Here is a 56,504-nt window from a genome sequence, read left to right on the forward strand (position 1 = left end):
TCGGCGACGGCTGGATCCATCTCGACCCGCAGGGCGGAATGCTGGTCCCGGATTCGGTATCTCGTGCCGTATCAACAGGTTTCCGAACCTCTTCGTTTTCCCATATCGGCCGCAATGGCGCCGCCGTTCGCAGTGCCGCGATTCTGGATGCGGCGCGCGAGGCCGTCGCGGATCTCGTCGGCGGTGATCCGGCGGGCGTCGTGCTCGGACCGGACCGCGCGGTTTTGTTGGCCTGGTTGGCGGAGTCGCTGAGTTCGCGACTCGGTCTCGGCACCGGGATAGTGCTGTCGCGATTGGATGATGAGGCGAACGTCGCGCCGTGGTTGCGGATCGCGAATCGCTACGGTGCGCATGTGCGCTGGGCCGAGGTCGAGATCGAAACCTGTGAGATGCCGTCGTGGCAGTTCGAGGAATTGATCGGCCCGACCGCCCGGCTGGTCGCGCTGACCGCGGCGTCGCCGATCGTCGGTTCGGCCCCCGCGGTGCGGGTCGCGGCGGATCGGGTGCACGAGGTGGGTGGTCTGCTCGTCGCCGATTGCTTCGGCGCCGCGCCCTATGCCCTCATCGATATCGACGAACTGAATGCCGATGTGGTCGCGTTGAGCGCCCCGCCTGGGGTGGTCCGCAGATCGGCGCGCTGGTTTTCCGCGATCCGGCCTTCCTGGACCGTATTCCGTCGATGTCGTTGAACCCCTATGCCAAGGGCGCCGAACGGCTCGAGGTCGGGGGCCACCAGTACGCCCTGCTCGCCGGCCTGACCACCTCCATCGACTTCCTCGCGGGCCTGGACGAGCGCGCCCGCGGCACCCGCCGCGAGCGCCTGGAAATCTCCATCACCTCGCTGCAGGACTACCACGATCAACTCTTCGAGCACCTGATGGACGTGCTCGACAAAATCTCCAACCTGACCGTCATCGGCCGCGCATCCACCCGCATCCCCACCGTCAGCTTCACCATGGCAGGCATGCAAGCCGAAAAGGTAGCCGCCAAACTCGCCGACGCCCGCATCGGCACCTTGAGCGGTGTCCACGGTGGCAGCCGGTTGTTGGATGCCCTCGGCGTCAACGACGAAGGCGGCGCGGTAACCGTCGGCTTGGCCCCGTACACAACGAATTTCGAGATCGATCAGTTGGGGCGGGCGCTGGCCGCGCTGGAGTGAGTCCGGGGCGCTGCCCCAGCCCTGCTCCGCACGCGAAGCCTGTTGAGCGACTCGATAACGCGCATCAGTCGACATCTTCGCAGCTCATCGGCATTGATACGCACACCGAAGATCGCCCTTCGGGACGAAGAGGTCAGCTGGACGCCGCACTGCGCGGATATTCGGGTTCACTCAGCTGCTGGGCGGTCGTCATAACGTTCAAGGTTGCCGAGTTCTCCGCGGCGATTGCGCCTTCGACTCGTTCGACAAGGGTCCGAAAGGCCTTGGTGTTGCCCAAGTGCTCGTACGGTCCTGTTCGGGTACGGAAGTAGACCTTTTCGTGGCCGAGCAGTTGTTCGGTCGACCGGTAGTTCTTCCATTGCTCTCGATACTTGAAGACACTCTCGAGCGAAACCGACGCCGCTACAACGAGACTGACCACTGTGACCACGATCGGTGCCCACGCGAATGGGAGATTGACAAGGGCGGGTACGGTCACGCCGCCGCCCACGGCGAGGACCCGGATCTGCAAATGCCTGGCCTTCATCGTGACGGCCTTCTTGTCATACCAACCTTGGTACTGCTCCAAGCGATCGGTGATGTAGTCCTCTGGTGCTATCAAAGGCGGGCTCGGCTCATCAGAGCCGGACTGGCTGGAGCCGAGACCTTCGGTAAGAGGCACGCCGCCTATTATCGACGAGCCGTTATGACCGCGCCTGGCGATCGGGAAAGCCGAGCACCGGTTCGCGGCATAAACCGTTGCACTCGAGCCGGTTTCGGGCGGTACGGTCGCGGCCAGCGGCGCGGAGAGCATTGCGGTTCCCAGCACCGGGAGGGCGTTCGAGCGGGGTAAAACCGCTCCGTAGTTCGGTGAGTTTGGTTGCGAGACAAGATATTTCGCGTGGGGCACGTCTCGGATCGCAGCTGGGTGGTTGCAGTCGAGCCGAGGGCGTCGGCGCTATAGTCCCCGCACATCCGTACGGAGAGGACACCCGATGGCTCTTTCACTGCCCGTGACGTACCTGGTGGGAAGCGCCAACGCGCCGACACGACAGATCGCGATGGAGAAATTCGGCACGATGTGGGAGTACCTGCCGTCGTTTCCGGAGGGTGACACGGCTTTTCCCGGTTGGATCATGCCGAGGCTGCGCAGTACCTTCGCGCTTCCTGGAATGCGGAAGGTGAAGGAGGGCAATATCGAGTTGGCCTATCCGGGGATGCCCGGTTACGAGTACGCCGGTGCGCATGAGCTCGAGATTCCGCCCGTGCTGCTGGGTTATTTCGACCAAGCCGAGGCGGCCAAGCCGATTCTGCAGCGCATGATCGAGGAACGCGGCAGCAGCAAGAGCTATCAGGCGTGCATTGTCGATCCGTACGATCACGCGTACTTCGCCCTGGGTGAGGCCGGACTCGAGCAGCATTACGAGTCGTTCCGGAAACCGGCGCTGGAAGAGATCTTCGCTATTCATCGGCTGTTCGACGGCGATGTGGTGTTCCAACTCGAGAGCCCCGGGCGCATGTTGACCATCGAAGTGATCGAGTCGGCGCAAGAGCGCGCCGCGAAAGCTGTTGAGCTGGCTTCGGATCTCGCCGCATTCGTGCGCAGGATGCCGGAGGGGGCCCGTGTCACGATCCATCTGTGTCGCGGCGACTGGGAGCACAGCACGTGGCTGAAGCAGATCAACGGGTTCGAGCCGGTTGTGCTGTTGGTCAATGCCATTGCGGCGGCATGGCCCGAGGGCCGGACGCTGCAGGGTATTCATATTCCCCTGGCGGCGGCCGACGTACTGCCATTCGCCGACGTGGACAATCCCGATATCTATCAGCCATTGGAGCAGCTGACCACCGACGCGACCATCTACGCCGGTATCGTGCACGAGAAGGCGAGTGCGGACCATATCCGCTCGGCCTTGACGCAGGCGCGGAAGTATTACCCTCGTCCATTCGGCGGGCTGAGCACATCGTGCGGTATGGCTCGGATGACCGAAGCCGAAATGGACCACGCACTGCGATTGCTGACCGAATTGATGGTCACGACGACCGGTTGATCGGTCCGGATCCGCGCGACGGGCGGATCGTCGACCAGACCTCGATTCAGGCGTGGACGAAGCGGAAGCAAGCTGTCGATCGCGCGCCTCGGAAGTCCGCATGGAGCCCGTTCCAGGGGCGAACATGACACACATCTGAGGGCACCGTGTGTCGCGGTGTGTCAGAACTCCCCACCCGCCGTTGGGGTTTCGCTGACATGAAGACCCGGAAGACCAGGTCTGGATTGCGGAGACGGAGGGATTTGAACCCCCGGTCGCTCTCGCGACGCTCGCTTTCAAGGCGAGTGCATTCGGCCGCTCTGCCACGTCTCCAGGCCAACGAGAGTACCCGTCGCCGTGCGCCGTCCGTCGACGGGTCAGTCGGAGTTGCCGATCTCGTGGTCGACGCGGGCGAAGACCTCGCCGACTATCTCGAGTTGTTCGGGACCGAGTAGGTCGATGAAGTTGCGGCGGACCGCCTCGACGTGACCGGGTGCGGCGGCCTCGAGCCGGCGCATACCTTCCTCGGTGAGTTCGGCGAGTACGCCGCGGCCGTCCTCGAGGCAGGTGTTGCGGCGGACCATCCGCTGAGTCTCCAGGCGGCGGATCTGATGGGTGAGTCGGCTGCGGGAGGACAGCACGCCGTCGGCGAGCTCGCTCATGCGCAACGAACGGTCGGGCGCCTCGGAGAGCAGGACGAGGATCCGGTATTCCGCGAGGGTGAGGTCGGAGTCGCGTTGCAGTTGACGGTTCAATGCCGTCGCCAAGCGCTGATTACCGTCCATATAGGCCCGCCAGGCACGCTGCTGCGACGACGAGAGCCATTGCGGCTCGACGGGCGCGTGACTGCTCGGTTCTGGTTGCACATGCTCCATTCTAAGCGCGCCTGAACTGCGCAAACGCATAACCCAGCGGTCCGGAGAAAGACCTGGACACACGACTAATCAAGCCCTGGATCAGGGCATATGGGTCGACCGGTTCAGCGGATTGTTGCGATCAATGGATTGTTGCGATCAATGAACGGTTGAGCTCGGCCGGGTTCGCGCATCCGGACAGGCCCATGACGGAGTCGAAGTCCGCGAGCAGAACGCGCAGCGCGTGGCGAACACCTGCTCGGCCTGCGATGCCGAGACCGTACGCCCATGGGCGACCGAACAGCACCGCCTTCGCGCCGAGTGCCAGCGCAGTGAGCATGTCCGAGCCGGTGCGGATGCCGGAGTCGAACAGGACGTCCGCGCGGTCGCCGATCGTGGCGACCACGGCGGGAAGGGCATCGAGTGCGGCGATGGCACCGTCGACCTGGCGGCCGCCGTGGTTGCTGACGACCACTGCGTCGGCACCAGCGTCGACCACTTGACGGGCGTCGTCCGGATGCAGGATGCCTTTGACCGCGATCGGCAGATCGGTCCACTCCCGCAGGTGGGCAAGGTCCGCTGGGCGCAGGGCGTGGTTGCCGAACAAGCCGCTCCAGGTGAGAATCGCGGCTCGCATCGCGTCCTCGCTCTCTTCGGGCGGCGTCGAAAGTTTCGCCCGGAAGACCGGATCCGACAGATAGTTGGCGATGCCTTTGCCGTGCAGGAACGGCAGATGTGCGAGCTCGAGATCGCGGGGTCGCCAACCTAGGCTCGGGGTGTCGACGGTGACGACAATGGCCGACGCACCCGCACGCTCCGCACGCTCGACGAAGGATCTGGCCAGCTCGTCATCGGCCGGCCAGTACAGCTGATACCACCAGCTACCGGCCCCCGCGCCGACATCCTCGATCGTGGACGAGGCCGCCGTCGAGAGCACGGTACCGACGCCGAGTTCCTTCGTGACCTCCGCGACGATCACCTCACCACCCTCGTGCAGCAGCTCCAGCACCCCGACCGGCGCGGTCAGCACCGGCGCGGCCAGTCGCGTCCCGAGCACCTCCACCGACAGATCGCGCGCACCCGGCCCCGAGGTGCCGCGCAGCATCCGCGGCACAATCCGGTACCGGTCGAATGCGGACCGATTGGCCGCCGCCGTCCGCTCCCCCGATGCACTCCCCGCCACATACGCGAAGGCTTCCTTGCTCAGCACCGCACGCGCCCGGTCTTCCAAACCCGCAGCCGTCAACGGCAATTCGGGCACCGCGCCACCCAGTCCACCCAGGTAGATCTCGTTCTGGAAGTCGACAAAGCTGCTCACGCCCGGAACGCTAGTACCCCGCATCCATCCCCGCAGGCAGCTCGCCATATTTCCAGCCCTGACGACGCCGGACCAGAGTGCGGGACGCCGCATTCCATTTGTGAGCCGCACATCCAGTACCGAGCCTGGTGCCGAATACGTTCAACGGGCGATCATGACGTCACCGCTGGGACCCACCGGCGAGCATGATCACGTGGCGGCAGTCCATCCAGGCGGGTGACCTGTGGCACGACCGAAATCAGCGCTGATTCGGCAGCAGGCTCTACACGGGGTGTGTGCTCGCGAGAAGGGGTGGCCAGCGGGCGGGTCGGGGATGGGGGGAGGATGGGGCGGTGCGCGCTATCGAGTTGAACGGGTTCGGGGGACCCGAGGTGATGGAGTGGGGCGAGGCGGCGGATCCGGTGCCGGGGCACGGGGAGGTGCTGATCGAGGTTGCCGCAGCCGGGGTGAATCGCGCGGATCTGCTGCAGCGGCGAGGGTTCTATCCGCCGCCGCCCGGGGCCAGTGAGGTCATGGGGTTGGAATGTTCGGGGGTCATCGCCGAAGTCGGTGATGGGGTGCGGGATTGGCACGTCGGCGATCGCGTGTGTGCGCTGCTGTCCGGTGGTGGGTACGCGGAAAAGGTTGTGGTTGCCGCGAGCCAGGTGCTGCCGGTGCCCGACGGGCTCGACCTGGGTGCGGCGGCCGCGCTGCCCGAAGCGGCCGCGACGGTGTGGTCGAACCTCGCGATGACCGCCGGGCTGGCTGCGGGGCAGTTGGTGCTGATCCATGGCGGCGGCAGCGGAATCGGTACGCACGCCATCCAAGTCGCGGTGAGCCAGGGCGCTCGTGTGGCGGTGACCGCGGGCTCGGCGGAGAAGCTGAAGCGGTGCCGCGAGTTGGGCGCGAGCGTCCTGATCAATTACCGCGAGGACGATTTCGTCGCCGCGATCCGCGCCGAAAACGGTGCGGGCGGTCCCGGCGCCGACATCATCCTCGATATCATGGGCGCCGCCTACCTGTCACGAAACGTCGAGGCGCTGGCACCGCACGGCCGCCTAGTGGTGATCGGCATGCAGGGCGGGGCCACCGCCGAGCTGAATCTCGGTGCGCTGCTGTCCAAATGGGGCACCATCCACGCCAACAACGTCCGCAACCGCCCCACCACCGGCCCGAACAGCAAGGCCACCATCATCGCCGAACTTCGCCGCCACATCTGGCCCCTGATCGCCGACGGCACCATCGCCCCGGTCATCCACGCCGAACTCCCGATTACCGAAGCCCCCGAGGCCCACCGCCTCCTGGACTCCTCCGAAACCTTCGGCAAGGTAGTCCTGAACGTCCGCGACGCCTGACCGCAGCTGCACCCATAGGTATTCGAACCCGCACCCTCCTGGCGGCCGGTGTCGCACAGCTAGTGGGCACCTCGCACAAGCTCTGTGTGAGGTCGGCAATGGCTATGCGACAGCTCAGGGTTCTAGGAAGTGCTCACGAATTGGGCTGTGTCCGGCCAGAATTGACCGATGACCGAGCTGGCATTGACTACGGATCGGCGGGACGAACTGGCCGCGTTGCTCGGTGATGAGGAGCGGCTTCGGGCCGAATATCCGAAGGTGGCGCAGTACTTGGATACGGCCCCGATGTTGGCGGGGACGGGGGATGATCGGGCCGACGCCGCGTTCGATCTGCGGTTCGTGCACTACATGACTGGTGGCCGGTCGGTCAGCGCGAATCCGTACTGGGAGATCGTTGCGCCATCGGTGTCCGAGTGCGAAGGCCGTCGCGTGGTGGACGGCGGTCGGACGAAGGGCAGCGTGCGTCTGGCGTTCGCGCAGACAATCTTGCAGGCCGCCTATGCGTACGCCATCCCGTCGCCCGAGACGATTGCGTGGCTGATTCAGTTCGCCGATGGCCGCGAAGTGATCGAACTGGGGGCCGGGCGTGGGTATTGGGCGGCGCAACTGACCGAAGTAGGCGTGGGCGTCGACGCGTACGACTCCGAACCGCCGGACAAGACGGAGAACATGTCGTTTCTCGGTGCAGTCGGTCAGTCGGACGTGTGGCATGGCATCGGGGATCTCGATGAGCTCGCTGCGCGTCCGAGCGGCGGCTCGGATGATCTGCTGTTCCTCTGCTGGCCGCCTGGCTGGGGCAACACGATGGCGTCTGAAGCGCTCGCCGCGTTCGAAGCTGGAGGTGGCGAACGGCTGGTCTACGTCGGAGAGCCGAAGGGCGGAAAGACCGGCGATGATGCGTTCTTCGATGGACTCGCCGCGCGCTGGAAGCTGAACTCCGAAGACGCGCAGTTCGTTTCGTGGTGGAACCTGGCGGACCGCGCACAGGGTTGGGTCCGGCGCTGATCTCTGCCTGACCTGACCTGACCTGACCGTCGGCGGTACATGCACTCCAGTTCACGTCCGACGGCGTCATCAAGGTCGAGGTATTGCTAGCTGGTAATGGGCTGAGGCTGTGATCCATGCCAGCTGACAGTCACACGATCTCCAAAGGCTGAACAAGAGCGCGACCGAAGGGAGACGACCCCGCCGCCGAACCAAGCCGGGGGCGAAGCCCTCCGGCCAACCTCGGGGGTCCGGGGGCAAAGCCCTCCGGGTGGGGCGTGGGGGTTCCACCCCCACAAAAAATGACGAAACGAGCCCCGGCTCACGCTCTCCGTGAGCATGAGCCGGGGCCGAGTGAAGTGCGCCCGAAGGGATTCGAACCCCTAACCTTCTGATCCGTAGTCAGATGCTCTATCCGTTGAGCTACGGGCGCATGCCTGTGTTCAGTTGTATAGCCCGGCGAACCGGGGTGTGGCGGAGGCGAGAGGATTTGAACCTCCGGTCCCCGTGAAGGGACAACTCATTAGCAGTGAGTCCCATTCGGCCGCTCTGGCACGCCTCCTGGAGCCTTCTCTTCGAGGGCACCGGTCCTTTCGAACCGCCGAACAGGAAGGTTACAGTAGCCGACGTCCAGATCGCAAAACGCCAGGTAATCACCGAAGATTGCTGTCGAACCAGTCGAAAATCCGGGTCTGGGAATCGACGAGATCGAAGTCTTCGTCGCCGCCGGGGCGGTCGGCGCGGTGGTGCAGGCCCGGGTAGGTCACCACGAGGCTGGCGACCGCGGCGCGGGCGGCGGCGTCCCGGAGTTGCTCCACGTGGGTGGGTGGGGTGTCCGGGTCGTCGGCGCCGAAGAGTCCGAGCCATGGCGCCTGCAGATCGGGGGCCGCGCGGATGAGGGCATCGGCCTCGTCGGTGAGCGGTTCGACGATGCCGGATGCGGCGACGCTGACCGCGGCGCCGACAGGGCGATTGGTCGCCACCAGGAAGGCCGCGGTGCCCGCGTGGTCGAAGCCGAGCACGCCGATGCAGTCCGGGAAGACGCCGCGGCGGGTGAGCCAGTCGAAACAGGCGTCGAAATCGTCGAAGAGTTCGTCGCCGAAGACCTCCTGCGCCGGCTCGCCGTCGATGCGATGGAACAGATTGGGCGCGACCACCGTCCAGCCCTCGGTCGCCAGGGCTTTCATGAGTTCCAGCAATGACCCGGTGAACTCCCGGGACTCGTGCAGCACCACGATGCCGCCGCGCGCATTGCCCTCCGGCTCGGCCACCGTGATGGGCACCTGGGCGTTGGCGATCCGAACTCGATCGTCGGTCGATAATTGTGGGTCCGAACCGGAAATGATGTCGTCGCGACTACGTAGCGGCGCAATATCGTCGTAAATGCCCGACATGAAACAAGGGTAGGTGGATCTGCTGATCTTCGCGAGAAATTGCACGTGAGCGGCCCTGGCACCCGGATTTTTCCGGACCCGGCATATGGTTGAACGGTGACAGCGCACATCCGGCCGGACCTCGAATCGATCCCGGCGTACGTCCCCGGCCGCAACCATCCGGGCGCGGTCAAACTCGCCAGCAACGAGACCACCTTCGGTCCGCTCCCGTCCGCCGCGAAGGCCATTGCCGAGGCCGCGGAATTGGCGAACCGCTACCCGGATAATCAGGTCACCGAGTTGCGCGCGGCCATCGCGGACTTCCTCGGCGTCTCCTCGGCGAACGTCGCGGTCGGCTGCGGCAGCGTCGCGCTGTGTCAGGAACTGGTGCAGATCACCTGTGACGCACCGACCGACGAGGTGCTGTTCGCCTGGCGCTCCTTCGAGGCGTATCCGATCGTCACCCAGGTCGGCAATGCGACCGCCGTGCAGGTGCCGCTCACCCCGCAGCATGTGCACGATCTGGATGCGATGGCCGCTGCGGTCACCGAGCGCACCAAGCTGATCTTCGTCTGCAATCCGAACAACCCGACCGGCACCGCGGTCGGTGCGGCCGAGTTGGTCCGCTTCCTGGACGCGATCCCGGAGCATGTGCTGATCGTGCTCGACGAGGCCTATTTCGAATACCTGCGGCTCACCCCCGAGCAGCGTCCGAACGGTGTCGAGCTGGGGCGCAACCGGCCCAATGTCGTTGTGCTGCGGACCTTCTCCAAGGCGTATGGTCTGGCGGGGCTGCGCGCGGGTTATGCGGTCGGTGATCCGGCGGTGATCACCGCGCTGATGAAGGTCCACATCCCGTTCAGCGTGAACCGGGTCGCGCAGGCGGCCGCGATCGCCTCGCTGGAGGCGCGGCACGAGCTACTCGACCGCACCGACACTCTCGTCGTCGAACGCGATCGGGTGCGTGACGCACTGCTCGCCGCGGGCTACGAGGTGCCGCCGAGCGAGTCGAACTTCCTGTGGCTGCCGCTGGGCGAGCGCAGCGCCGAATACGGTGAGGTGAGTGCGGAGGCGGGGGTGCTGTTGCGGCCGTACGGCACCGACGGCGTGCGGGTGACCACCGGTGATCCGCACGAGAACGAGCAGTTCCTGCGGTTCGCGACCGATCCGGATGTGTTGGCGCGCTTCGGGATCGGCTAAACGCCCAACGCCCGTGAGATCGTCGGCCAGGACAGACCCAACTCGTCGGCCCAGTACGGCCACGAGTGTGTCCCGGTGGCCCGGAAGTTCGCGGTCACCGGAATCCCGAGCGCGGTGAGTCGATCGGCCAGCCTGTGGGTGCACATATTGGTCGCGGCCTCCAGCGGACCGCCGAATCCGATGGTGCTGACCAGATCCGGATTGTTCGGGGTGTCGTATTTGCCGGGCAGTCCGCTGCCGACCGACAGATAGATCGCCTTGCCGCGCAACGCTTCCGCGTGCAGCAGCACGTCATGGTCGAGCCAGGCGGAATCGTGCTGATCGCCGAACATATTGTCCGGTCCGCCACGGTAGGTCGCGACCACCGCGCGGGCTTGCGCCTGTCCGAGGTCGGTGCCCATGGAGAAGCATCCGCTGTGCGCGGCCACCGCCGTGTACAGCGTCGGCTGCCGGAAGGCCAGCATCATCGCGGCCTCGGCGCCCATGGAGACGCCCATGACGGCATTGCGTCCGTTGCCGTTGAACTTCGCATTGATCAGCGGCGGCAGTTCCTTCGTCAGGAAGGTCTCCCACATATTGGTGCCGAGCACCGGATCCGGGCGCTGCCAGTCGGTGTAGAAGCTGGCCGGTCCGCCGACCGTCAGCACCACGTTGACGTCTTTGTCTTCGAAGAATTTGTCCGCGTGCCCGAGTTCGGTCCAGTTGTTGCTCTCCGCCTCGGCACTGCGCCCGTCGAGCATGTAGACGGTCGGCCGCGGATGGTTCTGCTCACGCGGCAGCAACACCTGCACCTCGACGGCGCGACTCATCGCGGGTGAATTCACCCACACCCGCAGCCACCGGTCGTTGATGGGCACGATCCGATCGATCGAAGCCTGCTTCACGCCGGGGACGGTCGGCTCCGCGGGGGATGGACCATCTGCCGAGCCGGTGTTCGGTCGGGGCTGATCGCCCGGCGCTGCTAGCACCGGGGGTGGGCCGAACACCGCCGCACCGGCAATCAGTGCGACGCCAACGATGGCGCTGGAGACCCAACGCCGCACCTCGCGCCGAGACAGCATGGCGCCCATCCTGCCAGAAATGCGAAAGTAGGCGCGCGATCCATAAACATGCCGGACGGTATGTGGTATGCGGCGCCCGGCCTGGCTACTTCGTGGCAAGGTCACCTTGCCAGCGTTGTTCAACTCCGGCGAAGCGCCATATCGCTGCTGCCACAATCCAGGTCGCCACGAACAGACCCACCACGATGTAGCCGAGATCACCCAGATCCAGATTCCCGATCCACGCGACGATCCCGGATTCGACTTCGAGCCGTTCGGCGAAGATCGACACGATCTCCTGCCCGCCGATCAGCAGTGCGACCGCCACCGACAGTCCGGTGATCACCAGGTTGTAGTAGATCTTGCGGACTGGTTTGGCGAAGGCCCAGTCGTAGGCGTAGCTCATGAATGAGCCGTCGAGCGAATCGAACAGCGCCATACCCGCCGAAAACAGCACGGGCAGAACAAGAATCGAATACCAAGGCAGTCCGGTCGCGGCCGCGCCGCCCGCGATCACCAGCAGACCGACCTCGGTCACGGTGTCGAAGCCGAGTCCGAACAACAGCCCGACCGGAAACATCTGCCACGGCTTCTCGACCAGCCGCACGACCGGCGCGAGCGCCCGGTTCAACAGGCCTCGGCTGTCCAACTCGCGCTCGAGTTGCGCCTCGTCGAAGTCGCCTTGCCGCATCTGGCGGAAGACGCGCCAAATGCCGAGTAGCGAGGCCAGATTCAGCAGACCGATGACGATCAGGAAGGTGCCCGAGATGCTGGTGCCCCAGAGCCCGGTCCACTGCTGCAGCCTCGAATCCTGGTTCTCCAGATTCGCCGCCAGCGCCCGCACCCCGAAGGCCAGCAGCGCGACCAGGATGAACACCACGCTGGAATGGCCGAGCGCGAACCAGAGACCGACCGTCTGCGCCTTGTGTTTGCCGTTCTCCGCCACCAACTTTCGAGTGGTGTTATCGATCGCGGCAATGTGGTCGGCGTCGAAGGCGTGCCGCATCCCGAGGGTGTAGGCGGTGACACCGAGACCGACGCCGAAGACCGCGCCCTGCACCACGTGATGTCCGGGCACCACGAATAACAGCAGAGTCCCCCAGCCGATGACATGCAGCGCCAGAACGGTCACCGCCATACCGACAACGCTGCGCACGAGCCAATCCTCACTGCTGGACGAACCGTTCGTACAACGGTACTGCGCACGCAACGTACAGGTCGGTCGGGTTCGGGCGGATCGGCACACAGTTGCCAGTGCCCGGCAGATTCCGAACAGGCATTACGTCGAATTCGGGCACACGGCCAGCACACCGGTCTTAGGCTGCTATGCGGGCGTTTTCAGGCGTCGATTGGGACGAGCATGATCGTGGACAGCAAACGGCGGCAGCCAGGTCATGATGCTGTGCGTGTGCTCGGCAACCCGGCAGCCTGCACAGCTCCGCTGCCGAAACCGTCTGCCGTATCCGGATTCCCCGCAACGCGAAGGCTACCGCGCGGACCTCCGGTGTGGCCAGGTGTCAGCTGCGCTCCGCGCGCGAAATTCTCTGCTCGATCAATGCCTGTCTGTTTAGCCGCAGTACCTGATGCCCGACCGGAGAAAACCGTGAATCAAGCGTTACCCGTCATGTCACTCGAAAGTGCCGCTGACACAAAACCTTTCGGACTCGATCTGAAAAGGCGGATGCGGGAGTGTGATGAGTTCTTCCGATTGCCCGAACTCGCGCATCTGTCCGCGAATCGCCGCCGCACCGCATTGGAGCAACTCCAACAAACCGGCAGCTACGTGCAGACCGCCGAGGAGATCCTGATCGGCGCAAAGCTCGCCTGGCGCAACCACGCCCGCTGCGTCGGGCGAAAACACTGGCGATCACTGAAATTGCTCGACGCACGACGGGTCCGCTCGGCCCGCGATCTGGCCGAGGTCTGCTGGCAGCACCTGCATATGGCGACCAACGGCGGCGCCATCCAATCGATGATCACCGTCGGACCACCGCGCCAGGCCGACGGCCGCGAATTCCGCATCGTCAGCCCACAACTCATCCGCTACGCCGGTTACCGCAACGGCGACGGCACCGTCACCGGCGACCCGGCCAATATCACGATCACCGAATTCGCCATGAAGCTCGGCTGGCGCGGCGCGGGCACGCCCTTCGACATCCTGCCGGTGCTCATCAGCACTCCGGACGAGCCGATCCGCTGGTTCGACATACCGCCCGAACTGGCCCGCGAGGTCGAACTCGAACACCCCGAATTCGACTGGTTCGCCGGACTCGGCCTGAAATGGCATGCACTGCCCGCGGTTTCGAATATGAACCTGGAGATCGGCGGCATCACCTACCCGTTCGCACCGTTCAACGGCTGGTATATGGGAGCCGAAATCGGCGCACGCAATCTGAGTGACACCACCCGATACAACATGTTGCCGCTCATCGCCGAAATGATGTGCCTGGATACCAGATACGAGCGTTCACTGTGGCGCGATCAGGCCCTGGTCGAATTGAATCGCGCTGTGCTGTACAGCTTTCGGAAGGCCGGAGTGTATATCGTCGACCATCACACGGTCGCCAAGCAGTTCTGCGACCACGTCAACCGCGAGCAGGCCGCGGGCCGGAAATGCCCGACCGATTGGAGCTGGATCAATCCGCCGATTTCGTCTGGCGTGACCCCGACCTTCCATCGCTACTACGACGAACCCGAGCCGGATCTGCGCCCGAATTTCGTGCGGCGGGACTTCGGTGGGGAAGGCGAAATCTGATCTTTGTTCGGCAGCGGTAGTGCGGTTGATGGGCAAGAATGGGGCCATGGCACGGCGTTCCATGGGCTCGAAATGGGAAGAATTCGGCGCACATCTCGAGGGTGCGCCGGGACGGCTGCCGGTCGAGGTGCGGCGGTCGATTCGGGCGCGGGCCTCGGGTGAAGAAGGTGCCGCCGGGGTCCCCGATGATCTCGCCGATTTCGTCGAGCTGGTCGCCGAACGCCCGTATCGGCTCACCGAGAAGAACATCACGACGCTGGCCGAGGCGGGACGCAGCGATGACGAGATCTTCGAGGCGGGTGTGGTCGCGGCCTACGGTGCGGCCGACCGACGGCTTCGCGCCGCCCGCCGCTCCTGGGAGGGGCGCTGAAAATGTGGCTCGACACAGTCGAATCCGGCCAAGAACTCCCGGCCCGAATCATGTTCGCGACCATGCAGCGGTTGGGTCGCACCGAGGTTCCCGCGGTCATGAAGGTCATCTGCTACCGGCACCGCTATTTCGGCACCCCGCTTTCCGATCTCATCCAGGTCGCCATGCGCGGACCGTCCTTCTGGACCGTCGCCGAACGCGAAATCTTCGCAACCAGGGTCTCCCAGTCCAATGAATGCCCCTTCTGCCACTCCGCCCACCGGGGCATCGCAGGCGCTTATATTGCCGCGGATCTGGTCGATGAAGCCCTGGCCGACGGCGAAAACTCCCCCCTGCGCCCTGAAGCTCGCGCCATGCTCGAATTCGTCGGCAAAATGGTCCGCGATCCCGATGGCCTCGCCCCTGGCGACGCCGATGAAGTCCGTGCGGCCGGCGTCACCGCCGAGGCTTTCGACGAAGCTGTCTGGGTGGCAACCCTTTTCAACGTCATCAACCGAGTAATGAATACCGTAGGTGCCGAGGCGCTCGAAGCCGGCCAAGCCCAAATCGGCGCCCGCTTCATCAAAGCCTTCGGTTACCGAACCCCGCCTCCCGTACGTTTCCTTTCGCGCGGCGCTTGAATCGCTCGAGAGGGGCGAATCCCTGCACACACTCGGCGTGACCGACACGATGCCCACGAAGGCATGATCCGGGTCGGCTGCCACCCGAATCGGCCAATGCTGTAATCGCCTGGACTACAGCGTATTACAGGTTCGCGAGTGGGGCGGATGCGCCGCTGAGGGCGGCGGATCGATGGCGTGCTGACGCTGATCCGGCGCGCGTCACAGCCGGGCGCCGTTGACCACCAGTGCCACGTCGATATTGTCTCGCGTGGCGTTGGAGTACGGGCACACCTGGTGGGCCGTTTCGACCAGCTCGATCGCCTGTTCGTCGGTGACCGAGGGCAGCGTGATACGCAGTTCGACACCGAGTTGGAAGCGGCCGCCGTCGATCGGAACCAGTGACACCGACGAGTCGATGAGCGCGTCGTTCGCCTCGAGTTCGGCTCGCCGCCCGATCAGAGCGAGCGTCGTGCCGAAACAGGCGGCATACCCGATCGCGAAGAGCTGCTCAGGATTTGCGCCCTCCCCGTCTCCGCCCAGTTCTTTGGGCTGGCGCAGGTCCAGATCCAATCGACCATCGGATGTGCGCCCGTGGCCGTTTCGGCCTCCGGTTACATGTGCCTCGGCCGTGTACAGCGCAGTGGTCATTCTCGAACTCCCTTCGTAGGTAACAGAATAGAACATTTGCACTTCAAAAACAGGAAGTCAATAGTCTGATATCTGGTAACCCAGAGGGCGCGATACCGGCCGAATCCGCCGATCGAGTTCTGCCCCCGCTGCGCAAGGAGATTCACCAATGACCACGTTCGTTCTGGTACACGGCGCTTGGCGCGGCCCTGGGTCTGGGATCGCGTCATCCCGCTACTGCAACGCCGACGGGGACCGGAGCCGTCGACCGGATTGTCGGAACGGCCATCTGCTGCCGGCCACAGACCTACCCCTTCGACCGGTTCGCCGCAGCAGCGGGATACCGGACCCTCGCATTGAACGGCCGGCACAATGTCATGCTGACCGCACCGGAGGCACTTGCCGAAATGCTCCTGACCTCGTGCTTGTTCAAAAATAAGAAGCGCAAAGTTTAGAGTGATGAAGTGGAACAGCGATCGTACAACCAGTACTGCGCGACCGCGCGCACCCTCGATCTCGTCGGCGAGCGCTGGACATTGCTACTGATCCGCGAACTGTTGACCGGACCCAAACGGTTCAGCGACCTGCAGGCCAGCCTTCGCGGTCTCGGCACCGGTCTGCTCGCCGCACGCCTGAAACATCTGGAACGTGAGGGACTGGCAGAAAAGATCACCCTCCCGCCCCCGGCTCGCACCCCCGCATACGCCCTCACCGAGGCAGGCGCGGAACTCGAGTCCGCGATCCTGGCGCTGGCCCGGTGGGGTCTGAAGTGGGCGATGAGCGAACCGCATCCCACCGAGACGTTCCACCCGGGCTGGGCAGTCCTCGGCCTACGGGCTTGCTTCGATGCCGAGGCCGCCGCCGGACTCCGCGCGGTGTACGAGTTCCGCATCGACGACGAGGTCTTCCACGCCCGCATCGATGACGAAACGATCGAGACACTGCACGGACCCGCTCAACACCCTGACGCGATCATCACTATCAGTGAGCAGGAGTTCCTCCGCCTGACCAGTCAAGGCCGGACGTTCGCCGAGGCGATCGAAACCGGCGTCGCATCCGCGACCGGCGACAAACAAGCCCTGCGCAGGATCAAAGGCCTGTTTCACCTGCCGCCACCATCCGCCCGAAAGTCGGACCGGTAAGGCCAGGGGGCGTCACTCCTGGTCGGAACGAGCCGCGCGTCCAACGCACTCTCGATCATCGGGTGCCTGTGCTGCGGCGGAGTCAGCTTCCTCGCTAGGTGCCGCTACGCGCTCGGCGTGGGCGGTTGTCGTGGGAAGGTCCGGATCGGCGCGGGGGAATGAGACGGCATACGCCGGTCCGGGAACGTGACGAAAGTCTGACGACGTGGCCGGGTTGCGGCAATTGTTGCGCAATTAGCCGCAGAATCGGGGGCATGACCTCGGAAAACGATGGCGTGGACGGTAGGCGGGTACGGCACCGGAACCTGGGGTGGTGGTGATATGCGGGTGCTACTGACCGGCGCGGCTGGGTTTATCGGCGTGCGAGTACATCGGGAGTTGATTGATGCGGGGCATGAGGTGGTGGCGATCGATGTGATGTTGCCTGCGGCGCACGGGGTTGGTGCGATTGTTCCGGAGAACGTGCGGTTGGTTGATGTGCGGGATGCGGATGCGCTGGATTCGGTGTTGCGGGGGATCGATGTGGTTTGTCATCAGGCGGCGGTGGTGGGGGCGGGGGTGAGTGCGCAGGATGCGCCTGCTTATGCGAGTCATAACGACCTGGGGACCGCGGTCCTATTGGCGGCGATGGATCGGGCCGGGTGTCGACGGTTGGTGTTGGCTTCATCGATGGTGGTTTATGGGGAGGGGCGGTATCGCGGGGCTCGGGCCGTTGAGGTCGGGGTGCGCAGGCGCGGGGATCTCGAGAACGGGATGTTCGAGCATCGGGACCCGGATTCGGATGAGGTGATGAGTTGGGAGGCGGTACCGGAGAATGCTCCGTTACGGCCGCGGAGTCTTTATGCGGCGGCGAAAGTGGCGCAGGAGCACTATGCGGCCGCGTGGGCGGCGGTAACCGAATCCGGGGTCACCGCATTGCGCTATCACAATGTCTATGGCCCCGATATGCCAAGGGATACCCCATATTCCGGAGTCGCCGCGATCTTCCGATCCGCGCTGGAGGCCGGTGAGCCGCCGCAGGTTTTCGAAGACGGCAGGCAGGCGAGGGATTTCGTGCATGTCGGTGACATCGCCGCGGCGAATCTCGCGGCGGTCGAATATGCGCATACCGGTTTCGTTCCGCTCAATATCGCCTCGGGACGTCCGATCACCATCGGCGCGGTAGCCACCACGTTGGCCGCGGCGCGCGGTGGCCCCGAACCGGTGATCACCGGACGCTATCGTCCCGGCGACGTGCGGCATATCGTCGCGAGCCCCGAACAGGCGCAACGCGTTCTGGGATTCACCGCGCAGGTGGATCCGCTCGACGGCCTTGCCGAATTCGCCTTCGCGCCGCTGCGCGCGGTTGCCGGGGCGGGTGCGCCGGTCGCGTAGTTCAGTTTTCGTTGAGCGGTAGCCGAACTTCGAAGCGGCAGCCCTGCTCTCGGTTCTCGGCCGTGATATCGCCGTGGTGGGCTTCGACCAGACCCGCGGCGATCGCGAGCCCCATACCACTGCCGGAGGACACGCCGTCGGAGGCGACCGGGGAGCGCGCGGCGGTGCCGCGATAGGCGACCTCGAAGATTCGTGGCAGATCGGCCTCGGAGATACCCGGGCCGGTGTCGTCGACGCGCGCCCAAGCCTGGCCGTTGGAGGTGCCTGCCGATATCGCGACCTGGCCGCCGGGTGGGGTGTGCGCGATCGCGTTGGAGACCAGGTTCGTCAGCACTCGGCCGAGGGCTCGATCGCTCGCCGCGACAACGATTTCGGAGTCGGGCTGGTCCGCGCGCAGGAGGACTTCGGCGCGTTCGGCGTTCGGTCGGTTCGCTGCCAGCACCTCATCGATCAACTCGCGCAGATCGACCGGCTCCAGTTCCAAACGCAACGCGCCCGCATTGATTTTCGACATTTCGAACAGATCGTCCACCATGACCGACAGCCGATCCGTCTCGCGCACAATCTGTTCCGCGTAACGCGCCACATCGTCGGTGCCGGTGACAACGCCGTCGGAAAGTCCCTCGGCCATCGCGCGGATACCGGCCAGCGGGGTCCGCAGGTCGTGGCTCACCCAGGCGACGAGTTCGCGGCGCGAGCGCTCCGCCATCCGCTCTTGCTCGCGGATCTGCTTCTCCCAGACCGTCTTGCGGGCCTGTTCTCGTCCGAGCAGCAGAGCGGCGGGCACCGTGACCGCCGCGACGACCGCGAGCACGACCGCCGTGCGCTCGAGTTCATCGGTGAACATCAACCCGCTGACCCCGATAATGCCCGCGAGCGTGGACAGCGTCGGAATCAGCACCAGCACAGCCATGCTCGCGGTCATGGAGCGATTGCTGGTGGCGCGCAGGATCGCCGCACCGATGGCGACGATCGGCAGCGAACAGGCCAGCGCATAGCCGATCAATTGCAGGGTGTTCTCAGGCACTGGATTCTCCATTCCGGCCCCAGATGTAGCCGCGGCCCCACACCGTCTCGATCCGATGCCGGTCACCGAGTTTCGCCCGCAGCCGCTTGATGTGCACGGTGACCGTGGACAGGTCGCCGAAATCCCAGCCCCACACCTTGGCCAGCAGTTCCTCCCGGCTGAACACCTGGTGCGGGTGGCGCAGCAGGAAGACGAGCAGATCGTATTCGCGCGCGGTCAGGTCGACCGGCCCGCCGTCCACCAGCGCCGACTGCGAATCCGGCCGCACCTCGACCGCGCCGTCGCGCAGTACCTCCGTGCTCGGCTGCCGCGTCGCCTGCGAACGCCGCAGCACCGAGGCGACCCGCAGTGCGAGCTCGCGGGCGCTGAACGGTTTGGTGACGTAGTCGTCGGCACCCGCCTCCAGGCCGAGTACGCGATCGTCCTCGTCGCCGAGGGCGGTGAGCAGGATGATCGGGGTGTCCGGGCGTGGGCCGGAACGCACCGCGCGGCAGATTTCGATGCCGTCGGGGGCGGGCATCATGACGTCGAGGACGGCCAGTTCGACGGGGTCGCCGGTGGGTTCGGTGAGTTGTGCCAGGGTCGAGGCGCCGTCCGCGGTTTCCACGACGGTCAGTCCGTCGCGTTCGAGGTAGCGCCGCACCACATCACGGACCAGCGGGTCGTCGTCGGCGATCAGAATGGACATGGATTACCAATTCGTCAGGATCGTGTGGGCGAGTACGAGCGTGCCGAGCGCTTGCAGGAATAGCCAGACTCGGACGGTGGACCGCGGCAGAAACGCGGTCGCGGTGAGCAGCCAGATGTCGAAGGGCAGCCAGATGCGCTCGGTCTCCGCCTTGCTCAGGCCACTGAGGTCTGCCACCAATATCGCGCACAATCCCGCCGCTACCAAGTGCGCGGTCGCATCGAATGGTCTGCGCAGTGCACTCGGTAGCCCGGCGGCGGTGGCCAGGCCGACCGCGCAGATGGTGGCGGCGAGATTCGCCCAGACCCAGTACACGTACGGACGTTCGGAGGCGATGCCCTGGTAGTACCGCTCGACTACCAGGTGATAGCCATCGAGCCACCAGAAACCGGTCAGTGTGAAGGCAGCCACGACGATCAGCGCGCCGAATGCAGCAGGTAGCAGCGGCCGGACTGTTCGGCCCGCGACCAGGACCGCGCCCGCGGGTAGCGCCATGACCACGAGGCCGTAGCTGAGGTAGATGCCGAGACCGAAAAGCACACCGGAAGCGATCGCGACCCACGGCCGCCGGATCGCGATCGCCAGCAGCGCCACCGCCCATGCCGTGACACCCGCGAATATGGCGTCCGCCGAAACCGCGATCCATATCGCGCCGGGCGCTATCGTCAAGAACGGCAATGCCTTTCGTGCTCGATCCGCCGCACCGAGTACACGCAGCGTGACCGCGACCGCGACAATCGCACTGGACCCGATCAGTAGACACGCCATGCCCGCCCAACCGCCGCCGCGCAGGCCAATGCGATCGAGCAGGACGAAGAACAGCAGCGCGCCGGGTGGATGCCCGGAGACGTGGGTCGTCCAGGAATCCGGTTGGAAATCCAGGATGCGGCCGGAGAATCCGCGCAATGTGGCCGGGATATCGCGGACGCCGGGGACCTCGTGCAGGTATTCGTGGGAGTCGGTGAGTCGTCCGGCGAATCCGCGCTGCCAGCCGTCGATCATGGCCAATGCGAATGCCCAGGCCAGAGCCATCGCCCAAGACACCGCGAGTAGCCGTCGCCAGGGCAGCGACTCGGCCATCGCGGGACCGAACCGGACGACCAGCACCGCGATCGCGATGGCCGGTACCGAACCCCAGCCGACATGCGGCAACCAATTGCCGAAGATCGGGGCGGAACCCGCGTAGAGCTTGCTCCGCCAATGTTCGCTGGAAATTCGCGGTACCACAAATGCTGCCAGGGTGAGTGCGGCGGCAAATCCGGCTCCCAGATACTCGCCACCTATCCGGCCGCGTGGCCGCACCGCGGCCTCCGTCACATCATGCACGAATCTCACGATAGGGCCGCGGACCCGGGAAAACCCGTGCTCGAGCGGTTCTGAACGCGGATGTCACTGTTTCGTCACCAGTTTTGCGGCCTCGATTCGGCCTGCCTGGCCTAGCGTCGAAAAGGTGACCGAGACCCTCCACAACCCGGGCGGCGTGACCGTTGTCATCCCGTGCCGAGACGAAGCTGAGGCGTTGCCAGGTGTGCTCGCGGCCATCCCGGCCGGGTTCCATGCGCTGGTCGTGGACAATGGCTCGACCGATGCGACGGCCGAGGTGGCCCGCCGGTGCGGCGCCGCCGTCGTATCCGAGGCGAGCCCCGGGTACGGGGCTGCCGTGCAGGCCGGGATCGACTCGGCCAGCACAGATTTGGTCGCCTTTCTCGATGGTGACGGATCGATGGATCCGGGGGAGCTGCCGCCGCTGGTCGAATTGGTGCGGGCGGGTGCCGATTTGGCGGTCGGACGGCGTAAGCCGGTGCGTCGCGGTGTGTGGCCGTGGCATGCGCGGCTCGGCAATCTGGTCATCGCCGGGCGGTTGCGTCGACGATACGGGCTACCCGTGCACGATATCGGTGCCATGCGGGTGGCCCGCCGGACCGCTTTGCTTTCCCTCGGACCGTTGCACACCCGCTCCGGCTATCCGCTGCAACTGCTCATCGGCGCGGCGGGAGCGGGGTGGCGCGTGGTCGAACGTGATATCGCGTACCGGCCCCGGGCAGGTGGGGTTTCGAAGGTATCCGGATCGTGGCTCGGCACTCTGCGCGCCACTCGCGACTTCTTGGCGGTGCTGCGATGAACTACTTTCGACCGTCGCCGGTGGCCGCGACACTGCTCGTGCTGGCCAAGGCCCCGATTGCTGGTCTCGCTAAAACGCGTCTGACACCGCCGCTTTCGCCTCCGGATGCGGCCCGAGTCGCTGCGGCATCGCTGCTGGATACCTTGGAGTCGATGTCGCGGAGTCCGGTCGCGCACCATGTCGTCGCGTTCACCGGCGAGCTCGCGGATGCGGAGTGTGCGGATGAAGTGGCGAGGGCGCTGACTGATTTCGACGTCATCCCGCAGCGTGGTGGGTCTTTCGGCGAACGCTTGGCCAACGCGCACGCCGATGCCGCGCGGTACGGTCTGCCGGTTTTGCAGATCGGCATGGACACACCGCAGGTCGGCCCGGAGGTGCTGAGTTGGGCCGCCCGCGAGCTGGTGTTGCGCGGCGACGCACTGCTCGGTCTCGCCGACGACGGCGGCTGGTGGGCACTCGGGCTGCCGACACCCCAGGCGGCGCGCACACTCGTCGACGTTCCCATGTCGACCGATCAAACCGGCGAGCTCACCCTAGAAGCCATGCGGAGCTGTGGACTTCGTGTGCGCTCACTGCCGCGCTACAACGATGTCGATACCTTCGCCGACGCACTCCAGGCGGCGCGCGAATCCGACGGGCGGTTCGCGCGCTTGATCGAGCGACTGCACCACAACCTGCTGGCACACCGATGAGCGGTTTCGATATCTTCGACCTCGCGCTGGCGGGTGAGGACTGCTGGGTGCGCGATACAGACGGACGACGCCATCCCCTGCGCACCCGGCGCTGGCTGGGCTTCGACGCCGCCGACCGTCCGGCCGATTCCGCGCTGACCTGCTGTTGCGATGGACCGACGCTCGACCTGGGATGCGGTCCGGGACGGCTGGTCACGGCACTGCTGCAGCGCGGCGTCATCGCGTTGGGTGTCGATATCTCGCCGATGGCCGTGGCTACCACCAGATTTCGTGGAGCGCCCGCATTGCGGCGCGACCTGTTCGGACCGCTGCCCGGCTCCGGCCGTTGGTCCTACGCGATCCTGGCGGACGGCAATATCGGGATCGGTGGCGATCCGGTCCGCTTGTTGACCCGCGCGGGCGAGCTCCTCGCTCGCAATGGCATCGCGGTGGTCGAATTCGCCCGTCCCGGTGCGGGTGTGGTGTCGAATCCGATTCGGCTCGAGACGAGAGACCGAGTGGGGGAATGGTTTCCGTGGGCGCGGGTGGGGATCGATCGCGCGGAAGAGCTCGCCGCGGCGGCCGGGTTCCGCATGGTGACGGCGATGGAGGTGTCCGGTCGGCATATCGCCTGGTTGCGATCTGGCAGGCCCGCTTCGAGTAGTCGGTGGGGGTTGTGATGAAGCGCGGCAGCTGGATGGAACCGCCAGCGCGATTTCGTACGAATTTCGCCCGTTGGTCTGGCGTCACGAAGGGCATAGGGGAACAGGTGACTTCCGCGCGCCCACGGGTGACATCCGCACGGGGACCCGCGGTCGCGAGTCGCGTGGGAATCGCTCTCGGCAGCGCGATATTGCTGTGCTTCAGCACCGGTTTGCTCAGCCACTGGATTCAGCATCCACCGAGCTGGTTCTGGTGGCCCGCCCATCCTGTCTGGCTGTATCGGGTAACCCAGGGCGCGCATGTGATCTCGGGTGTCGCCGCGATCCCACTGCTGCTGGTGAAGCTCTGGGCGGTGTACCCCAGACTGTTCCACCGCCCGATCATCGGTTCGCCATTGCGAATCCTCGAACGCGGCTCCATCGCGATCCTGGTCGGCGCGACGATCTTCCAGCTGTCGACCGGGCTCCTCAATATCGCCCAGTACTACCCGTGGAAGTTCTTCTTCCCCACCGCGCACTACGCCATGGCCTACGTCGCCGTGGGCGCACTGGCCGTGCATTTGGCCGTCAAACTTCCCGTCATCCGGGACGCTCTGCAATATCGGCTGGTCGAATCCCCGACCGAGCCGCCTGCCGATACCAGTACGCGGTCGCACATCTCGCGACGTGCGGTGCTGACGGGTGGTGGTGTCGCTGCCGTCGCAGCGGGGTTGGCCGTTGCCGGGCAGACGATTCCTTTCCTGCGCTGGGCTGCGGTGCTCGCGCCGCGCAGTGGGCACGGGCCACAGGGCGTTCCGGTCAACCGATCGGCCGCGGCAGCCGGGGTCGGTGACCGGGCCCGTGATCCCGAGTACCGGTTGACGGTCACCATTGGCGATCGGCAGCGCCAATTCACCAGGGACGAACTGCTTTCCCTGCCGCAGACTCGGGCCCGCTTGCCGATTGCCTGCGTCGAAGGCTGGAGCGCGGGAGCCGACTGGTCCGGGGTGCGCCTGCTGGATTTGCTGGCGGCGGTCGGCGACTATTCCGGTGGCGATATCCGCTTCCGCTCGCTGGAGCAAACCGGCATCTACGGGAGTTCGATTCTCCCGCAACGTCATGCGGTCGACGACAGCACCCTGGTCGCCCTGACCATCAATGGCGAAACCCTCGATCTGGACCACGGCTACCCATGCCGTCTCATCGCACCCAACCGACCCGGCGTCCTGCAAACGAAATGGCTGTCCGAAATCGAGGTGCTGCCATGATCGCGGCCCGCATACTGCTGCTCCTCGTCGGCAGTTGGCTCGGCTGGTACGGCATCAGCGCATTATTCGACCTACCCCCAACAGATCTCGACTCGATCGCGATCTGGTTCGCGGGCGGGATCCTGCTGCACGACGCGGTCTTCGCCCCGATCTGCGCCGCACTCGGGCTCACAGCTCGCCACCTACTGCCACGCACCTGGTGGGCCGTCACCGCCTGTGGTGCCATCTGCTCGGTCGCGCTGGTACTGATCGCCCTCCCGGTCCTCGACCGTGGCGACGGCATGCCGAGCAATCCCACCGTCCTGGACCGCAACTATCCTGTCGGACTGGCAGTCGCCTTGATCCTCGTGTGGTCGCTGGTCTTCCTCGCCCACGCTGTGGCCGTCCGGTCCCGCCGAGGATCTCGGGATGCTATTTCCATGAGGGAAGCGTCGGTAGCACGCCACTGAGGTCTGCGCCTTCGGAACGACCAAGGAGCCAGGAGAGTAGCGCAGATGCGGGCCCGCTGACGGTGTGGTCCGCAGACCCACTCCCGACGGTCGCGGTGAAACCCGTATCAGTGGCTCGCACCTCGAACGCGGCCGCCGGATCACCCTCAGCGGCAAACCCCTTTGTCAAATCAGCAGCCGCCCGCGGAAGCAGCCGAGCAACGAAATCCTTCGGCCAATCACCAGGTTGGTAACCGGCCGCCAAATCGACATGATGGATCTCCACCTCCTGCAGCCGCATCCAAATGACCTCGCTCGCCGGAATAGGCCGCCCCTGCCGGGTCCGAACGGTCGCCGTCCACGCCTCCTCGGGAGCGGTCTGCGCAAGCGCCAGCCAGCGATTCGCCGCCGCTTCGTTATCGGCCGACTGCTCGGCAAGTGGCCGCGGCGCACCCGCCTCGATATCGGCATCCCGGATGAACATGCTGGCGTACTGCGGTGTTTCGATCCCGGTCCGCGCCCAGAGCAGCAGATTGACCAGACTGTCGGCATTGCGCGCGATGTGTGCGAGCAGATGCCCCCGGGTCCACCCGGGCAGCAGCGAGGGCACGGTCACGTCATCGTCGAGCCCTCGAATGGTGTCGAGCAGACGGTTCGTCGCCGCGGCGACGGTTTCGAGTTGAACGGTGGTCTCCGGCGCGTCGCTGGTCACCGAACCGACATTAGCGATCCGAACTCGGAACCGCCGCACAAATCGCGTCCGCCTCGATCTCCACCAGCAGCGCGGGCGTGATCAGCGCCTTGATCTCGTACATCGACGCGGCCGGACGGATATCGCCGAATACCTCGGCGTGCGCCTTCGCGACGTCGGGCCAGCGAGCGATATCGGTGACGAAGATCCGCGTCCGAACAACATCGGCCAGGCTCGCACCCGCCTCGGTGAGTGCGGTGCCGATGCGGCGCAGCGCTTCTCGAGTCTGCTCGCCGATATCGTCGCCGCCGACCGCATTGCCACCGGGCAGCGAGGCCGTTGTGCCGCTGACGGCGACGGTATTGCCGACGCGAACCGCCCGCGAGTAGCCGACGATATCCTCGAACTCCGAAACCGACGCGATATTCATCCGATCACCCATGGCGACAGCATGACACCAACTGGTCATTCGGACGTAGGGCATTTGTCGGCTGTCTGCGATAGGCAGACACGATGAAAGCGCACCCTCGTATCACCGCGGTCGCCGTCCTCTGTGTGGGCGTGCTGGCCGCAGGCTGCTCGTCCTCGGATGCCAAGGCCGACTTCACCGTGGCCAAGGACCAGCCGCTGGTGATCTCCCTGGACGACCTGCTGGCCGCCACGGGTGGCACCGCCGCCGTGACGATCGCCGATCCGGAACACGGCACGCTGACCCGCCGCCTCGACGGCGCACTGGTCTACCAGCCGAAGGCGGGCTACACCGGCACCGACGAGCTGAAGGTCACCACCACCGACGCGGTTCGCCTGTACACCACCGACATTCCGCCGCTCGGCGAATTCGGCGGCACCACCGTGCAGGCCAGCGGCTACGGCTCGGCATGGACCCCGGCGCCGGGCGCACCGGGGGAGTTCTACGGACTCACCGATCGCGGCCCCAATGTGGACGGTCCCGGCAAGAACGAGAAGCTCACCCCGACACCGGGTTTCGTGCCGAAGATCGGCCGATTCAAGCTGGTCGGCAATCGCGCGGTCCTGCAATCCACGATCGATCTGCACACCGCCAACGGCACCCCGTTCAACGGCCAGGTCGATGTCGCCGCGAGCACCGGCGAAACCATCAAGGACCTCGCCGGAAACGTCCTGCCGCCCACCGACCACGGCCTCGACCCGGAGGGGCTGGTCGCGTTGCCGGACGGCACCTTCTGGATCTCCGACGAATACGGCCCGTTCCTGGTGCATTTCGACGCCAAGGGCGGCGAACTGGAACGATTCGCCCCGGGATCCGGTCTGCCCAGGGAACTTTCGCTGCGCACCCCGAACCAGGGCATGGAGGGCCTGACCATCACACCCGACGGTGCGACCCTCGTCGGCGTCGTCCAGAGCGGCCTGAATACCCCCGGCCTCGGCGGTTCGGCCAAAGATGTGCCGATGACCCGCATCGTCACCGTCGATCTGAAAACCAAGGCGATCAAGGAATTCGTACTCCCGCTGCAGGATCCGAAGACCAGCAAGTTGGCCGTCTCCGAGATCACCGCGCTGAGCGCCACCACTTTCCTGGTCGACGAACGCGACGGCAACCTGCCTCCGAAGGCCGATAAGAAGCTGTGGACCATCGATATCTCCGGCGCCACCGACATCGGCCCGGAGTCGAAGGTCCCCGGCGCGCAATACGATCCGGAACGCGGCGGCCTCCAGATCGACGGCAAGCCGCTGGAAACCCTGGTCGGCACCGTCTCGACGAATGACGCAACCGTGGCGCTGAAGAAAGTGGGCGTCACCCCAGCCGCGAAGACCGCGAACCTGGATTTCGCCGCCCTGGTCACCAGCCTGAACGCCGACGGCAAGTTCTTCGGTCACGACAAGATCGAAGGCGTCGCGACGCTCGACGGCGGTAAGACCCTCTACATCGCCAACGACAGCGATTTCGGCCTTGCCGCAGGCAAGGGCGACCAGCCACCCTTCGGCCTGAAGCCGAAGACGCTGCCCAACGGTCTGCAGGACACCGGCGAAATCCTCGAAGTCGACACCACCGAACTGCCCGCGAAACTCGACACTCACACGGTCGAGATCAAGGTCGACTAACTCGAATCACTCTCGACCCACTCGCGGCCTTCCAGAATCACCGCGGCCGCCAATGTGATCAGCCACAGCGACATCGATCCGACCTGGATCCGCTGGGCGATGCCGAGCGCGTAATTGCCGGTCAGGTTGTCGGCGACCAACATCCACACGGTCGCCGCCGACCCGATCACCAGCACCACCACACCGGCCTCGCGCAGGATCCGCCACCGGTGATATCGGAAGGCGGCCACACTGAACGCGAAGGTCGCGATGGCGATAGCGGTGACCGCGATGGTGCTGGTCAGCGCGTGCGGCTGATGCAATTGCGGGAACAGTTCGCTGCCACCGCCGCCGCATTCGGCGTTGTCCTGCGGGCTGCAGTCGCGGAGTGGGAGCAGCACGTCGCCGATGGTCGCGGCGCCGAAGCAGAACAGCGCGACCCAGCCGATGGTGGTGAATCTGCGGCGCGGAAATAACAGCAGCCCGGCGATCGCGGCCGGCATCAGCAACGCGCCGACGATCTTGTCGGCGGTCGCGAACAACTCGCGATGCGGTTTGCCCACGGCATCGAGTTCGCTGAGGAAGGAGTTGACCGGATCGACGTCGATCTTCAGCACGAATTCCAGCAACCACGACGAATAGCAGAGTCCGGCGATCGCGATCGCGGCCGCGATGAGCCCGCAGGCCACCCGGACGTGGCGTTCGGCGAGCCTACGGCTATCAGTCACTGGACCATTCTCCGTCTCCTCGTTGGTCCGGTGTTCAACAGTAGGTGCGTGTGTCCGCACCGACCGGTCTTTCACACACCTCATTACCAACTCGAACACAGGGTTCTGTCAGCTCCGTCGACGATGGTTGGTAGACCTGAGGAGGTCCCCATGATCGGAATCACAACGGCAATCGCCGGAATGCTGGTGCTGACGGTAATGGCGGTGTCCGGCTACCTGGCCGCGCACGCGCCGCGCTCGCTGGTTCGGGTGCGGGAGCGCCGCTAGCGACTGCTTGCAGGTCGTTCGAAAGGGGCCGCTAGCGACTGCTTGCAGGTCGCTCGAAAGGGTCAGCCAGCGCCTCGCGCGGCCAATACGGTCTGGATCCGGTCCGCCGCCACAACGGCATTTTCGTGCTCCCAGACACGGATCACCAGCCATCCCTCGGCCGCCAGCGCAGCATCGGTGGCCCGGTCACGGGCCACATTTCCGCTCAATTTGTCCGCCCACCACTGCGCGTTGTTCTTCGGATCGGTCGCGTGCTGCGGGCATCGATGCCAGAAACATCCGTCCACATACACCGCGACACGCAGCCGGGGAAACACCAGATCCGCCCGCCGACGCTGTCCGCGCAAGGGTGCGCGATCGACGTAATAGCGCAGTCCGCGCCGATGCAATTCCCGGCGTAGCGCGAGTTCGGGCCGGGTTCCGGTCCGCCGCTGGCGGGCCATCCGCGCACTGGTCGCGGCATCGGTGAGCGGACGCCGAGCCGGGTTCATGACGCACCGAACCTCATGCCGCCCAGCCGCCCATCCGGTCGAGATGACTTTCCACATCGGCCAGAAATCCGGGCGGGAACCGTAGATTGCCCATTCCGGTGCGCCGCAGGAACCCGGCGGTCGCACGCGCCGAGAGCAGTCGCGAATCGGTGAGGAAATGCTGCAGGTCCTCGTACGGCTCGTGCACCGGCCAGGTCGAAACCGGCACCCGATAGGCGTTACCCGCGCGCCCCCACGCGGCGACCGGCCACGGCCGCCCCTGCGGCAACGGCTCATCGCCGGGAATCGGGTCCAGCGGCTCGGCCAGTCGTGCGCCGACCCAGGACGCCATCCGCACACTCACCGCATTCCCGATCAGCTTCCACCGGTGCCCGTGCCGAATTCCGGGCACCGTGGTCGCCGGTTCGGTCCAGTCGGCGTCGAAGCCCTGCAGCCGCTCGCCGTCGACGATGCCCGGTGTGACGAGCTCGCCCGATGGCAGCCGCACCGCGGGCGGACTCGCGATGCCCAGCGCCGAACCGCCCTTGAGCGTCGGGATCGCATTCACCGCCCAGCCGAGCCCGCGCACACCCTCGGTCCAGTAGAACCCGCACGGATCCTGTTCCGGGTCACCGAGATCGAGTGGTCCGGCATCGTCGGCGAACAGCACCCGGCGCGGATCCTCGGTGCGCGAGGCCAGCATCAGCACCCGCTGACGGCGTTGTGGCAGCCCGAACGCGCGCGCGTCCACCAACCGGTATGCCCAGGTGTAGCCGAGCTCCTCCAGCGCGCTCGTGATGTGCCGCATGGCGGCCCCACGACCCAACTGCAGCATGAACGGCACATTCTCGATCAACAGCCAGCGCGGTCCACGCTGCCGGCGCACCAGCCGGAACACCTCGTCCACCAGACCGGAGCGCTTCCCGGTGATGCCCGCGGTCCGTCCGGCCTGCGACAGGTCCTGACAGGGAAATCCGGCGGCGACCAGCTCGGTCCCGGCGGGCAGGGCACGCAGCCGAGTGATGTCCCCCTGCAACGGAATCCCGGGAAAGCGCGCGGCGAGCACCGCCTGCGCACCGGGATCGATCTCGCACAGCAGCTCGGTGTGCCAGCCGTGGTGGCCGAGGCCGAGCTCCAGCCCGCCGATACCGGCGAACAGCCCGACCATCCGCCCGCCCGTCACAGTCATCCCTTCTCGCGGTTGCTCGCGGATCGCTCGGAACCACCAGCGCTGCGTATCCGCTCAGCAGGTTACTCGAGCATTGAATGCGACGACCAGCGACCGCCACGGTATTGTGTCGAGCACCCGATCCGACCGGTTTGCCCGAGCAATGCCCACGGTCGAATCACGGTTTGCTCGGTCGTTCGATGACCTTCCACGCGCAGTTCCCGGTTTACCCCAAGAGTGACGCCAGGAAAGTGAGCGAAATGCAGATTCCGTCCACCAAGAACGGAAACTATCCCAACGTTGTCGTGACCAGTCTGGCGGCGACCACTTCGATCGCCGGTGATGTCGACTCCACCTGGAAGGGCCTGCTCAACGGTGAGAGCGGTATCGATGTCCTCGAGGACAGCTTTATCGAGCAGTTCGAGCTACCCGTGCGCATCGGTGGACATCTGAAGGTCAAGCCGTCGGCTTGCCTGACCAGGCAGGAGACGCAACAGCTGTCCTATGTGGAGCAGATGGCCGTGGTGCTGGCCCGTGAAGTCTGGCGCAATGCGGGCAGCCCGGAAGTGGACAAGAACCGCCTCGGCGTCGCCATCGGCACCGGCCTCGGCGGCGGCGAATTCATCACCGACGCGCGCGACCGGCTGCAGAACGGCGGCTACCGCAAGGTGTCGCCGCTGACCGTGCAGCGCATCATGCCCAACGGCTCGGCCGCCTGCGTCGGCCTCGAACTCGGCGCGAAAGCGGGTGTGGTGACGCCGGTCTCGGCCTGCTCGTCGGGTTCGGAGGCGATCGCCAATGCCTGGCAGATGATCGTGATGGGCGATGCCGACATGGTGGTCGCCGGCGGTGTCGAGGGTTCCATCCAGGCCGTGCCGATCGCGGCGTTCACCATGATGCGCGCCATGAGCACCCGCAACGAGGACCCGAGGGCCGCCTCCCGACCATTCGACAAGGATCGCGACGGATTCGTCTTCGGTGAGGCGGGCGCGATGATGGTCATCGAAACCGAGGAGCACGCCAAGGCACGCGGCGCGACGATTCACGCACGGCTGATGGGTGCTGGGATCACCTCCGACGCCTTCCATTTGGTCGCACCCGATCTCGAGGGCAAGGGTGCCGCGCGGGCGATGACCAGGGCCATGCAGAAGGCCGGTATCAGCAAAAGCGATGTCGGCCACGTCAATGCGCACGCGACCGCGACGCCGATCGGCGATACCGCCGAGGCGCAGGCCATCAATGCCGCCGTGGGCGACCATGTTTCGGTCTACGCACCGAAATCCGCACTGGGTCATTCGATCGGCGCGGTCGGCGCCCTGGAATCGGTGCTGACGGTGCTCTCGGTGCGCGACAGCATCGTTCCGCCGACACTGAATCTGGACAATCAGGATCCGGAAATCGAGCTCGATGTGGTCAAGGGCCAGGCCCGCCCCGGACGAATCGACTACGCCGTGAACAACTCGTTCGGTTTCGGCGGACACAATGTCGCGATCGCCTTCGGGCGGTACTGAATAAGTCGGGAAGGCGCACCTGCTAGCCTTCCCGACGCTTCGTTATCGACCTGTGTTCGGTGTAATCGCACGGCCTGAGTGCCTGCGTTGGCAAAAGGATAAGGCGATGATCGACGAGACCTTCGACGACTATTTGGACGATCAGGGCAATATCAAAATCCGTGGCGATAAGACCCTGATCGACTTCGTCGACAAGCACAGCGCGGAGAACGGCGACGACCTCGCCTACCGCTACATCGACTACTCGCGCGAGCGTGACGGCGAGTACATCGAATTGACCTGGCACGAATTCGGCGTGCGGCTGCGTGCCGTCGCGGCCAGGCTGCAGCAGGTGACTCGGCAGGGTGATCGGGTGGCGGTGCTGGCCCCGCAGGGGCTGGACTACGTCGTCTCGATCTTCGCGGCGGTTTACGCGGGCAATATCGCGGTGCCGCTGTTCGATCCGGAGGAGCAGGGTCATACCGATCGCCTGCATGCGGTGCTCAATGACTGCACGCCGTCGGCGATTCTGACAGTCGGTTCGGCCGCGGCGGGGGTACGGAATTTTTTCCGGCACCTCCCGGCGGTCCAACGTCCGCGGATTATTGCGGTGGACGCGATTCCGGACAGCGTCGGCTCGACCTGGGTGCGACCGGAAATCAATATCGACAGCGTCGCCTATCTGCAGTACACGTCGGGCTCGACCAGGACCCCGGCCGGTGTCGAGATCACCCACCGCGGGGTCGGCACCAATCTGCTGCAGATGATCGATGCCATTGGGGTGCAAGAGAATTCGCGTGGCGTCACCTGGCTGCCGCTATTCCACGATATGGGTCTGCTGTCCGTGATCCTGCCGACCATCGGCGGCGGATTCATCACGATCATGTCGCCGAGCGCTTTCGTGCGGCGGCCGTATCGCTGGATCAAGGAACTGGCCGCCGCCTCCGACGGCGCCGGAACTTTCGCGGCCGCACCGAATTTCGCATACGAGCATGCGGCGGCCCGCGGTAAGCCGAAAGCCGGTGAGGAACTGGATCTTTCGAATGTGATCGGGCTGATCAACGGCAGCGAGCCGGTTTCGGTGTCGTCGATGCAGAAATTCAACGAGGCGTTCGCGCCGTACGGTCTGCCCAAGACCGCGCTGAAGCCCTGCTACGGCATGGCCGAGGCGACCTTGTTCGTTTCCGCGACCAAAGCCGAGGATGAGGCGAAGGTCGTCTACGTCGATCGCAATGAGCTCAATGCGGGTCGGATGGTGGAAGTGCCGAAGGGCGCGGAGAATTCGATCGCGCAGGTGTCGTGCGGTTACGTGGCGCTATCGCAGTGGGCGGTGATCGTCGATCCGGAAACCGGCATCGAGCGCGGTAACGGCGAAGTCGGCGAAATCTGGCTGCACGGCGACAATATGGGCATCGGGTACTGGGGTCGGCCGGATGAAACCGCCGCGACCTTCCACAACATCTTGGCGCAGCGACTATCGGAAGGCAGTCACGCACAGGGCACCGATACGGACGCGAAGTGGATGCGCACCGGCGACTTCGGTGTCTACCTGGAGGGCGAGCTGTATATCACCGGCCGGGTGAAGGATCTGGTGATCGTCGACGGGCGCAACCACTATCCGCAGGATCTGGAATTCTCGGCGCAGGAATCCAGCACCGCACTGCGGCCCGGATTCGTCGCGGCATTCTCGGTGCCCGCGAATCAATTGCCCGCATCGGTATTCGAACAGGGCAGCCATTCCGGCCTCGCCTTCGATGCCGATGACACCTCGGAGCAGTTGGTCATCGTGGCCGAGCGCGGCACCGGTGCGGCGAAGCTGGATCCGCAGCCGATCGCCGATATCGTGCGCGGCGCGATCGCACAGCGCCACGGCGTCATGGTGCGTGATCTGCTGCTGGTTCCGGCGGGCTCGATTCCGCGCACGTCCAGCGGCAAGATCGCCCGGCGCGCCTGCCGCACCGCGTATTTGGAGGGCACATTGCGTGGCGGCTATCAGCAGCAGGACTTTCCGGACGCACCGGTGGAACCGGAGCAAATGTCCGTCTGAGCTCGGGTTATATGACGGTACAATTGAAGCAACGGCCATCGGCGCCTGGGAATCTGGGCGCCGATGTCGTGTGCGGTGCGTCTATGGCGCGGATCGGGGGTGTCGCGGGGGTTCTTGACCTCGAGGTTACTCGAGGTTGTTTGCTGTGGACGTGGCGGAAAATCGGTTGGTCGATCTCGGGACTGATGCCACGCTGAAATGTCGGACCCCGATGCGAACATCACCGGGGATCCGTTCGCGACACAGCCAATCCAAGACGATCACAAGGGGGAGCTTTGTCCGTCACGCTCGATACGCCATTGGCCGACACGGAGGTCGACAGACCGGAGCGGCCCGCCGCCGCGGTGCCGGGCCGCCTGCAATCGCTTCTTCGGTTCTGGCCGTATCTGCGGCCGCATCGGTTCATGCTGCTCGGCGCCACCACGCTCGCGGTGCTCGCCACCCTGACGGCGATCATGATTCCGCTGGTCATCGCGCGAATTATCGACGGCCCGATCCAGCGGCGCGATTTCGGCGGCGTCGTGTTTCCGGTGCTGCTGGTGCTATCGCTCGGTCTGCTGGAGGCGTGCGGCGTTTGGGGCCGGCGATGGCTGATCGCGAAGCCCGCGGCCCAGTTCGAGATCGATATGCGCGCCAAGATCTTCCGCAAGCTGCAGACGCTCTCGATCGGGCGGCACGATGCCTGGGAGTCCGGCCAGCTGCTCTCCCGCGCGGTCGACGATATGGGCACCATGAAGCGGTTCGTCGCATTCGCGGGGCCGTTCCTGATCATCCACTTCATCGTGATCCCGATCGGTCTGGTGGTGCTGTTCGCGCTGAGCTGGCAGATCGGGCTGACCTTCGCGTTCCTCGCGATCCCGCTGTCCTACGTCTGCCTGCGATTCGAGCGGCGCTACGGTGTGGCCTCGCGGCGCTCGCAAGATCAGGCCGGTGACCTCGCCACCACTGCCGAGGAGTCCGCGCAGGGCATCCGGGTGCTGAAGGCATTCGGTCGCGGTGCGTTCTTCGGTGGGCGGTTCACCGCGCAGTCACGGGAACTGCAGCAGACCGAACTGCTCAAGGTGCGGCTGGACGCCACGCTCTGGTCGGCGATGGTGTGCCTGCCGCAGCTGGCCATCGCCTTCGCGCTCGGCTACGGCGGTTACGCCGTCGCCAATGAGACGATGACGCTCGGCACCCTGGTCGCGAGCATCACACTGGCGACCTTCCTGCAGTGGCCGATCATCTGGACCGGCTTCCTGCTCGCCGAGTGGAACGATGCGCGCACGGCGGCGGACCGGTTCTGGGAGATCATCGACACCCCCGTCGAAATCGCCGATCCCACGGATCCGGTGGCACTGCCGGAGCGGATCGTCGGCGAACTGACTGTGCACGGAGTGCGTTTCGCCTTTCCGGACGCGAAGGATGAAGTGCTGCACGATATTTCGCTGAAGGTGCGCCCGGGTGAGACGGTGGCGCTGGTCGGCGCGACCGGTAGCGGCAAGACGGCGCTGCTCAACCTGATTCCGCGGCTCTACGACGTGACCGACGGCGCCATCACCATCGACGGCATCGATATCGCGTCGATGCGGGTCTCCGATCTGCGTTCGCTGGTCTCGGTGGCATTCGAGGAACCGGTGCTGTTCTCGGCGAGTGTGCGGGAGAACGTCGCCCTCGGCGATCCGGAGGCCACCGACGACGATGTGCGGCGCGCGCTGGATGTCGCCCAGGCCACCGATTTCGTGAACGACCTGCCGTGGGGACTGGATACCCGAATCGGAGAGCAGGGGCTGAGCCTGTCCGGTGGTCAGCGCCAGCGGCTGGCCCTGGCCCGCGCGGTGCTCGCGCGCGAAAGCGCGGGGGAGCGGACTCGGATCATGGTGCTCGACGACCCGCTGTCCGCACTCGACGTGGAGACCGAGGAGCGCGTACAGGAACGGCTGCGCACGGTACTGGCCGGTGCAACCACATTGCTTGTGGCGCACCGACCTTCGACCGCGGCACTGGCCGACCGGGTGGCGCTGGTCGCCGACGGCCGGATCGTCGCGGAGGGCGCCCACGATCAACTACTGAAAACCAGCGGTCGCTACCGCGAACTGATGGGCGGTGAATCATGACCACCACCGAAACCGCCGTCCCCGCAGACGATTCGGCCGACCGCGACCAGGTCGCCGACTGGCGCGGCATCGCCAACGAGGACAAGGCGGTCACCGAGACCGGGAACCTGGTGCTGGCCGGTCGATCTCGGCGCCTGCTGCTGAGCCTGGTCCGGCCGTACCGCAAACTCGCGGTCTTCGCCCTGCTGCTGATCGTGCTCGACAATGCCGCGATGGTGTCGGCACCGTTGTTCGTCGCGCACGGGCTCGACACCGGCATCGCCGAGGGCGTCGCGGGGAACTGGGCGCCCTTGGCGCGCACCGTCGCGGGTTACGTTTGCGCGGTCGGCGTCGGAGTCTTCACCACCTTCGTCTTCCTGCGGATCTCCGGAAGGCTCAGCCAGAGTGTGCTTTTCGATCTGCGGGTCCGGCTGTTCGCCCATATGCAGCGGCTCAGCGTGGCCTTCCACGAGCAGTACACCTCCGGCAAGGTCGTCGCGCGACTGACCGGTGATATCGAAACTCTGCAGCAGTTGCTGGAGAGCGCGCTGAATCAGGCACTGAGCGCGATCCTTTCGGTGCTGACCATCGCGGTCCTGCTGATCTACCTCGATCAGACACTCGCCGCCATCGTGCTGCTCGGATTCGTGCCATTGGCGCTGGTCACCCGCTGGGCGCAGCGCAGGCAGCGGGCGGGCTACCGGCGCACCCGCGGCGCCATCGCGAAAGTGGTCGTGCAGTTCGTGGAGTCGATGGGCGGCATGCGCGCGGTGCAGGCCTTCCGTCGCGAGGCCCGCAACGAATCGGTGCTGGCAACCGAGGACGCCGAATACTTCCAGGCCACCACCGCCGCGATGCGCGGCATGGGCGACTATGCCGGTCTCACCCGGCTGCTCGGCAATCTGACGACGGCGATCGTCATCGTGGTCGGCGCCTGGCAGGTGATCGAGGGCAACCTCGCCGTCGGCGTCCTCGCGGCATACCTGTTGTATCTCAACGAGTTCTACGGCCCGCTCGACGAACTCGCCCAGGTATTCAACGCCTACCAGTCCGCGGCGGCTGCGCTGGAGAAGATCTCCGGTGTACTCGAGGAGGAACCCTCGGTTCGGGAGCCGGAGGAGCCGATCGCGTTGGCGAAGGCAACGGGTGCCGTGCGGATGGACCAGGTGTGGTTCGGCTACGGATCTCCAGCCGGTTCGGAGAGCCCTGGGACTGCGCAGCCGATCGCGGTTGGAGCGATGCCAAGCGGCGCGGCATCGGCCGAGTCCGTTTCGGACGGCCCGGGTGCGACGCCGGTGACCACGGTTGGCGCGATGCCGAGCGGCGCGGCATCGGCAGAGATCGAAGGTGTTGTGCCGCAATCCGAGGAGCGCGGTCGAGCGCGTCCGGTATTGCCGGAGTTCTCCCTGGAGATTCCGGCGGGGCAGGTGATCGCGCTGGTCGGTGCGACCGGTGCGGGCAAGTCCACGCTGGCCAAGTTGTTGACGCGGTTCTACGACCCGTCGGGCGGCACGGTCACCTTGGACGGTATCGACCTGCGGCGGTTGTCCGATGCGGATCTGCGGCGCAATGTCGTGATGGTTACGCAGGAGTCGTATCTGTTCTCCGGATCGGTGGCCGACAATATTCGGCTCGGCCGGCCGGAGGCCAGTGATGCGGAGGTGTTCGCGGCGGCGCGCGCGGTCGGGCTGTACGAGTTCGTCACCGCGCTGCCCGAGGGCTTCGACACCGACGTGCGCAAACGCGGTGGGCGATTGTCGGCGGGGCAGCGGCAGCTGGTCGCGTTCGCCAGGGTGTTCCTCGCGGATCCGGCGGTGATCGTGCTGGACGAGGCGACCTCGAGTCTGGACATTCCGAGCGAGCGGCAGATCCAGCGAGCGCTGGAGACGGTGCTGCGCGATCGCACCGCCGTGATCATCGCGCACCGGCTCTCCACGGTCGCCATCGCCGACCGCGTGCTGGTGCTGGAATCGGGTCGGATCGTCGAGGACGGCACGCCGAGCGAGCTCATCGGGGGCACCGGCCGGTTCGCCAGCCTGCACGCGGCATGGCGAGAGTCACTGGTGTGATGCGGGCAAGGCGCGTGCGTCGCTTACGGTAGATACGTGACGAACCCAGACCTCGGCCCCGACAGCCAACCGGCGACATCGCGGTGGCCGGCGATCCTCACGTGGCGCGCGCACAACGCGTCACGGATGGAGTCCGTCCGCGTGACGCTCAATGGCAACCGCATCCGCGCCGCCGGTCGCATGATCGGCGGCGAATGCGCCGACCATCCAGCGTTCAGTGCGTCGTATGACCTGGTCACCGACGAGAACGGCGTCACGAAGCGACTGTCCCTGCGCAGCACCACCGCCGCCGGGGAACGCCAGGCCTCGATCGCGAGGGACGAGGAGAACTACTGGCTCGTCGATGCAGGTGGCGGCCACGTCCGCTCCACCTTCGCGGGCGCCCTCGACGTCGACGTCGTACTCAGCCCGTTCTTCAACACCCTCCCCATCCGCCGCTTCGGCCTGCAGAACGGCGTCGACAACATCCAGGTCCCGGTCGTCTACGTCCGCCTCCCCGACCTCCTGGTCCAGGAAGCCAGTCTCACCTACAGCAGCGGCGCCACCGGCATCAGCGTGCTTTCTCCCGTCTCCAGCGCCACCGTCACCGTCGACGCCGACGGCTTCCTCCTCGACTACCCGGGTCTCGCCGAGCGCATCTGACCCGGCGCCTCGCACCTGCACGCGTGAATCGCTGCGGCGGCGCCGCGCACATTTTCACGCGCCGCGCAGGGATTCGCCGGGCGAACTGTGGCGTGGCGCGCAATGTGGTGCGCGCGGGTCGCTCCCAGCTTCGTGAGCACCCAGCCGCGTCGGCCTGCTTGCCGCAAACGCTCCCGTCCGGGGCGGACGGTGATTCCCACAGCCGCGTTCGCGAGCGCCTCGATGAGGCTGTCTCCTCGGTGTTCGGGGCCTCGCGCTGCGATCAGTCCAGCTTGGTGATCACCCCGCCGCGCCGGCCTGCCTCGCGCAGCGCCTCCAGCCAGTCGTGGTCGCCGGGGCGGATATCGGTGATCTCCCAGCGCTGGGCTGTTGCATAGCGTTCGCGGCCGTCGTGCCCGGCTTCGACGAGGTCGACCAGGGTGCCTGCGTCGCGGAGGCTGTCGCGGGCCGCGCCGAGCACGGTGAGCGTCTCCTCCAGTACGTCCAGCAGGGCGGTGGCGTTCGGTTCGCAGATGGCGCGGACCAGGTCGGGGGCGGTGGCGGCGACGCGGGTGCCGTCGCGGAACGAACCCGCGGCCAGTCCGAGCGCCAGCTCGCCGCCCGCCGCACCGGCCACCGCCAGCGCCTCGGCCAGGACATGCGGCAGATGGGATATCCGGGCCACTGCCCGGTCGTGCTCGTCCGCGACCACCGGGATGACCACCGCATCGCAGGCGAGCGCTAGCCGCGCCACCCGAAGCCACGGCTCAGGATGGGTGCCCTCATCCACTCCGACCGCCCACACCGCATCGCGGAACAGGCCGGGATCGGTAGCCGCCCAACCGGATTCGGAGGTACCGGCCATCGGGTGCCCGCCGACATAGCGAGCCGAGAGCCCGTGCCGACGCACCGCCTCCGCCACCGGCGCCTTGACGCTCACCACATCGGTGAGCGAGCAGCGCGGCGCGAAGGTCGCCACCTCGGCGAGGATGTGGTCCACCGCGGGCATCGGCACCGCGACCACGATCAGCGCATCGGTATCGGCGGCCCGGCTCAGTACCCCGAGCAGATCCCCCGTGACATCGAATCCGTCGGCCCGCGCGGCCTGCGCACCCGCCTCTGACCTGTTGTAACCCCACGCGTCATAGCCCGCGCCGACGGCGGCGCGCAGCAGTGAACCGCCGATCAAGCCTGTCCCGAGGACACACACCGGTGCTTTCTGGTCAGGAGTCATCGGAACAGATTCGCATACGACTTCAACATTTCGGCTCGAGCCGACTACCGTTGCGGCCATGGCAGCACAGCGCTCGGGCACGAACAAGGCTGCGTCGGACGATTACGACGACGTGGAAGGGTTCGCAGTGGCGGTTGTCCGCGAAGAAGGACAATGGCGGTGTAGTCCGCTGAGTCAGGCCGCGCTCACCGATTTGTCCGCGGCGGAAACAGAACTCAAAGCATTGCGCAGTTCCGGTGCGGTGTTCGGATTGCTGGATATCGATGACGAGTTCTTCATCGTGCTCCGGCCCGCGCCGAGCGGCACCCGGATGCTGGTCTCGGATGCGACGGCCGCGATCGATTACGACATCGCCGCCGATGTCCTCGAGGCACTCAATGTCGAAATTCCGGACATCGATCCGGACGAACTCGACGATATCGAGCCATGGGAGGAGGGCGACCTAGGCGTCCTCGCCGACCTCGGCCTGCCCGAGCCCGTGCTCAGCGTGATCCTCGCCGAGACCGATCTCTATCCGGATGAGCAGCTCGGCATGATCGCCCAGCGCCTCGGTTTCGCCAACGAACTCACGGCTGTGCTGGACAAGCTGCCTCGCTGACGTGGGCCTGCTCACCGACGACACCGACATGGTCCGCGCGGCGATCTCCGCCGCAGCCGATGCGGGCGATCGCGACGTACCGGTCGGTGCCGTGGTCTTCGATGCCAGCGGCCGCGAGCTCGCGCGCGCGGCCAATGCCAGGGAGGCCCTCGGCGACCCGACCGCGCACGCCGAGATCCTCGCCCTGCGCCGCGCCGCCGCCGTCGTCGGCGACGGTTGGCGTCTGGAGGGGTGCACGCTCGCGGTAACCCTGGAACCGTGCACCATGTGCGCGGGCGCCCTGGTACTCGCCCGGGTCGGCCGCCTGGTCTTCGGCGCCTGGGAACCGAAAACCGGTGCCGTCGGCTCCCTTTGGGACGTAGTTCGTGACCGCCGTCTCAATCACCGCCCACAGGTCCGCGGCGGCGTCCTCGAAGCCGAATGCGCAGCCCTGCTCGACGTCTTCTTCCGCACCCAACGCTGACCAACCCAGTCCCTCGACAGCCGATTTAGCGATCCGCCCACCGTCCGGTATGGTTGTCGGCGGTGGCGTGTCCGAGCGGCCTAAGGAGCACGCCTCGAAAGCGTGTGAGGGGTAACCCCCCTCCGAGGGTTCAAATCCCTCCGCCACCGCCACAGCCCCGCACCTGTTAGCACAGGTGTGGGGCTTTTTCTTGCCGACTCCGGGTTCAGCGGCGGCTGCCATCCGGACGAGCCTGCGCAACTGCTCGCCCTGCTTGATGACGGCAATATTCGTCTCTAGCTCGCCCCGCGCTATCCGGTCGGCGGCCTGGTCGAGTTCGGCCTCATCGCCTTCGATGGCAAGTCCTGTCGAATTCCCAGCGGCAGAACGAGTTTGGAGCCAACTTGGTCTTCGAGTCGCCGCGTCTCCGCCAACAGCTCCGCAAGATCTTGGCCGAGGCCCGACCGATGTCGCGCCGTTCGGCCAGGGCAGCCGGCTCCCGTAAGCGCAACCGGGTCGAATGATCAGGCTCGGACTTCTCGGTAGTCGGACTGTGGCCGCATGAAGCCCGGACGTGCCGCCGAGCGTGTCCGAAGCGTGGTGGACCATGCAGCGCCATCGCGGACGCTGCGGAATGCCCGCGCAAGAAAGCGCCCAGGCAAGTGCTGATCGACGCGGGCCGCATGGTTCCGGACACGGCACGGGAGTACTGAACGGCACCGGCTGTCCAAGGCGGCATTCCGCAGCGTGCCTGTGCGGCGGCAGCGCGAATGGTTGGCCGACTACTCCGTCGGAATGCCGATCCACTGCATGCAGCTTTGGCTCCAGTTCACCGCGCCGCGCCAGATCGTCGACCCAACTTGGCGGACAGCCTGCGAGTCGTGGCTGTAATCGCTGTTGCTGCCACCTGATTCAGCGCCGGGCGCACGAGTTCTCGCGTGGGCCCGGCGCACCTTTCCGGCCGGGTCCGGGGGACCGATCGTCTCTAGTTCGCGTCCGGGAAAGCCTGGCGCACACCGAAGGTGATCGCTTCGGCTTCGCCCAACCTGCGGCGTTGGACACGCATCAGTGCCTCCACGACGCTCGCGGTCCGATTGTCGCTGTGTGCATCGATGAACGTGACCACTTCTGGACGTCGGACGGCAATTTGGATCCTCATACCACCCATACCTCGATGGTAATCCGCATGGCTGCAGAAGATGCTCGCTGATCGCGCAACCGATTTCGGTCCGCGCGATGCGGCCGGGTTGCTGCTCCGAATCAACGAATTCGCCGACTGTGGACTTCCTGGGTAAGTAAGCGGCGGGCGGGTATACGGCGATTAGGTAAGCGCGGGGAGGGTGCGCAGCGACGATGCGGTGCAGTACGAACCGCGCCCGATTGATTCGCGAGAGTTAGATGAGAGAGCCCTATTTTCGATTCGGCAGTCTGCTGGTGCTGATATGGCTGGTGATCGGCGTCGTTGCCGCGGGGCAGCGGCACTACTTCGACAGCGGTCCGGTCAATTGCGCCGGATTCGGCACGATTGCGGTGACGGTGATCGCCGGTCCGCTCAACTATATGGGGGTGAATCCGAAGATCGACGATTGCAATGTGCCCCAACCCAGTCAGTAGTGCGTGAGGGCTGAGTTCCGAGGGTTCGGCCACCCTCAGGGCTCAGGGCGTGCTCTGCCGGGCGGCGACATGCCGTGCGGTCGGGCGCGCCCGCCCGCGCCCGTCACGATGCGATAATTCGCTGAAATTCCGTGTGCGCGGTTCGCGGGAGAGATATGGGCGAGATGAAACTTGGCAGCGTGCTGATCGTGATCTGGTTGATCATCGGCGTTGTCGCGTCGGGGCAGCGGCACTATTTCGACAGTGGTCCGATCAACTGTGCGGGCTTCGGCTCGATCGCCCTGACCGTCCTCGCGGGCCCGCTCAACTACATGGGCGTGAACCCGAAGATCGCCGATTGCAATGTCCCGCAACCGAGTCCCTAGAGCGGCACCGGCTCCAGATCCCGCTGTGGTTCAGGAGTTTTCGTAGAACCGGCGCCGGAAGCGCCCGCCGACGCGATGATGACGAGGCCGATACCGGCGCACTGAACGAGCGCGAGATCTTCGCCGAGCAGAAGCAGTCCCGCCGCGGCCGCGACCGCTGGTTCCAGACTCATCAGCACACCGAAGGTGGCGGCCGAAATCCGGCGCAGCGCTTCGAGTTCGATGGCGTGCGGCACTCGCTGCACGCGATGTAGGCACCCCACCCCGCGCCCGCGGCAATCGCGAACAGTACGCCGGTCCACGACACCGGACCGCCGGTCTTCACCATCAACAGCACACCCAGCCCGGCCACCACCGTCCACACCAGATCGCGGGGTCGACGCGAGGCGATGACCGCAACGGTGAGCGGTCCGAGGAAGTCCAGGGCGACCGCCATACCGAGCGGTATGCGTTCGATGGCGGCATAGAAGCACAGATTCATCGCGGCGACGGCGACACCGAGACCGATGATGCCGGGCAGTGCCGCGCGGTCGACGCGCAGCGAGGGCCGCCACAGCAGCAGTGCGATGGCGCCCGCGAAGGCCAGACGCACACTTGCCGCCGTGCTGGCGCCGATGATCTCGAACAGATACTTGGCCAAGCCCGCACCCAGTTGGATACTGACCATAGCGGCGAGGATGAGGATGGGCGCGGGCACCGCGCGAGCCGCGCGTGGCTGAACCTTTACAGCCGAAAGCTAGGTGTCCTAAGTAAATGACAATGGACTGGTCGGTTTCTCGAAAACGGTGCTTACCTTGCCGATCGACGCCCGATCTGTGGTGATCGGCACAAGCGCTCATCCGGCCGGAGAGTGATCGTCTCGCGTGCGGGTATCCGAGTTGGTACGCGAGTGCGAAAGGAAGCGATGACGATGCGCGAGCGTGTGACCCACCCGAGACCAGCGCCCTCCGCTGGTGCGCGACTTTTTGCGATGCTTCTGCTGATCTGGCTGGTCGTCGGCGTTGTCGCCGCAGGTCAGCGTCACAACTTCGACAGCGCCCCGATCAACTGTGCTGGTTTCGGCACCATTGCCGTGACGGCGCTGGCCGGTCCGCTCAACTACATGGGTGTGAACCCGAAGATCGAGGAGTGTAACCTCCCGCAGCCCAGTCAGTAATACCCGGTCTCCCATCGGAATTCGAGTGGTCATCGGCGAATTCCAGTGGGAGCGTGCCGAATTCGAAGCTCAGCCGCCCCATACCGGCTGTCGCATCTCGTCGGGCGCCTGCTGTCACGAAAACACAGTCGCCCCGAAACGCATTCGGCCCCGCACCCGAATCCGGGTGCGGGGCCGAGCCGCTTATTCCGATCAGCTCACGCCGACCGGCACCTTCACCGTCTCCGCGGACCGCTGCTGCAGCTCACGCAGCTTCGCGCCCTCGACGTCGATATCCGGCAGGATCCGATCCAGCCACTTCGGAATCCACCAGGACCACTTACCCATCAGCACCAGCAGCGAGGGGATCACGACCATCCGGACGATGAACGCGTCGATCAATACGCCCGCCGCCAGCGCGAAGCCCATGGATTTCGCGGTGATATCGGTTTCCAGCAAGAAGGAACCGAATACGGCGATCATGATGATCGCGGCCGAGGTGACGACCCGGGCGCCGTGGTGATAACCGGCGACCATCGCATCCTTCGGCGACTTGCCGTTGACGAACTCCTCGCGCATCCGGGTCACCAGGAACACCTGGTAATCCATGGCCAGGCCGAACACCAGGCCGATCAGCATGATCGGCAGGAAGCTGACCAGCGGATGCGGATCCTCGATCAGCCCGAGCTTGCCCTCCTGGAAGACCAGCACCGTCGCACCGAAGGTGGCCGCCATCGAGAGCAGGAAGCCGAGCGCCGCGGTCAGCGGCACCAGGATCGAGCGGAATACCAGGATCAGCAGCAGGAATGCGGCACCGGCCACGATCGCCAGATACGGCACGATCTTGCTCAGCAGCACATGGTCGACATCGGCGAAGATCGCCGTGGTGCCGGTGATGCCGTATTCGATGCCGTACTCGGACTGCATCTGCGCCTCGGCATCGCGGGCGTCACTGACCAGATCCTTGGTGGCCTGGTTGTTCGGACCCGACTTGGGCACGCCGTCGAGCAGTGCGCCCGCCTTGTCCTCACCACTCCACTTGGGCTCGGTCACGTAATCCATGCCCGAGTAGGACGCGAGCTTGGATCGCAGCGCGGTCACCGCGGCCTCGCGCCGGTCGGCGGGCACATTGGTGAGGTCGACCGCGACATTCAGCACGCCGTTGCTGCCCTCACCGAAGCCCTCGGTGCGCAGCTCGTAGGCCTTGCGGATGGTGGAGGTCTTCGGCTGGCTGTCGTCGCCCGGCAGGCCGAGGTTCAGACCGGCGGCGGGTGCGGCGAGCAGACCCAGCACGACCACGCTGAGCAGCAGCGTCACCGCGGGCGCCTTGCCGATCAAACGGCCGACGCGCATGCCGTTGGTGACCGACTTGTCGTCCTCGGGATCGTGCTGGGCCACGATCGGCAGCTTCGGCTTGAACAGGAACCGGCCGAACGCGCCGAGCAGCGCCGGCATCAGCGTGATGGCGGTGAGCACGGCGAACGCCGCGGCGATCGCACCACCCAGGCCCATGAACGTCATGAACTGGACGCCGACGATGCTGAGTCCGCCGAGCGCGATGATGACGGTCAGACCGGCGAACACCACCGCCGAGCCCGCCGTACCGAGTGCCGTACCGGCCGCCTCCTCCGGCGAATCCTGCACCGCCAGTTCGTGTTTGTAGCGCGACACGATGAACAGCGCGTAGTCGATCGACAGGGCGATGCCGATCATGGACGCGAGGAAGGTGGTGAAGCTGGGTACCTCGATGATCGAGGTACCGAGGAAGATCAGCGAGGTGGCCGCGCCGAGGCCGACGATCGCGGTGATGATCGGCACGAAGGCGGCGACAATGGCACCGAAGGCGATGATCATGACGACCAGCGCGATGCCCATGCCGATCTGCTCGGACTTACCGCTGGGTCCCTCGTTCTTCTGCGCGATCGAGCCGCTCATCTCCACCTGCAGCCCGGCATTGCGGGCATCGCTGGCGACGTTGTAGGCCGCTTCGCGCTGTTCGTCGGTGACGTCGGTGAACTTCTTGATGGTGAACGGGACGCTGAAGAAGGCGACCGAGTCGGGCGCCGTCTTGCTGAGCACGTTCAGCGGTGCGCCACTGCACTTGGACGGATCCGGGTCGGTGATGCAGCCCGACTTCTCGGCGGCCTCGACCGGATCCATCACCGGCTTGCTGTGGTCGACGATGTCGAGCGTGCCGAGCTTGGCGATGAAGGCCTCCAGCGCGGCCCGGTTCGCCGGATCGGTCAGCTTCTGGCCATCGGGTGCGGCAATGACATAGGTGCCGGTGACGGCGTCGAATTTGAAGGCGTCGGAGGCGCCGGGAAAGTGCTTGTCGAGAATGTCGTTGGCACGGGCGGACGGCAGCGCCGGCATGCTGAAGTCATTGGTCATCGGCTCTTTGAGCTGCGCGCCGAGGCCGCCGAGCAGCAGGAAGAGGACAATCCAGACCGGAAGCACTATCCATTTCCGGCGGAAAGCGAACTTCCCCCATCTATACAGATAAACGGACACGAAGGGGTTCTCCTAGCGATGGCGATGGCTGGTTACGTGCTGGTTCGTGGCGCGTAGACAGCACTCGCGGGGATTGCCCTGCCGACCCCCGCCTCCATTGACGCTTTCTGCCTACCGTGCGGTAGGTAGACTACCCAGGAGCTAAGCGGAGGTACAACCTCAATTCTGGTGGCAACGTTAGCTCGGCGCATAAGTGGTGAGAGGATCATCCCATGATTGTTCGTGACGCACGCGACGCTGTTGTCGCAGGTAGCGGCACAAAAATGGCAATTCGCGACGCTGCGGTAAAGCTGTTCGGGGCCAAGGGTTTCGAACAGACGAGCCTGCGCGAGGTCGCGGATGCGGTAGGAATCACAAAGGCTTCGCTCTACTATCACTACGCCTCGAAGTTAGATCTGTTACTCGCGATCGTCGATCCGATCGTGGATCACCTGCGCTCGGTGATCGAGGATATCGATGCGGTCCCGCATGACGAGGAGGGCGTGCGAGCCGTTTTGCGCGCCTATTTGCGCGGCATGATCCGCCATCGCGACGCGGGTGCGCTGTGCGTCCGCGACACCGTCGCGATCATCAATGTCATGGCCGACCGGTATCCGGACATGCTGGATTCGACTCGGGTGCTGCGCGAATGGCTCGCCGGACCCGGCGCCGACGATGTGGCCAAGCTGCGCGCCAGTGCGGCACTCGAGGTACTCGGGGTCGCGCTGTTGTCCACCGAACTCGTGCCCGGCGTGGAGGATTCCGTGGTGGAGCGCACACTTCTGGACGCGGCCACCTGTGTTCTGACCGGCTGCCATACCGCGTAGATTCGTTCGAACACCGAAGAGGCCAGGGAGTAGCCGCCGTGCACATCACCGCGAGGGTCGATTACGCGGTGCGGACCCTATTGGAGATCGCCCGCGCACCGCAGATCCACCGTGCGTCGGATCGCGTCGCCGTGCAGGTCGCCCCGGTGGTGAAGGCCGAGGCGATTTCGACCGCGCAGCATATTCCGCCCAAGGTGCTCGAGACCGTACTCGCCGAATTGCGCAGAGCTGATCTGGTGACCAGTAGGCGCGGCCCGGACGGCGGCTATTGGCTGGCCCGCCCGGCCGCGCAGATCTCCATCGCCGACGTGATCCGCGCGATCGAGGGCCCGCTGGCCTCGGTGCGCGGCGAGCGTCCGGAGGATGTGCGGTATCCGGGTGCGGCCGAACCGTTGCAGCGGGTGTGGATCGCGCTGCGGGTGAATATTCGTGTGGTGCTGGAGAATGTCTCCATCGATGACATCGCGCAGGACCGGCTGCCCGGATTCATCGGGACGCTCACCGAGGATCCCGGTGCCTGGGCGCGACGATAATTCGAATCGAACCACACCGGCCGAAATCCTCGCGCGCGAACATCGCTGCTGGTCAGGAATGTTCGCGACGGACCGTGCGGATTGCCGGTAGCCTCCTTTTCATCATGCTGATCAGACTGCTTCGCACTCATCTGGCCCCCTACCGGGCCCAATTGGCGGGCGTCGTCGGCCTACAACTCATCTCGGTCATCGCGATGCTGTACCTGCCGACCCTGAACGCCGACCTGATCGATAACGGTGTCACCAAGGGCGATATCGGCTACATCTGGACCACCGGTCTGTGGATGCTCGCGGTCACCGGCGTGCAGATCATCGCCTCGGCCTGCTCGGTCTATCTGGGCGCGCAGGCCGCGATGGGCGCGGGTCGGGATCTGCGCGGCGCTGTGCTGCACCGGGTCGGCACCTTCTCCGCGCGCGAGATCGGCATGTTCGGCGCGCCCTCGCTTATCACCCGCAATACCAACGATATTCAGCAGGTTCAGCTGCTGATCGTGATGTCGGCGACCATCCTGGTGATGGCGCCGATCATGTGTATCGGCGGCATCTTCATGGCGCTGCGCGAGGACCTCGGGCTGTCCTGGCTGCTGCTCATCGCGGTGCCCGCACTTGCCATTTCGATGGGTGTCATCGTGGCGAAGATGGTGCCCGGCTTCCGCGATATGCAGCATCGGATCGATGAGGTCAACCGGGTGTTGCGCGAGCAGATCACCGGCATCCGGGTGGTGCGCGCGTTCGTGCGCGAACGGCAGGAGACCTGGCGCTTCGGAGTGGCCAACACCGAACTCACCGAATCCTCGCTGCGGGTCGGGCGGCTGATGGCGCTGATGTTCCCGCTGGTCATGCTGATCAGCAATATCACCGCCGTCGCGGTGATCTGGTTCGGCGGACACCTCATCAATGACGACAAAATGCAGATCGGCTCGCTCACCGCGATGCTGTCCTACATCATGCAGATCCTGATGGCCGTCATGATGGCCTCGTTTCTGGCCATGATGGCGCCGCGCGCGGCCGTCTCGGCCGACCGGATCGGTGAGGTGCTCGAGACCGAGACCTCGGTGCTGCCGCCGCGGCTGCCGCAGGCGTTCAAGGGCGATCCGGCCCAGGTCGATCTGCAATTCGCCGAATTCGCCTTTCCCGGTGCGGACAAACCGGTGCTGTCGGCGATCCGGTTCCAGGTCGAGCCGGGTACGACCACGGCGATCGTGGGCTCCACCGGCGCGGGCAAGACGACACTGCTCAATCTGATTCCCCGGCTCATCGATGTGACCGATGGTGCGGTCTACGTCGGCGGCACCGATGTCCGTCACATCGACCTCGAATTGCTGCGCGAACAGATCGGACTGGTGCCGCAGAAGGCATATCTGTTCTCCGGCACCATCGCCGGCAATCTGCGCTACGGCAATCCGGACGCCACCGACGAGGAACTGTGGCGATGTCTGGAGATCGCCCAGGCCGCCGACTTCGTGCGCGATATGCCACAGGGTTTGCAGACACCGGTCGCGCAGGGCGGCACCACTGTTTCGGGTGGGCAGCGTCAGCGGTTGGCCATCGCGCGGGCGCTGGTGAAGAAGCCGCGGGTCTACCTGTTCGACGATTCGTTCTCCGCACTCGACGTCGCCACCGATGCCCGACTTCGCGAGGCATTGCGGCCGGAGACCAGGGATGCCTCGGTAATCATTGTGGCGCAACGGGTTACCACCATCCGCGATGCAGATCAGATCGTGGTGCTCGAGGACGGCGTCATCGCCGGGATCGGTACCCATGAGCAGTTGATGCGCGATTGCGCGGAATACCAGGAGATCGTCGCCTCGCAGCTCGGCGCCGACGAGGCCGTCGTGCTCGCCAAGCGCAACGTAGCGCCGCCCGATGCGAGCGGTGACGGGTATCGGACCCGGCGGGAGGAGATCCGATGAGACCCGGAGCGGTGAATCCCGGTGCGCCGGATGCGAAAGCGAAATCGTTCGGTCCGTCGCTGCAGCGGCTGTTGCGCAGGCTGGCCCCCGAGCGCGTGTATGTCGGCGTGATCGTCGCGCTCGCGATCATCTCGGTGGTGCTGAATACGCTCGGCCCTTACATCCTCGGCAAGGCCACCAACGTGGTGTTCGATGGTGTCGTCGGCCGCCAATTGCCGAGTGGCATCACCAAAGAAGAGGCGATCCAGCGCCTGCGGGCCGCGGGCAACAACACCCTCGCCGACATGCTCGGCGCGATGGATGTCACCCCGGGTGTCGGTGTGGATTTCGGTGCGGTCGGCCGGGTGCTGATGCTGGTGCTGCTGCTCTATATCGGCGCCGCGGTCTTCAGCTGGCTGCAGTCCTTCCTGCTCAATATCGTCATCAACCGCACGGTGAAGCGGCTGCGCAGCGATGTCGAGGACAAGATCCATCGACTTCCGTTGCGCTACTTCGATTCCACACCGCGCGGTGACCTGCTCAGCCGCGTCACCAATGACGTCGACAATGTGTCGCAGACCCTGCAGCAGACCATGAGCCAGCTGATCCTTTCGCTGTTCTCGGTGGTCGGCATCCTGATCATGATGTTCTGGATTTCGCCGCTGCTCGCGTTGATCGCCCTGCTCACGGTGCCCGCCGCGATCGTGGTCACCACGCAGATCGCCAAACGCTCCAAACCGCACTTCGTGAACCAGTGGAAGTACACCGGCATGGTGAACGCCCAGGTCGAGGAGGCCTTTACCGGGCACGAGGTGGTCACCGCATTCGGCCGCAATCGCGAGGTCGGTCAGGAATTCGATAAGCGCAACAACGATCTCTACGAGTCGAGTTTCAAGGCGCAGTTCATCTCCGGGCTGATCATGCCCGCGATCATGTTCCTCGGGAATGTGAACTTCGTGCTGGTGGCGCTGGTCGGCGGTCTGCGAGTGGCGACCGGCAATCTGTCGCTCGGTGAGGTGCAGGCCTTCATCCAGTACTCCCGGCAGTTCAGCCAGCCGCTGACCCAGATCGGCGCGATGGCCAACCTGCTGCAATCCGGCGTCGCATCGGCCGAGCGGATCTTCGAGATCCTCGATGCCGAGGAGCAGTCGGCGGATCCGGTCATGGAGAACACCCGTCCGGTCGATCGCGGCCGGGTCGAGTTCGAGGCGGTGTCGTTCCGCTACGAACCGGAGACGCCGGTCATCGAGCGGCTGTCGCTGGTCGCGGAGCCGGGACACGTGGTCGCCATCGTCGGTCCGACCGGTGCGGGCAAGACCACCCTGGTGAATCTGCTGCTGCGGTTCTATGAACTCGATGCGGGCACCATCACCATCGACGGCGTCGATATCACCGATATCACCCGCGATCACCTGCGTTCCAGGATCGGCATGGTGCTGCAGGACACCTGGCTGTTCAAGGGCACCATCCGGGAGAACATCGCCTACGGCAATCCGAATGCGAGCGAGGCGGATATTCTCGAGGCCGCCCGCGCCGCCTATGTCGACCGCTTCGTACACGCGCTGCCGCACGGTTACGACACGGTCATCGATGAGGAGGGTTCGGGCGTCAGCGCTGGTGAGAAGCAGCTGATCACCATTGCCCGCGCCTTCCTGGCCAAGCCGTCCATCCTGGTCCTGGACGAGGCGACGAGTTCGGTCGACACCCGCACCGAGGCGCTGGTCCAGCACGCGACCGCCGCCCTGCGCCGGGACCGCACCAGTTTCGTCATCGCCCACCGCCTGTCCACCATCCGTGACGCCGACCTGATCGTCGTCATGGAGGCGGGCCGCATTGTCGAACACGGCAACCACGAGCGCCTCCTCGAAGAACGCGGCGCCTACTACCGCCTCTACAACGCCCAGTTCGCCGCGGCCGCCGCCGAAGCCTGACCCGCGGCGCCGCATACCCGGCAGCTATCGCGCATAACGGGTGCGCCCATTGCCAGGATGGTGGTGAGACACATCGTGTGCAGTGGGTGCGGGGAGCGCGATGCCTGTTGGCTGTGCGACAGCGTGGTGTGGGGCACTACGGAGTGCCTGAGAGGATGTACGGCGTGGCTGATCCTGGAGCTTTCTCGTTCACCGTTGGTACCCGTATCCCGGGGCGACACGGTCGAACGGGCGTGATCAGCACACCGCACGGTGATATCGCGACGCCCGCATTCATTCCGGTCGGCACCAAGGCAACGGTCAAGGCGGTGCTGCCCGAGACCATGAAGGAACTCGGCGCGCAGGCACTGCTGGCGAATGCCTACCACCTGTACCTGCAGCCGGGCTCGGATATCGTCGACGAGGCGGGTGGGCTGAGCGAATTCATGAACTGGCCCGGCCCGACCTTCACCGACAGCGGCGGCTTCCAGGTGATGTCGCTGGGTGTCGGCTTCAAGAAGGTGCTGGCGATGGAGGCGGTCGACGTCCGAAGTGATGACGTGATCGCCAAGGGCAAAGAGCGCTTGGCCACCGTCGACGATGACGGCGTCACCTTCCGCTCGCACCTCGACGGCTCGAAACACCGGTTCACCCCGGAGGTTTCGATGGGCATCCAGCATCAACTCGGCGCGGACATCATGTTCGCCTTCGACGAGCTGACCACCCTGCTGAATACCCGCGCCTACCAGGAGAAGTCGCTGCAGCGCACGCACGAATGGGCGCAGCGCTGCATCGACGAGCACGAACGGCTGACCGCCGCGCGCGCGCATCGCCCGTATCAGGCGCTGTTCGCGGTGATCCAGGGCGCACAGTACGAAGACCTACGGCGCAAGGCCTGCCGGGAGCTGGAATCGCTGCGCGGCAGTGCCGGAACGGGTTTCGACGGTTACGGCATCGGCGGTGCGCTGGAGAAACACAATCTCGGAACTATCGTCGGCTGGTGCTGCGATGAACTGCCCGAGGACAAGCCGCGGCATATGCTCGGCATCAGCGAACCGGAGGACGTGTTCGTCGCGGTGGAGAACGGAGCGGACACCTTCGACTGTGTGAACCCGTCCCGGGTTGCGCGCAATGCGGCGATCTATGTCGCCGAGGGCAGATTCAATATCAATACCGCCAGATTCCGCCGCGACTTCACCCCGATCGACGACACCTGCGACTGCTACACCTGCGCGAACTACACCCGGGCCTATATCCATCACCTGTTCAAGGCCAAGGAGATGCTGGCCTCGACGCTGTGCACAATTCACAACGAGCGCTACACGATTCGGCTGGTCGACCGGATTCGCGAGAGCATCGAGGGCGGCTACTTCGACGAGTACAAGGCCGAAACGTTGGGCCGCTGGAAAGGCGGTGTCTGATTGCAGCGCCTGCGGCGCTGCGTGTTCGCGGCCCCCTGTGTCTCGCGTCCGAGCCGTCGAGACTCGCGACTTCGTCGCATGCGCTTCGACGACTCGGACGCGAGACGGGCCGCGAACGGGTCGCTCGTAAAACTCGCTCCGTGGTTGCTGGGAAGGGCTTGGATCCTTACTGCTTCGGCACTTCTGGTGATTACCCCGGGTCCGCTCGAGCACCTCGCGATGCGTCGGGAGCGCCGACTCGGACGCGAGACGGGCCGTGAAAGGTCGCTCGTAAGACTCGCTCCGTCGTGATTGCGCCCCGAGCGGGCCTGCGGCGTAATAACTTTCAGCTCAGGAGCGCGGGAGTTTCGCGCGGCGCGTAGCTCGGCTCGTGCTTCTTCAGGAAGGCGATCACGCGGTAGGTGATCGGCAGCACGATGACCTCGGCGAGCGTCTTCCAGACGAAGCCGACGATCACGTAGTTCACGAACTGTCCCCAGCTGTCGATGCCGATGGCGGTGGCCGCGATCGAGCAGAAGATCAGCGTGTCACCGAATTCGCCGACGATCGTGGAGCCGATCAGCCGCGCCCACAGGTGTTTCTCCTTGGTCTTCTCCTTGATAAGTACCAGCGAGGCCGAATTCAGCATCTCGCCGACGAAGTACCCGGCCAGGCCCGCGGCGACCAGCTGCGGGGTGGTGCCGATGACGGATCGGAAGGCTTCCTGATTGTCGTAGAAGGTCGCGGCGGGCAGCTCGATGGCGATCTTGAAGCAGACGACCGCGAGCAGCAGGATGGCGAAGCCGTAGTAGATGGCCCGGCGGGCGGCCTTGAAGCCGTATACCTCGCTGAGCACGTCGCCGATGATGTAGGCCAGGGGGAACAGGAACCACGCACCGTCGGTGGAGATCGGCAGGATCTCGATGGGGCCCAGTTTCACCGAATGATCGGTGAAGAATTGAACGCCTTTGGTTGCGCAGATATTCGAGATGATCAGCGTCGCGGTGAACAGGGCGACGACGGGGGTGTAGTAGCCCCGCGCGGCGACGGCGAATGCCGCGTGGGCCGCCGCGGGGCCCCCAGATTCTGGGTGTTCTTCAACTGTTTTGGACTCACTCACGCGCTTCATCCAACCAGGTTGTGGAATAGGCTGTAGCAATGACGAATCCCGGCGATTCCGACGAATGGTGGAAACAGTACGGCGGCGAAGGTGTGTCGCCGGAGGCTGGCTCCCAGGGGTCGGTACCGCAGTACCCCTCGGCACCGCAGTACCCTTCCGCGCCGCAGTACCCGCAGCAGCCGGCTCCGACGCCGCCACCTCAGCCGCAGTCGCAGTACCCGAGCTACCCGCAGCAGCCGGTCGCCGGCGCGCAGCAGCCGTACCCGCAGACCCCGGCCTATCCGGGCGCGTATCAGCCGTACGGCTATCCGCAGCAGGCCCAGGGCACTAATGGACTCGCAATCGGTTCGCTGGTCGCCTCGGTGGTCGGGCTGTGCACCTGCATCGGTTCGATCGTCGGGATCGTGCTCGGTGTCATCGCGCTCAACCAGATCAAGGAGCGCGGACAGGAGGGCCGCGGCCTGGCGCTGGCCGGTATCTGGGTGGGTGCGGGCGGTATCGTGCTCGCCATCGTCTACGTGATTCTCAACGTCGCGCTTTCGACGACATAAGACTCGAAAACATCAGGGGCGCTCCCGAATTCGGGAGCGCCCCTGATGTGTATCCAGGGTCTGCGATCAGGCCTTGACGACCTGGGTGCCGCCGGCGAACTTATCGTGCCAGCCCTGCTTGTTCGGGTCCTGCGAGGTGGTGATGATCATGTAGATGATCAGGCCGAGCTCGGCCAGGCCACCGATGCACGGAATGATGCCGAGGGCGACATAGAGGTTGCGCTTCAGCGAAACCTCCGGGGTGATCTTCGCCGCACCGCCGGGGGCGACGACCTTGAGGCCCACGATCTTCTTGCCGAGGGTGGTGCCCTGTGAGGTCTCCATGCCGACGAAGTACCCGAGCAACGCGATCGCGCCCACCAGACCGGTCACGATCTGCCCGCCGAGCCCGGAGCCCAGGATGAGCAAGATGATGACGTAGACCGGGATGCTGACGATCAGGTGATCGATGACGCGGGCGCCGATGCGGGCTCCGATATCACCGGGCTGTCCGCCGTATCCGTATCCCGGCTGCTCGCCATAGGGCTGCTGGGGGTAGGGCTGCTGCTGGCCGTACGGATCCTGCGGCTGCTGCCCGTACTGCGGCTGCTGTCCATACTGGGGCTGCTGTCCGTACTGCGGCGGCTGCTGCCCGTACTGGGGCTGCTGTCCGTACTGCGGCGGCTGCTGGCCGTATTGGGGCTGTCCACCCTGCGGGTACTGCTGGCCGCCTGGGTATTGTTGCCCGCCTTGCGGATATTGGTTGGGGTCGTACCCACCGCTTGTCATATATGTGTCCTCGTCAGTGATCAGTAGATCGGTCGATTGCGTACGTTACGGACATCGCGCGGGTTGCAACAACCCATTCTCATCGAGTATCCACGGTTCCTCGGTCAGATAGGCCGGGTCGAACCCGTCGAGTAGTTCGGCGGGCGAAACCGGGGGATAGCCCAGGGAACTGGCCAGCGCGGCCGCGACCCGATCGGGTGTGTTACCGAGGGCGAGCTGATCGCCGAGTGTCACCGCGCCATCGCGTTTGGCCAGTCGCTTGCCCGCGGCATTCAGCACCAGCGGCACATGTGCGTAATGCGGAACCGGAAGGTCGAGCAGCGTCGCGAGATAGGCCTGGCGTGGCGTCGACGGCAGCAGGTCGTCCCCGCGGACCACCTGATCGATGCCCTGCTCCGCATCGTCGACGACGACGGCGAGGTTGTACGCCGGAATTCCGTCGCCGCGGCGCAGTACGACATCGTCGACGGGGCCGCGGTAGCGCCCGTGCAATTCATCGGTGATCTCGAATTCGCGCGCGTGCGCACGCAATCGCAGCGCGGCCGGGCGTCCGTCGGTGTGATGTGCGGCCCGCTCGGTCTCCGTCAGATCACGGCAGGTGCCCGGATAGTGGCCGAGCGGCCCGTGCGGTGCGGTCGCGGCCTGCTGGATTTCCCTTCGGGTGCAATAGCACTCGTAGGTGAGACCGTCGGCCGTGAGCCGATCGATGGCCGCCTGATAGTGCGGCAGCCGGTCGCTCTGCCGGACGACGGGACCGTCCCAATCGAGTCCGATCGCGGCGAGATCCGCCAGTTGGCGCTGTTCAGCGCCCGGCCGGACGCGATCCAGATCGTCGATCCGGAGCACGAAGCGGCGTCCGGTCGATCGCGCGAACAACCAGGCCAGCACCGCGGTGCGCAGATTTCCGATGTGCAGATCGCCGGACGGGCTCGGGGCGTACCTGCCTGCTGGATTT

General features: G+C 65.5%; 54 protein-coding genes, 4 tRNA genes and 1 pseudogene (1 of these 59 running past the window's edge). 33 read left to right on the top strand and 26 right to left on the bottom strand.

Translation table 11 applies throughout. The features are described 5' to 3' along the window. Positions 1–1,159: pseudogene (locus tag ON44_RS01270) on the top strand (cysteine desulfurase-like protein); the annotation flags it as partial. Positions 1,160–1,292: 133 nt separating this feature from the next. Here ON44_RS01270 and ON44_RS01275 read toward each other — a convergent pair. Beyond that, positions 1,293–1,952: a DUF4231 domain-containing protein gene (locus tag ON44_RS01275; protein ID WP_083897578.1), complete on the bottom strand. Its 660-nt coding sequence runs from the start codon at positions 1,950–1,952 to the stop codon at positions 1,293–1,295. A 181-nt stretch (positions 1,953–2,133) separates the two neighbouring features. Here ON44_RS01275 and ON44_RS01280 point away from each other — a divergent pair, with 181 nt between their 5' ends. Next, positions 2,134–3,186, top strand: a complete 1,053-nt coding sequence (locus ON44_RS01280; RefSeq protein WP_157187017.1) for a uroporphyrinogen decarboxylase/cobalamine-independent methonine synthase family protein — start codon at positions 2,134–2,136, stop codon at positions 3,184–3,186. Positions 3,187–3,413: 227 nt separating this feature from the next. Here the strand turns inward: ON44_RS01280 and ON44_RS01285 are convergent. From ON44_RS01285 to ON44_RS01295, 3 genes are all read right to left on the bottom strand, one after another. Further along, positions 3,414–3,498, bottom strand: a tRNA-Ser gene (locus tag ON44_RS01285). Positions 3,499–3,542: 44 nt separating this feature from the next. Further along, positions 3,543–3,950: a MarR family winged helix-turn-helix transcriptional regulator gene (locus tag ON44_RS01290; protein ID WP_306306451.1), complete on the bottom strand. Its 408-nt coding sequence runs from the start codon at positions 3,948–3,950 to the stop codon at positions 3,543–3,545. 211 nt (positions 3,951–4,161) lie between these two features. Beyond that, positions 4,162–5,337 carry a lactate 2-monooxygenase gene (locus ON44_RS01295; protein ID WP_040685907.1) on the bottom strand — a complete coding sequence of 392 codons (1,176 nt, stop codon included), beginning with the start codon at positions 5,335–5,337 and terminating at the stop codon, positions 4,162–4,164. A 332-nt stretch (positions 5,338–5,669) separates the two neighbouring features. Here ON44_RS01295 and ON44_RS01300 point away from each other — a divergent pair, with 332 nt between their 5' ends. Further along, the gene (locus ON44_RS01300; protein WP_040685908.1) at positions 5,670–6,671 is read left to right on the top strand and encodes an NAD(P)H-quinone oxidoreductase; all 1,002 of its coding nucleotides are present in this window, start codon (positions 5,670–5,672) and stop codon (positions 6,669–6,671) included. A gap of 168 nt (positions 6,672–6,839) precedes the next feature. Beyond that, positions 6,840–7,676 carry a hypothetical protein gene (locus tag ON44_RS01305; RefSeq protein ID WP_040685909.1) on the top strand — a complete coding sequence of 279 codons (837 nt, stop codon included), beginning with the start codon at positions 6,840–6,842 and terminating at the stop codon, positions 7,674–7,676. A 339-nt stretch (positions 7,677–8,015) separates the two neighbouring features. Here the strand turns inward: ON44_RS01305 and ON44_RS01310 are convergent. The 3 genes from ON44_RS01310 to ON44_RS01320 all read right to left on the bottom strand — a co-directional run bounded on the left by ON44_RS01310 (position 8,016) and on the right by ON44_RS01320 (position 9,049). Continuing rightward, positions 8,016–8,088, bottom strand: a tRNA-Arg gene (locus ON44_RS01310). A gap of 39 nt (positions 8,089–8,127) precedes the next feature. Next, positions 8,128–8,217 (bottom strand) — tRNA-Ser (locus ON44_RS01315). Between the two features lie 91 nt (positions 8,218–8,308). Beyond that, the gene (locus tag ON44_RS01320) at positions 8,309–9,049 is read right to left on the bottom strand and encodes a dienelactone hydrolase family protein (protein ID WP_040685953.1); all 741 of its coding nucleotides are present in this window, start codon (positions 9,047–9,049) and stop codon (positions 8,309–8,311) included. Between the two features lie 96 nt (positions 9,050–9,145). Here ON44_RS01320 and hisC point away from each other — a divergent pair, with 96 nt between their 5' ends. Continuing rightward, on the top strand, positions 9,146–10,228 hold the full coding sequence (gene hisC, locus ON44_RS01325; protein ID WP_040685910.1) for a histidinol-phosphate transaminase: 1,083 nt from the start codon (positions 9,146–9,148) through the stop codon (positions 10,226–10,228). On the opposite strand, the gene ON44_RS01330 is transcribed toward hisC, so the two are convergent. After that, positions 10,225–11,289, bottom strand: coding sequence for an alpha/beta hydrolase (locus ON44_RS01330; RefSeq protein ID WP_040685954.1), 1,065 nt, complete (start codon positions 11,287–11,289; stop codon positions 10,225–10,227). The genes hisC and ON44_RS01330 overlap by 4 nt on opposite strands. Positions 11,290–11,374: 85 nt before the next feature. Beyond that, positions 11,375–12,424, bottom strand: a complete 1,050-nt coding sequence (gene nicT / locus ON44_RS01335) for a Nickel transporter NicT (protein ID WP_506331757.1) — start codon at positions 12,422–12,424, stop codon at positions 11,375–11,377. A gap of 468 nt (positions 12,425–12,892) precedes the next feature. Between nicT and ON44_RS01340 the strand changes: the two genes are divergently transcribed. The 3 genes from ON44_RS01340 to ON44_RS46410 all read left to right on the top strand — a co-directional run bounded on the left by ON44_RS01340 (position 12,893) and on the right by ON44_RS46410 (position 15,013). After that, positions 12,893–14,023, top strand: a complete 1,131-nt coding sequence (locus ON44_RS01340; RefSeq protein ID WP_040685912.1) for a nitric oxide synthase oxygenase — start codon at positions 12,893–12,895, stop codon at positions 14,021–14,023. 46 nt (positions 14,024–14,069) lie between these two features. After that, a complete protein-coding gene (locus tag ON44_RS01345; RefSeq protein ID WP_157187018.1) occupies positions 14,070–14,393 on the top strand; it encodes a hypothetical protein in 324 nt (107 codons plus the stop codon). A 98-nt stretch (positions 14,394–14,491) separates the two neighbouring features. Further along, positions 14,492–15,013, top strand: coding sequence for a carboxymuconolactone decarboxylase family protein (locus ON44_RS46410; RefSeq protein WP_157187019.1), 522 nt, complete (start codon positions 14,492–14,494; stop codon positions 15,011–15,013). 201 nt (positions 15,014–15,214) lie between these two features. Here ON44_RS46410 and ON44_RS01355 read toward each other — a convergent pair whose 3' ends face one another. Continuing rightward, complete coding sequence (locus ON44_RS01355) at positions 15,215–15,643, bottom strand: organic hydroperoxide resistance protein (RefSeq protein WP_040685914.1); 429 nt, start codon at positions 15,641–15,643, stop codon at positions 15,215–15,217. 443 nt (positions 15,644–16,086) lie between these two features. On the opposite strand from ON44_RS01355, the gene ON44_RS01360 reads away from it, so the two are divergent. Together ON44_RS01360 and ON44_RS01365 are read left to right on the top strand one after the other, a co-directional pair. Continuing rightward, a complete protein-coding gene (locus ON44_RS01360; protein WP_040685915.1) occupies positions 16,087–16,764 on the top strand; it encodes a winged helix-turn-helix transcriptional regulator in 678 nt (225 codons plus the stop codon). Between the two features lie 321 nt (positions 16,765–17,085). Next, on the top strand, positions 17,086–18,138 hold the full coding sequence (locus ON44_RS01365) for an NAD-dependent epimerase/dehydratase family protein (protein ID WP_040685956.1): 1,053 nt from the start codon (positions 17,086–17,088) through the stop codon (positions 18,136–18,138). Between the two features lies 1 nt (position 18,139). On the opposite strand, the gene ON44_RS01370 is transcribed toward ON44_RS01365, so the two are convergent. From ON44_RS01370 to ON44_RS01380, 3 genes are read right to left on the bottom strand one after another with little or no spacing between them, the layout of a single operon-like run. Continuing rightward, entirely contained in the window at positions 18,140–19,165 is a 1,026-nt protein-coding gene (locus tag ON44_RS01370) for a sensor histidine kinase (RefSeq protein ID WP_040685957.1), read from the bottom strand. After that, positions 19,158–19,853 carry a response regulator transcription factor gene (locus tag ON44_RS01375; RefSeq protein WP_040685916.1) on the bottom strand — a complete coding sequence of 232 codons (696 nt, stop codon included), beginning with the start codon at positions 19,851–19,853 and terminating at the stop codon, positions 19,158–19,160. Before ON44_RS01375 ends, ON44_RS01370 begins: the two co-directional genes overlap by 8 nt. Positions 19,854–19,856: 3 nt before the next feature. Continuing rightward, the gene (locus tag ON44_RS01380) at positions 19,857–21,179 is read right to left on the bottom strand and encodes a hypothetical protein (protein ID WP_373283115.1); all 1,323 of its coding nucleotides are present in this window, start codon (positions 21,177–21,179) and stop codon (positions 19,857–19,859) included. A 124-nt stretch (positions 21,180–21,303) separates the two neighbouring features. On the opposite strand from ON44_RS01380, the gene ON44_RS01385 reads away from it, so the two are divergent. From ON44_RS01385 to ON44_RS01405, 5 genes are all read left to right on the top strand, one after another. Further along, positions 21,304–21,975 carry a glycosyltransferase family 2 protein gene (locus tag ON44_RS01385; protein WP_040685917.1) on the top strand — a complete coding sequence of 224 codons (672 nt, stop codon included), beginning with the start codon at positions 21,304–21,306 and terminating at the stop codon, positions 21,973–21,975. Beyond that, positions 21,972–22,667 (top strand): TIGR04282 family arsenosugar biosynthesis glycosyltransferase, encoded by a 696-nt coding sequence (locus ON44_RS01390; RefSeq protein WP_051181298.1) that lies wholly within the window; start codon positions 21,972–21,974, stop codon positions 22,665–22,667. The genes ON44_RS01385 and ON44_RS01390 overlap by 4 nt, the downstream gene beginning before the upstream one ends. Further along, positions 22,664–23,326, top strand: a complete 663-nt coding sequence (locus ON44_RS01395) for a methyltransferase domain-containing protein (RefSeq protein WP_040685919.1) — start codon at positions 22,664–22,666, stop codon at positions 23,324–23,326. Before ON44_RS01390 ends, ON44_RS01395 begins: the two co-directional genes overlap by 4 nt. Positions 23,327–23,472: 146 nt before the next feature. After that, positions 23,473–24,555 carry a molybdopterin-dependent oxidoreductase gene (locus tag ON44_RS01400; protein WP_245566966.1) on the top strand — a complete coding sequence of 361 codons (1,083 nt, stop codon included), beginning with the start codon at positions 23,473–23,475 and terminating at the stop codon, positions 24,553–24,555. Then, positions 24,552–25,004 (top strand): hypothetical protein, encoded by a 453-nt coding sequence (locus tag ON44_RS01405; protein ID WP_040685920.1) that lies wholly within the window; start codon positions 24,552–24,554, stop codon positions 25,002–25,004. Before ON44_RS01400 ends, ON44_RS01405 begins: the two co-directional genes overlap by 4 nt. Here ON44_RS01405 and ON44_RS01410 read toward each other — a convergent pair. After that, complete coding sequence (locus ON44_RS01410) at positions 24,967–25,695, bottom strand: maleylpyruvate isomerase family mycothiol-dependent enzyme (protein WP_040685960.1); 729 nt, start codon at positions 25,693–25,695, stop codon at positions 24,967–24,969. The two genes, ON44_RS01405 and ON44_RS01410, sit on opposite strands and share 38 nt — an antisense overlap. Before the next feature lie 10 nt (positions 25,696–25,705). Continuing rightward, positions 25,706–26,116: a RidA family protein gene (locus ON44_RS01415; protein ID WP_040685921.1), complete on the bottom strand. Its 411-nt coding sequence runs from the start codon at positions 26,114–26,116 to the stop codon at positions 25,706–25,708. 71 nt (positions 26,117–26,187) lie between these two features. Between ON44_RS01415 and ON44_RS01420 the strand changes: the two genes are divergently transcribed. Continuing rightward, positions 26,188–27,756: an esterase-like activity of phytase family protein gene (locus ON44_RS01420; RefSeq protein ID WP_040685922.1), complete on the top strand. Its 1,569-nt coding sequence runs from the start codon at positions 26,188–26,190 to the stop codon at positions 27,754–27,756. Here the strand turns inward: ON44_RS01420 and ON44_RS01425 are convergent. The 3 genes from ON44_RS01425 to ON44_RS01435 all read right to left on the bottom strand — a co-directional run bounded on the left by ON44_RS01425 (position 27,753) and on the right by ON44_RS01435 (position 30,389). Then, positions 27,753–28,463: a DUF998 domain-containing protein gene (locus ON44_RS01425; RefSeq protein ID WP_245566967.1), complete on the bottom strand. Its 711-nt coding sequence runs from the start codon at positions 28,461–28,463 to the stop codon at positions 27,753–27,755. The genes ON44_RS01420 and ON44_RS01425 overlap by 4 nt on opposite strands. 329 nt (positions 28,464–28,792) lie before the next feature. Further along, complete coding sequence (locus tag ON44_RS01430) at positions 28,793–29,221, bottom strand: very short patch repair endonuclease (protein WP_040685924.1); 429 nt, start codon at positions 29,219–29,221, stop codon at positions 28,793–28,795. A gap of 13 nt (positions 29,222–29,234) precedes the next feature. Then, a complete protein-coding gene (locus tag ON44_RS01435; protein ID WP_040685925.1) occupies positions 29,235–30,389 on the bottom strand; it encodes a DNA cytosine methyltransferase in 1,155 nt (384 codons plus the stop codon). Positions 30,390–30,628: 239 nt separating this feature from the next. On the opposite strand from ON44_RS01435, the gene ON44_RS01440 reads away from it, so the two are divergent. The 5 genes from ON44_RS01440 to ON44_RS01460 all read left to right on the top strand — a co-directional run bounded on the left by ON44_RS01440 (position 30,629) and on the right by ON44_RS01460 (position 38,691). Beyond that, positions 30,629–31,879: a KasA/KasB family beta-ketoacyl-ACP synthase gene (locus ON44_RS01440; RefSeq protein ID WP_040685961.1), complete on the top strand. Its 1,251-nt coding sequence runs from the start codon at positions 30,629–30,631 to the stop codon at positions 31,877–31,879. A 106-nt stretch (positions 31,880–31,985) separates the two neighbouring features. Next, complete coding sequence (gene fadD32, locus ON44_RS01445) at positions 31,986–33,905, top strand: long-chain-fatty-acid--AMP ligase FadD32 (protein ID WP_174414956.1); 1,920 nt, start codon at positions 31,986–31,988, stop codon at positions 33,903–33,905. A gap of 275 nt (positions 33,906–34,180) precedes the next feature. Then, complete coding sequence (locus ON44_RS01450; RefSeq protein ID WP_040685926.1) at positions 34,181–36,001, top strand: ABC transporter ATP-binding protein; 1,821 nt, start codon at positions 34,181–34,183, stop codon at positions 35,999–36,001. Continuing rightward, the gene (locus tag ON44_RS01455) at positions 35,998–38,049 is read left to right on the top strand and encodes an ABC transporter ATP-binding protein (RefSeq protein WP_040685927.1); all 2,052 of its coding nucleotides are present in this window, start codon (positions 35,998–36,000) and stop codon (positions 38,047–38,049) included. The genes ON44_RS01450 and ON44_RS01455 overlap by 4 nt, the downstream gene beginning before the upstream one ends. A gap of 126 nt (positions 38,050–38,175) precedes the next feature. Continuing rightward, positions 38,176–38,691: a putative glycolipid-binding domain-containing protein gene (locus ON44_RS01460; protein WP_040685928.1), complete on the top strand. Its 516-nt coding sequence runs from the start codon at positions 38,176–38,178 to the stop codon at positions 38,689–38,691. 262 nt (positions 38,692–38,953) lie between these two features. Here the strand turns inward: ON44_RS01460 and ON44_RS01465 are convergent, their stop codons facing one another. Next, the gene (locus ON44_RS01465; protein ID WP_040685929.1) at positions 38,954–39,904 is read right to left on the bottom strand and encodes a prephenate dehydrogenase; all 951 of its coding nucleotides are present in this window, start codon (positions 39,902–39,904) and stop codon (positions 38,954–38,956) included. A gap of 58 nt (positions 39,905–39,962) precedes the next feature. Here ON44_RS01465 and ON44_RS01470 point away from each other — a divergent pair, with 58 nt between their 5' ends. The 3 genes from ON44_RS01470 (at position 39,963) to ON44_RS01480 (ending at position 41,117) form a co-directional block, all read left to right on the top strand. Beyond that, positions 39,963–40,502: a tRNA adenosine deaminase-associated protein gene (locus tag ON44_RS01470; RefSeq protein WP_040685930.1), complete on the top strand. Its 540-nt coding sequence runs from the start codon at positions 39,963–39,965 to the stop codon at positions 40,500–40,502. Positions 40,503–40,530: 28 nt separating this feature from the next. Then, positions 40,531–40,965, top strand: coding sequence for a nucleoside deaminase (locus ON44_RS01475; protein WP_040685963.1), 435 nt, complete (start codon positions 40,531–40,533; stop codon positions 40,963–40,965). A 61-nt stretch (positions 40,966–41,026) separates the two neighbouring features. Beyond that, positions 41,027–41,117, top strand: a tRNA-Ser gene (locus tag ON44_RS01480). An 812-nt stretch (positions 41,118–41,929) separates the two neighbouring features. Here ON44_RS01480 and ON44_RS49830 read toward each other — a convergent pair. Next, positions 41,930–42,103 (bottom strand): hypothetical protein, encoded by a 174-nt coding sequence (locus tag ON44_RS49830; protein ID WP_157187020.1) that lies wholly within the window; start codon positions 42,101–42,103, stop codon positions 41,930–41,932. A gap of 239 nt (positions 42,104–42,342) precedes the next feature. On the opposite strand from ON44_RS49830, the gene ON44_RS01485 reads away from it, so the two are divergent. Together ON44_RS01485 and ON44_RS01490 are read left to right on the top strand one after the other, a co-directional pair. After that, positions 42,343–42,558 carry a hypothetical protein gene (locus ON44_RS01485; RefSeq protein WP_040685931.1) on the top strand — a complete coding sequence of 72 codons (216 nt, stop codon included), beginning with the start codon at positions 42,343–42,345 and terminating at the stop codon, positions 42,556–42,558. Between the two features lie 164 nt (positions 42,559–42,722). Next, positions 42,723–42,923, top strand: a complete 201-nt coding sequence (locus ON44_RS01490; RefSeq protein ID WP_040685964.1) for a hypothetical protein — start codon at positions 42,723–42,725, stop codon at positions 42,921–42,923. Here the strand turns inward: ON44_RS01490 and ON44_RS51840 are convergent. Then, a complete protein-coding gene (locus tag ON44_RS51840; protein ID WP_245566968.1) occupies positions 42,920–43,096 on the bottom strand; it encodes a hypothetical protein in 177 nt (58 codons plus the stop codon). The genes ON44_RS01490 and ON44_RS51840 overlap by 4 nt on opposite strands. Next, positions 43,096–43,590, bottom strand: coding sequence for an EamA family transporter (locus tag ON44_RS01495; protein ID WP_218007500.1), 495 nt, complete (start codon positions 43,588–43,590; stop codon positions 43,096–43,098). Before ON44_RS01495 ends, ON44_RS51840 begins: the two co-directional genes overlap by 1 nt. A 303-nt stretch (positions 43,591–43,893) precedes the next feature. Between ON44_RS01495 and ON44_RS01500 the strand changes: the two genes are divergently transcribed. After that, the gene (locus ON44_RS01500; RefSeq protein ID WP_040685932.1) at positions 43,894–44,079 is read left to right on the top strand and encodes a hypothetical protein; all 186 of its coding nucleotides are present in this window, start codon (positions 43,894–43,896) and stop codon (positions 44,077–44,079) included. Between the two features lie 192 nt (positions 44,080–44,271). Here the strand turns inward: ON44_RS01500 and ON44_RS01505 are convergent, their stop codons facing one another. Next, positions 44,272–46,569 carry an MMPL family transporter gene (locus tag ON44_RS01505; RefSeq protein WP_040685933.1) on the bottom strand — a complete coding sequence of 766 codons (2,298 nt, stop codon included), beginning with the start codon at positions 46,567–46,569 and terminating at the stop codon, positions 44,272–44,274. 212 nt (positions 46,570–46,781) lie between these two features. Here ON44_RS01505 and ON44_RS01510 point away from each other — a divergent pair, with 212 nt between their 5' ends. From ON44_RS01510 to tgt, 5 genes are all read left to right on the top strand, one after another. Further along, the gene (locus ON44_RS01510) at positions 46,782–47,375 is read left to right on the top strand and encodes a TetR/AcrR family transcriptional regulator (RefSeq protein WP_040685934.1); all 594 of its coding nucleotides are present in this window, start codon (positions 46,782–46,784) and stop codon (positions 47,373–47,375) included. Between the two features lie 38 nt (positions 47,376–47,413). After that, positions 47,414–47,908 (top strand): RrF2 family transcriptional regulator, encoded by a 495-nt coding sequence (locus tag ON44_RS01515; RefSeq protein WP_040685935.1) that lies wholly within the window; start codon positions 47,414–47,416, stop codon positions 47,906–47,908. A gap of 104 nt (positions 47,909–48,012) precedes the next feature. Continuing rightward, the gene (locus tag ON44_RS01520) at positions 48,013–49,821 is read left to right on the top strand and encodes an ABC transporter ATP-binding protein (RefSeq protein WP_083897585.1); all 1,809 of its coding nucleotides are present in this window, start codon (positions 48,013–48,015) and stop codon (positions 49,819–49,821) included. Beyond that, on the top strand, positions 49,818–51,731 hold the full coding sequence (locus tag ON44_RS01525; RefSeq protein WP_040685936.1) for an ABC transporter ATP-binding protein: 1,914 nt from the start codon (positions 49,818–49,820) through the stop codon (positions 51,729–51,731). The genes ON44_RS01520 and ON44_RS01525 overlap by 4 nt, the downstream gene beginning before the upstream one ends. A 164-nt stretch (positions 51,732–51,895) precedes the next feature. Continuing rightward, on the top strand, positions 51,896–53,131 hold the full coding sequence (gene tgt, locus ON44_RS01530) for a tRNA guanosine(34) transglycosylase Tgt (RefSeq protein ID WP_245566969.1): 1,236 nt from the start codon (positions 51,896–51,898) through the stop codon (positions 53,129–53,131). Positions 53,132–53,456: 325 nt separating this feature from the next. Here tgt and ON44_RS01535 read toward each other — a convergent pair whose 3' ends face one another. Continuing rightward, positions 53,457–54,239, bottom strand: a complete 783-nt coding sequence (locus tag ON44_RS01535; protein ID WP_040685938.1) for a queuosine precursor transporter — start codon at positions 54,237–54,239, stop codon at positions 53,457–53,459. Positions 54,240–54,268: 29 nt separating this feature from the next. Here ON44_RS01535 and ON44_RS01540 point away from each other — a divergent pair, with 29 nt between their 5' ends. Beyond that, positions 54,269–54,781 (top strand): DUF4190 domain-containing protein, encoded by a 513-nt coding sequence (locus ON44_RS01540; protein ID WP_040685939.1) that lies wholly within the window; start codon positions 54,269–54,271, stop codon positions 54,779–54,781. A gap of 66 nt (positions 54,782–54,847) precedes the next feature. On the opposite strand, the gene ON44_RS01545 is transcribed toward ON44_RS01540, so the two are convergent. Continuing rightward, positions 54,848–55,549 (bottom strand): RDD family protein, encoded by a 702-nt coding sequence (locus ON44_RS01545; protein WP_040685940.1) that lies wholly within the window; start codon positions 55,547–55,549, stop codon positions 54,848–54,850. A 45-nt stretch (positions 55,550–55,594) separates the two neighbouring features. Beyond that, positions 55,595–56,504, bottom strand: the 3' portion of a protein-coding gene (gene gluQRS, locus ON44_RS01550; protein ID WP_040685941.1) for a tRNA glutamyl-Q(34) synthetase GluQRS. It continues 23 nt past the right edge of the window; the window shows 910 of its 933 coding nt (coding positions 24–933); its start codon lies beyond the right edge, outside the window; its stop codon occupies positions 55,595–55,597.

This window comes from Nocardia vinacea NBRC 16497, assembly GCF_000308835.1.
Lineage (GTDB): Bacteria > Actinomycetota > Actinomycetes > Mycobacteriales > Mycobacteriaceae > Nocardia > Nocardia vinacea.

Excerpts from the sequence above, each read along its gene's own strand:
- ON44_RS01275 (WP_083897578.1), bottom strand. The coding sequence starts at position 1,952 with ATGCTCTCCGCGCCGCTGGCCGCGACCGTACCGCCCGAAACCGGCTCG.
- ON44_RS01280 (WP_157187017.1), top strand. The coding sequence starts at position 2,134 with ATGGCTCTTTCACTGCCCGTGACGTACCTGGTGGGAAGCGCCAACGCG.
- ON44_RS01290 (WP_306306451.1), bottom strand. The coding sequence starts at position 3,950 with ATGGACGGTAATCAGCGCTTGGCGACGGCATTGAACCGTCAACTGCAA.
- ON44_RS01305 (WP_040685909.1), top strand. The coding sequence starts at position 6,840 with ATGACCGAGCTGGCATTGACTACGGATCGGCGGGACGAACTGGCCGCG.
- ON44_RS01320 (WP_040685953.1), bottom strand. The coding sequence starts at position 9,049 with ATGTCGGGCATTTACGACGATATTGCGCCGCTACGTAGTCGCGACGAC.
- ON44_RS01330 (WP_040685954.1), bottom strand. The coding sequence starts at position 11,289 with ATGCTGTCTCGGCGCGAGGTGCGGCGTTGGGTCTCCAGCGCCATCGTT.
- ON44_RS01340 (WP_040685912.1), top strand. The coding sequence starts at position 12,893 with ATGTCACTCGAAAGTGCCGCTGACACAAAACCTTTCGGACTCGATCTG.
- ON44_RS01345 (WP_157187018.1), top strand. The coding sequence starts at position 14,070 with ATGGCACGGCGTTCCATGGGCTCGAAATGGGAAGAATTCGGCGCACAT.
- ON44_RS46410 (WP_157187019.1), top strand. The coding sequence starts at position 14,492 with ATGAAGGTCATCTGCTACCGGCACCGCTATTTCGGCACCCCGCTTTCC.
- ON44_RS01355 (WP_040685914.1), bottom strand. The coding sequence starts at position 15,643 with ATGACCACTGCGCTGTACACGGCCGAGGCACATGTAACCGGAGGCCGA.
- ON44_RS01365 (WP_040685956.1), top strand. The coding sequence starts at position 17,086 with ATGCGGGTGCTACTGACCGGCGCGGCTGGGTTTATCGGCGTGCGAGTA.
- ON44_RS01375 (WP_040685916.1), bottom strand. The coding sequence starts at position 19,853 with ATGTCCATTCTGATCGCCGACGACGACCCGCTGGTCCGTGATGTGGTG.
- ON44_RS01390 (WP_051181298.1), top strand. The coding sequence starts at position 21,972 with ATGAACTACTTTCGACCGTCGCCGGTGGCCGCGACACTGCTCGTGCTG.
- ON44_RS01395 (WP_040685919.1), top strand. The coding sequence starts at position 22,664 with ATGAGCGGTTTCGATATCTTCGACCTCGCGCTGGCGGGTGAGGACTGC.
- ON44_RS01405 (WP_040685920.1), top strand. The coding sequence starts at position 24,552 with ATGATCGCGGCCCGCATACTGCTGCTCCTCGTCGGCAGTTGGCTCGGC.
- ON44_RS01415 (WP_040685921.1), bottom strand. The coding sequence starts at position 26,116 with ATGGGTGATCGGATGAATATCGCGTCGGTTTCGGAGTTCGAGGATATC.
- ON44_RS01420 (WP_040685922.1), top strand. The coding sequence starts at position 26,188 with ATGAAAGCGCACCCTCGTATCACCGCGGTCGCCGTCCTCTGTGTGGGC.
- ON44_RS01430 (WP_040685924.1), bottom strand. The coding sequence starts at position 29,221 with ATGAACCCGGCTCGGCGTCCGCTCACCGATGCCGCGACCAGTGCGCGG.
- ON44_RS01435 (WP_040685925.1), bottom strand. The coding sequence starts at position 30,389 with ATGACTGTGACGGGCGGGCGGATGGTCGGGCTGTTCGCCGGTATCGGC.
- ON44_RS01440 (WP_040685961.1), top strand. The coding sequence starts at position 30,629 with ATGCAGATTCCGTCCACCAAGAACGGAAACTATCCCAACGTTGTCGTG.
- fadD32 (WP_174414956.1), top strand. The coding sequence starts at position 31,986 with ATGATCGACGAGACCTTCGACGACTATTTGGACGATCAGGGCAATATC.
- ON44_RS01455 (WP_040685927.1), top strand. The coding sequence starts at position 35,998 with ATGACCACCACCGAAACCGCCGTCCCCGCAGACGATTCGGCCGACCGC.
- ON44_RS01460 (WP_040685928.1), top strand. The coding sequence starts at position 38,176 with ATGGAGTCCGTCCGCGTGACGCTCAATGGCAACCGCATCCGCGCCGCC.
- ON44_RS01465 (WP_040685929.1), bottom strand. The coding sequence starts at position 39,904 with ATGACTCCTGACCAGAAAGCACCGGTGTGTGTCCTCGGGACAGGCTTG.
- ON44_RS01470 (WP_040685930.1), top strand. The coding sequence starts at position 39,963 with ATGGCAGCACAGCGCTCGGGCACGAACAAGGCTGCGTCGGACGATTAC.
- ON44_RS01475 (WP_040685963.1), top strand. The coding sequence starts at position 40,531 with ATGGTCCGCGCGGCGATCTCCGCCGCAGCCGATGCGGGCGATCGCGAC.
- ON44_RS49830 (WP_157187020.1), bottom strand. The coding sequence starts at position 42,103 with ATGAGGATCCAAATTGCCGTCCGACGTCCAGAAGTGGTCACGTTCATC.
- ON44_RS01485 (WP_040685931.1), top strand. The coding sequence starts at position 42,343 with ATGAGAGAGCCCTATTTTCGATTCGGCAGTCTGCTGGTGCTGATATGG.
- ON44_RS01490 (WP_040685964.1), top strand. The coding sequence starts at position 42,723 with ATGAAACTTGGCAGCGTGCTGATCGTGATCTGGTTGATCATCGGCGTT.
- ON44_RS51840 (WP_245566968.1), bottom strand. The coding sequence starts at position 43,096 with ATGAGTCTGGAACCAGCGGTCGCGGCCGCGGCGGGACTGCTTCTGCTC.
- ON44_RS01495 (WP_218007500.1), bottom strand. The coding sequence starts at position 43,590 with ATGGTCAGTATCCAACTGGGTGCGGGCTTGGCCAAGTATCTGTTCGAG.
- ON44_RS01500 (WP_040685932.1), top strand. The coding sequence starts at position 43,894 with ATGCTTCTGCTGATCTGGCTGGTCGTCGGCGTTGTCGCCGCAGGTCAG.
- ON44_RS01510 (WP_040685934.1), top strand. The coding sequence starts at position 46,782 with ATGATTGTTCGTGACGCACGCGACGCTGTTGTCGCAGGTAGCGGCACA.
- ON44_RS01520 (WP_083897585.1), top strand. The coding sequence starts at position 48,013 with ATGCTGATCAGACTGCTTCGCACTCATCTGGCCCCCTACCGGGCCCAA.
- ON44_RS01525 (WP_040685936.1), top strand. The coding sequence starts at position 49,818 with ATGAGACCCGGAGCGGTGAATCCCGGTGCGCCGGATGCGAAAGCGAAA.
- ON44_RS01535 (WP_040685938.1), bottom strand. The coding sequence starts at position 54,239 with ATGAAGCGCGTGAGTGAGTCCAAAACAGTTGAAGAACACCCAGAATCT.
- ON44_RS01540 (WP_040685939.1), top strand. The coding sequence starts at position 54,269 with ATGACGAATCCCGGCGATTCCGACGAATGGTGGAAACAGTACGGCGGC.
- ON44_RS01545 (WP_040685940.1), bottom strand. The coding sequence starts at position 55,549 with ATGACAAGCGGTGGGTACGACCCCAACCAATATCCGCAAGGCGGGCAA.